The organism is Bradyrhizobium sp. 160 (assembly GCF_023073735.1).
GTDB lineage: Bacteria > Pseudomonadota > Alphaproteobacteria > Rhizobiales > Xanthobacteraceae > Bradyrhizobium.
Window position 1 is genome coordinate 1 of the sequence record NZ_JADPKD010000001.1, and the last position, 56,679, is coordinate 56,679.

Genomic DNA, 56,679 nt, shown 5'->3' on the forward strand with positions numbered 1-56,679 from the left:
GTTGCCGACCTTCTTCATGGCGTCGGAGAGGAACTTGCCGATCTCGGCGTCGCCGTTGGCGGAAATGGTGCCGACCTGGGCGATTTCGTCGTTCGAGGTAACCTTCTTGGAGTTCTTGACGAGGTCGGCGACCACGGCTTCCACGGCCAGGTCGATACCACGTTTCAGGTCCATCGGGTTCATGCCGGCGGCAACCGACTTGGCGCCTTCACGAACGATCGCAGCGGCAAGCACCGTTGCGGTGGTGGTGCCGTCGCCGGCCGCATCGGCGGACTTGGAGGCGACTTCGCGCACCATCTGCGCACCCATGTTCTCGAACTTGTCGTCGAGCTCGATCTCCTTGGCGACGGTGACGCCGTCCTTGGTGATGCGGGGAGCGCCGAACGACTTGTCGAGCACGACGTTGCGGCCCTTGGGGCCGAGCGTGACCTTTACCGCGTTGTTGAGAATTTCGACGCCGCGCAACATGCGGTCGCGGGCGTCTACGCCGAACTTGACTTCTTTGGCTGACATGTGGGTTTTCCTGAATGTTTTACTTGGTCTCACCCTTGGCGACGCCCAGCAGGCGCTCCTCAGGATGAGCGGTGCGAGCGATGGTTTAGGCGGCCTTCTTCTTGGCGGACGCGTCCGTGAGAACGCCCAGGATGTCGCTCTCCTTCATGATCAACAGCTCTTGGCCGTCGATCTTGACCTCGGTGCCTGACCACTTGCCGAACAGGACGCGGTCGCCGACCAGGACGTCGATCGGGATCAGCTTGCCACTCTCGTCGCGGCCTCCGGGGCCGACGGCGATGACTTCACCTTGCGAAGGCTTTTCCTTGGCAGTGTCCGGAATGATGATGCCGCCAGCGGTCTTTTCTTCTGCGTCGATGCGCTTGACCACGACCCGGTCGTGAAGCGGACGGAATTCCATACAGATCTCCTAAGCATTTACACCCGTTGAAAATTTCACGATTGCTAGCAATCGCTGCCTGCGAGTGCCAATGCAGGCGCAGCTGAAATAGGACCGATTTTTTGGGGAACAAGTGTTTGTAGCAGGAAAATCGGCTGGGCCCGCGGGATCTCTGTGGGGCTGCCCCAAATCACCTCTTCGAGTTTGCCGCCGAGCGTCGTTCTTCTTCTGAGTGAGTCGTATGGCTCTGTCTCTCGACCTAATGTCATCTACAGTTCAATTCCTCTGCCCTAAATTCGAGATGGTAAAGGCCCGCCGATCTGGTGCCGGTTCAAATGAGAATCGTCGGCTGATTTCGTTCTAAGATTGCGATGCGTTTAGAACCTAACGCGGAGGTCGGGAATTGGAGGTATCGCTCCGCTTGATCGATGATCCGATACTCAGCAACTCGAGGCCAGGCAACGCTGGCTGCGAGAGCTAGCGCAGATCGTTCGACACCTCGTCCAGTATCAGATCACCTTTGCGCGCCGAAGTCGCTGCTGGGCGGATCGCCCGTGCTCCAGACAGCGTGCGCGCCGATGCCCCGGTTTGCGCGAAAGGGCATGCCGGCATCGCGATAGGTCTATATGCGCAAACAGCTCGCCAAACTGTCCGGCGGCCATGACCTGGCCAAGCCAAGGCGTTCAACTAAATCCTGAAGCGATGGGCGAGCTGTGAAGACGCCGGTGGCGGCGTATCGGAGTCAGCGTAGTTGTGATCTCGACAGGAACAAGAGCTGCACGGAATCTCCGCCCGGTCGCCCCTGGTGCACTTGTCGAAGCCTGGTGAACAGCAGGCTGTGAGCCACCCCGTACCGGCGCGCGACGCCGCAGACCGTCTCGCCAGACTGCAAGGTCCATCCGACATGACGAACCTTCTCGTCGCAACTCCATCGCCGCCGACCTTCGGCGCCGAACACATCGACTTGCATTCGCCACGTGACCTTAAAGCTAGACTTAAGATGCTGCCTTGTGCTTTGGGCGCGTCTTTAGCTTTGGAGCTTGATAGGATTCATGTTGGACATCGTACACATACTGTGCGCCTCGGATTACCTGCGACACAACCGAGTCGTCCGAAAAGTCTCACACGACAAGCTATCTAAGGCGCTTGAATCGCACCTTACGTCAAAATGTGACGTATCGAAATAGGCGGCGACAGGCTTCGGTACCCGAAGCCCGTCCGAACGAGTGACATAGAGTGCAAATGTCCCAAATCCTAGGCTCATGCAAGATGAGCCCGGTCATCAGCGACTGTCGTGAAGCTCGCTGTGGCTGGTTCTTAGAAACGCGCGTCCGACAGATGCGCTTGGCTCACCGCCGGATGGTAAGACGCCGCTCACATTTGGGCACAGGCGCGGATATGACGCGGGTTGTCCCCCGGAAGAGCGGGGCTGCGGGAAAGCCGGCTGCCCGGATCTGTCAGCGGAAAGTCAAATGGTCGCGCTACTCGAGCACGATCATAAGACTAGGGCACGTTGACTGGCGGCATGGACGCGGTCAGCCGCGGCACAAAGCCATCTTGGTGTCGGCCGCGTGCCGCCAACACTATTGTAAGCGCCACAAAAACGATCAGAAGTCCACGCATTCCAAAGAATTACCCACCAATTCCATCGCAATTATGAAACGGCTGACAGCTGATGCGCTTGCTCTAAGCTCGCCGCGAAAATGCCGCCGCGTTCAATGCAGGCTGTTAGGCTTGCAAAGTCGAAAAGATAGGCCCACTCAGTCGCCAAAATCAATATTCCTTGTATTTCCGAGTAAGTCTGCGAACCGGGTGGTCACGCTTGAAAAATGCACCGCGTGCGTATGATGTCCTTGTGGCGGTAAGACGTGGTCCGCTACGATGCCGATCTCGCGATGCCAGCCCATGCACCGGTAAATTCCGGCATAGGGAGCCGTGGCTCCTCGCTCATGATTCTGGTCAAATGGCTCGCTGTTAGACTCGCGCAGATAACGCCCGTTCTTATAGACCGCGATTCGTCATCTCTCGATCGGCTAGCTTAACTTTGCCTAGACTAAAGGCAAAACGGGTGTGAGGTACCCATACACCCAGCGCAAAATGTCGCGATGGGCCCAGGAGCGGTCGTCTCAACTCACCCGCATAGCGAGCTAGCCTCACTCGCGGGAGCGTTCTGGCGGTTGAGGATTGTTGGGAGGATTGCTGTCGAACTTAGATATTTGACTGATGATCCCGCTACGGGCGACCGGCTGCAAGTCCGCTTCTAGCGCGTCAGCAATCTCCCTTTCATAGATCTCTTGATCATCCACGTAGAGCGTAAAGGATTTCAGATATTTTTCCTTCTTCTTCGGATCTTCGATCGTTGCCTTCGTCCACCGATAGAGCGGATAACTTTGACGCCGTTTTCCTCTGCCGCGGCGACATACTCCGCAAAGGCGTCGAACTGACATTTCGGTGCCGCACCATGCGCCGTGAGTATATCGAATAGAGGCCTCAGTGCCGGATCGCGAAAATTTCGACGTATTGATTCCGCTACCGCAGTATCGCGGACATCAAACCTAACTTGATATTGCCACTGCGAGGTCACGAGGCCCTACCGTTCGCCATGCACTGGCTCATTCTATGCCAGTTCGCTCTGGTTACAAAACGAGACATCGCCAACTTCTGCCACCACAAAGCCCACCGGACTTTATGTGGCGAACTTTAGAATTCACCTGATTAGTATGTTCATGAGCAACTACGCGGCGGGCAACATGGTAAGTTCATCCTGCCCTACAGCCACGATCTTATCGACCGAGAACCCGTTGAATCTCGCCATTTGCGTATAGGCGCCCACATTCTGGAATTCAATCCAATCGCCTTCGTGCAAATCGCGTGGCAGTGAATACGAGAATCCAAGCCTGTCCGTGCCGTCGCAAGTTGGGCCGAAGATGATGAAGTCCTGCCACTCCTCAGTCTGGATCGGCCGTCCCCCACGCCAAGCACGGGCGGGCAGCAGAAAATATTGCCGGGCAGGTGAGAGCCCGCTGAAGATGCCCGCGCCGCAGTAGAGCGCCCCGTCTTTTCTTAAGATCACCCGGCAAAACAAAGAGATGCTATCATGAACCAGTGCTCGTCCGGGCTCACACAAGAGTTCAACACGCTTCAGTGCATCCGTTTCGCGCACAAGTTTCGTGATGTCGGAGAGCATGCTCAAGGGAGAGTTATAGGGGACGTTCAGATAATGGCCGGGAAAGCCGCCACCAATATCGAGCGCTGTGGGAGCCGGAGAAACAGCTTCTATAATGTCGACGGCCGCCCGAATGCCATGCAGATACGGATCGACAACGATCGTTTGGGAACCTGGGTGAAAGGCCAAGCCCGTGGTCCAGCGCGATTGCGCGTTGACGAGACCCAGCAGACGGCTCGCTTCGGCGGGCGAGACACCAAACTTGCCGTTTAAGTCTAAGATGGCGCACGTCCCGCTACACTTGAACCGGACGTAGATTCGTATTTCCGGATCATGCGACGGCAGCACCTCAAGGAGCTTCCGCAGCTCGGCTTCGCAATCGATCACATAGTCGCGAACCCCCAGATCTCGGAACGTCCGTTCGATATCGCGACGAGATTTCACGGGATTCATGAACCATGAACAGGCCCGGGGAACAGTCGAATGGACAAGGCGAGCTTCGGCCAGCGACGCCACGTCGAATCCGGCCACTCCGGCGCGAGAGACCGCGTGAAGAATTTTGGGCAACGGATTCGCCTTCACCGCATACAGCACGCGTCCTGAGAAATGCTCGGTGAATTCGCGCGTGACGGATGCAAGACGCCCCTCATCGAACGTATAGAAGGCATCAACTTCCGCACTTTCCAATGATCTTACCAAGCTCATATTGCACCATTCCTCGCGCGCCAGAAGGGGAGTGGCCAGCGCCGTTGTTGCCGGCTGCGAGAGCAACGACCATGCCAGCGCTCCCCACGCGTTGAACCGCCTGATTACGCTTTGAAACAGCTCGCCATGCGCCACGGTGATGTCGTCTTTCGTACACGGCTGTGAAAAGCCAGACAAAGATCGAGGGGCCGCGCTGGGTCCCCGCAAACTTCAACGGGTTACCTCGCTCAGCGTCGATCCTCCGCAGCTTCTCGTCAACATCAACAGGCAAGCCTCCTCGTTTTCTCTAATTGCGCGCCACAGGACCTTTGGAGCGAATATCCTTGGCGCGGATCAACGCGACATTGCCGAACGCTTCAGTAATGGCCGATTCAAAGGCAAAGAGCGTTTCGACGGTTTCTCCTGGACGAGAGGTGTCAGTGGCGTGCCCTTGCTTGGCGAGGCATTGGCTGCACTCGAATGCGAAGTCGACGAGATCATCGAGCGGTATTCGCACGGGATCGTCGTCGGACGCCTCGTCGACGTCGGACTGTCCCAGCGGCTGTCTGGCCTCGCATATTGAAACTCCGAGTATGTCGAGATCGGCTCTCGCCCGATTTCAACCTGATCGCTGCCGCAGGCTCTCCTGTTTGCTCCATGGTGGACCAGCAGGATTTAGATGGTGAAGCGCGCTAAAGCCATCCATTCAGGCGCAGAGTTGATCTGAGAAGCTGAGCCCGCCTTCTGCGAGCGTGCTTGTTTATCTTTCGATAGAGCGCCCGCAGATTGCGGCCTGTGCGGAGGAGCCCGCGCCACCGCGAGTGTACTTAGAGCTATGGCCGCGATCGTATCGTGCGTTTTTTCATTGCCTGTGCAGCGTTAATGCGCCGAGTGCCTGTTGGCGCGGTTAAACATCGATTTGTTGAACGAGATGGACGCTGAAGCGGCATGATCTTTCCCGATATCTTTGTGCGCATGCCAATTACTTTCACATGGACGCTCTTGACCGTCATCTATTATCTCGGCAACGAGAGCTATTATAGATCGAGAGAAAGAATGATGAATGTGATTGATCAAGCGAACGGTTCGGAGTTGCCGCCCGTCTTGCAGAAGTCATCAAGACGCCTTCCGTGGGTTTTTGGATTTATCGCCGTCTTCATCGGGCTATGCGTTGGGGGTGCATTTTACTGGCCCCATATCGACCGAATGATCGAGGCGTTAACGGCACGTGAAGTCGTCCCAATGCCGGCGTTGTCACCTGAAGACAAGGCAGCGCTTTCGGAGATCCGGTCGGGGCAACAGGAGGTGAGCGAGGAGATTTCAGCGCTTAACCGCAACATCGATGCGCAGCAAGCCGATTTGAAACGGATGTTAGATCAAATCGCAGCCCTGACCTCAAGAATTGAGTCTCTGCAGAACATTGCTGCGCCTCTTCCTGCAGATATTCGTCCGCCGGCAGCCCAGGCCGCATCAAAGCCGACTACAAGAGCCACTCGCCCGCCTAAACCAGAAGGGCCGGTTTCCGTCGGGGGCGCGCCGCTGGTTCCGGAGCCGGAGACGGACCGCCGATGATCTAATCATGAAGCCTCGAGCCTGCCAGACATGGCCTCACTGAGAGGATGCAAGTCGAACTAGGAGCGAAGATCGCGGTGCTCACGTTCGGTCCTCCCAGGCGCATTCGGTGAGGAGGACGAGAATGCGGCTCGACCGGTCGAGTCCGAGATCGCTTGTATGGCTCGGGTCTGCGAGCGCAGCCATAGCACCCGCCAGGCCCGCTGCACCGGACGGCGTGGTGGCGAGGCCATCATGGGCGGAGAGTACGCGAACAGCATCCACCAATTCCGCCTCGGGCACGGTGATGGCCCGAGCGCCGTGACGCCTGAGCACCGCAACGGCGGGCGCACTCGCCTGGCCGCAGGAGAGCATCTCCGCGGATGTTCGGAGATCGCCCATCACCCGAATCGGGTGACCGGCCGCGAGCGCGGGCGCAAGACACGCGGCGGTTTCCGGCTCGACCGTCACGATGCATCCCGGAGGTGCCAGCCAGCCCGAGAGGCCCTCGGCGATGGCAGCGGCGAGTCCGCCGACACCAGCTTGTATAAAGACGTGTGTCGGACGCCCATGGCCGGCGAAGTCTACTTGATCGCGGATTTCCGCCGCCGTAACGCCGTATCCCGCCATGACGTCGCAAACGATGGGATCGTTCGGATCGTCGGTCGTGTCGGCGACAAGAATGCCGGCGCCCTGGCAGGCCGCGGCTGCGGCCGCATCAACTGCATTGTCGTAGGTGCCCGGCACCCAGACGATCTCGGCACCCTGATTCTCGATGCGGCGCGCGCGCGCGTTCGGCACGCCCTCGTGCAGGAACACGCGGGCGGGCGCCCCGGCAAAGCGCGCGGCGGCAGCTACCGCGAGCCCGTGATTACCGTCACTGGCGCAGACCAGGGTCGGCTGCCCCTTAGGTCGGGCCGCGAGAAGGTCGGCCAACTGCATGCGCGAGGCCCGGGCGAGCGCGCGCAACCCGGCATAGGTGCCACCAAGCGACTTGAAGCTGCCGAGCATGCGGCGGCCCTCGTCTTTCGCTAGCACCTGCGCCACTCCGAGCCGCTCCGCAAGCGTCGGAAGGTTCAGGAGTGGCGTCGGCGCGTATGCGGGATCGAGGCGGCCAAGCTCGGCTGCGATCGCATTGACTGGTGAAGAGGTGCTGTTCATGCGTTGATCTTGCCCGCTACAGGTGACGGCTGCTGCTGGAGCGTTGCACAGCAACTCTTTCCGCCGATCATAACCAGCTGTACCTGCGAGCACCATCCTCGAGGACTTCGATCGCGCGCTTCTCCCAGGGGCCTTTTCGCGCTCGCGTCCGCCTACGCAAGTTTAAATTGCGGTTGGAGCGATCCCAGCGAAGCTCGACTAAAGGATTGCGGCGATGGCCCTCGCGGGTCCATCTCTGCGACGGAGCCCATCTACACCGACGCGAGCGCCATTGTGTGGGATGCTGCGGATCTTCGCGGATATCACGTCGCAAAACCAGCCGACGTTTCGAGCGAACAGTACTTAGGCTCTTGGGTAGTATTCGCCTGCGTGATCAAGGCGACCGTTTCCGTCACCAAAGTCTGGCCCTCCCTGCATGTGCACTCCGGTATTCGGCAAATGTGTGTTGTGTTCGATTCCGCGGTCGTGTTTCAATGCACGCTCATGTGTCGCGAAAACGACATTCCCGAAGCGAGGCAGTGGCGCTTTACAGATCGAAGGAAGTTCTGTCATATTTTATATGCGTTAAGTTTGGCCTCGGCGTGGGTGGCCGCTACTGGGTCACGCGGACGCTATGACATAGTGAACGAGTCTCCCATCACGTCAGCGAAAAGCGTATCGCCAACCGCGCTACTGTGACGCCAGAAAGCCCGGCCTTCCAGTTCAAATTAATCAATTCGCGCCTCGCGGGCTCCCCCGTGCGACTACCACCTTTCACATCCGTAACAGCCATGGCAGGATTTCTGCACTGTCAGCACGGCGAGACGAGTTAGGATCGTTGGATTGCTCTCGCCCCGCGCGGCCAGAGTTAGAACCTTCTCGGCGAGGCAAGCCTTCAATGAAGACGTCCGCTTTGCTTCAGGCACCATCCGGACAGCATCCTCCAGAGCACCTTTCAGCACAGCATGCAGCTTGGTTTGAGGGGGTGGATATGACATGGCGCAAAATCCTGAAAACTTAGAATCAAACGATGAGGGCCCAGCATGTCCCAGCCTCCTGATGGTCCATCAAGACGGTAACGATGTTTAGTTTTGAGGTGGCGGTCAGTGGCTCAGCTGTGCCCAAAACGAATACAATGACTAGGACCCGTTGAATGTGACAGTGGAGCTTCACCGACAGCTAAATTTTTGTTCTGGTCATTGCTGCGATCTCGACACTAACGCGACCGGAAAGTCGTGCGGCTTCGGCATTGCCGAAGGCATTCTGACGTGGTGACGTCCAGATCAAGCTGAAATGACGCTTGTGCTACGCGGCTTCGTCTTCGAGCCGGACGTGCAGTTGGTGTGTCCCGCGATTGAAGAGGAGTTCGGATCAGCCGAGGCCCGAACGGTCTCTACAGGCAAGCATTGATGGGGCAAGCCACGTCTCTGCATACTATACTCTGGGCTAAGCCGCGGCGATATGTGCCGGCGAGGGGGCGTTGAGGGTGCGCTAGACACTGCCCCGCGGCGACATAGTGCGTCGGTTCGCGAGGACGTTGCCGATAAAGCGGCTGCCGCAGATCACAAGATCTAGGCATTGACCCCGCTGAGGCCCAGGGCCGCGTTCCAACTTCTTAAGAGCATAAGGTGTCGCCCCTTTGGCCTAGTTATTCGTTAGCGCCCGCTCGAAAGCGGATCACCGCCTCTCGTATGTTGAGTATAGCCGCTGCGCTCTGTTCGCTCACTGAGGCGTCAGGACAGGGCTTGCGGACGGCAGCACGGGCGTGGAGTGCGAACCGGAGTCGCGCCGGCCCTCGCCCTGCTTGAAATTCATCCAAGTGGGCGATGAGCCATTCCAACGTTTGTCCACGTGTCTGTTCGGAGGCGCCTTCGCTTTGCGCAGTTGGAATTCAGGCGTGCTCGCCAGCGAAGCGAAAATTGCACATATCGGGCCGAAAAGCCAGCTCGGGCACGTGGCTCCGTTGAAGAAGATCTGTCGCGTCAAAAAGCAAGTCGAAGATTGATTGTCTTTCCAACATCGCGCGTAGGCACCAGATGTACCGAGGGAGGTCGCGCCGGAGCAAGTCGCTTCGCGTTTCACTGTGGAGAGAGACATCCGCAAAGCTTGCCGGCATTCCGGTCGGACTTCCGACCGACATGCCCAAGACCTCGTTCGTGGCGCTCGCGGCCCTGTCGAAGTCGGCGACGGCGCGGCGGGTGCGGCTGAATGCGACCGCTGTCGTGCTGCCCGGCCGCCCGACGGCCAAGCGCACGCCATGACGCGCTTCACGATGGTCCGCTCAACGCGTCGAGGGCGATCTCGAAGTTGGCCTCGATGTCGAGAGTGGGCGGGTCATGCGCGCGGAGGTGACGGCGCCGCTGTGTCGCGGCTTCGAGCAGATCCTGGAGGCGCGTCCGCCCATCGAAGCGCGGGCGCTGGCGCCGCGGATCTGCGGCATCTGCTCGGTCTCGCAGTCGGTCGCCGCGGCTGTCGCTCTTCGCGATGCGATGGCGGCCGAGGTCGCGCCGAACGGGATTCTCGCCACCAATCTCGCGCATGAGGCGGAGAAGGCCGGCGATCATCTCACGCACTTCTACATCTTCTTCATGCCGGACTTCGCTCGCGAGGCCTGTGCCGCGCACTCGTGGCATGAGGAGACACGGGACCGTTTCGCAGCGACGCGCGGCCTGCGGCACGTGATGTCTTGCCGGCGCGGGCGCGGCTGCTCGAACCTATGGGTATCTTCGCCGGGAAATGGCCGCATAGTCTGGCCTTCCAGCCGGCCGATGTCGGCGGCCCGCTGGAGCAGGCGCTGATCGGCACTGATGTCGGCGGCGCCGGCGCACGCTCGGTCGCCATCCAGCACGTCGTGCGCTCGTTCGATCCCTGGATGGCGTACACCGCGCATTGAGTGGTCTCTCGCGCGGGGACGGAAACTTCGTTGTCGCCTGAAATCGAATTGTTTCCGTTTTCTCGGTCGGGGCATGCGCGCGCACCGCAATTCGAGCAATTCAAATCTGCAACAATTTGCTATCACTCTACTTTCCTTACGCTCCCGGTGCTTGGCCTGCTTCTTGCTGTCCTTGGCGTCATAGACAAGTCAAAGCCGAGGCGGGACGATTCATGGGCGCGGCGACGGAAACGTTTTACAGCGTGATCAGGCGACAAGGTATCACGCGTCGGAGCTTTCACAAATTTTGCAGCCTGACTGCGACGAGTCTCGGCCTCGGGCCCCTGGGGGCGAGCCGCATCGCGAACGCGCTCGAGACCAAGCCGCGCGTGCCGGTGATCTGGATGCACGGCCTCGAATGCACCTGCTGTTCCGAGAGCTTCATTCGTTCCGCGCACCCGCTGGTGAAGGATGCCGTGCTCTCGATGATCTCGCTCGACTATGACGGCACCATCATGGCGGCCGCAGGCCACCAGGCGGAGGCGATCCTCGAAGAGACCCGCGCCAAGCACAAAGGGCAATACATTCTCGCGGTGGAAGGCAATCCGCCGCTGAACGAAGGCGGCATGTTCTGCATCCACGGCGGCAAGCCGTTCGTCGAGAAGCTGAAGATGGTGGCGGAGGATGCGATGGCGATCATCGCCTGGGGCGCTTGCGCCTCGTGGGGCTGCGTGCAGGCGGCCAAGCCCAATCCGACGCAGGCGACGCCCATCGACAAGGTCATCGCCAACAAGCGGATCATCAAGGTGCCGGGATGCCCCCCGATCGCTGAAGTGATGACCGGCGTCATCACCTTCATCACCACTTTCGGCAAATTGCCCGAGCTCGATCGTCAGGGCCGGCCGAAGATGTTTTACTCGCAGCGTATCCACGACAAGTGCTACCGGCGGTCGCATTTCGACGCCGGCCAGTTCGTCGAGGAGTGGGACGACGAGGCGGCGCGCAAGGGCTATTGTCTCTACAAGATGGGCTGCAAGGGCCCGACCACCTACAACGCCTGCTCGACCGTGCGCTGGAATGGCGGCGTCTCCTTCCCGATCCAGTCGGGCCATGGCTGCATCGGCTGCTCGGAAGACGGATTCTGGGACAAGGGTTCGTTCTACGACCGTCTCACCAACATCAAGCAGTTCGGCATCGAGAAGAACGCCGACCAGATCGGCATGGTGGCGGCCGGAGCCGTCGGTGCGGCAGTCGCCGCGCATGCAGCGGTGACCGCGGTGAAGCGGCTCGCCGGCAAGCGCGAAGACGCGCACCACACCAGCTAAGCGCCAAAGAGATCCAACAGTAACAAAATCATGGGTATCCAGACTCCCAAAGGCTTCAATCGCGACAATTCCGGCAAGCGCATCGTCGTCGATCCGGTGACCCGTATCGAAGGTCACATGCGCGTCGAGGTCAATGTCGACGCCGATAACGTCATCCGAAACGCAGTCTCCAGCGGCACGATGTGGCGTGGGATCGAGGTGATCCTGAAGGATCGCGATCCCCGCGACGCCTGGGCGTTCACGGAACGGATATGCGGCGTCTGCACCGGCACGCACGCGCTGACGTCGGTGCGCGCGGTCGAGAACGCGCTCGGGATCACCATTCCGGAGAACGCCAATTCGATCCGCAATCTGATGCAGCTTGCCTTGCAGGTGCACGACCACGTCGTTCACTTCTATCACCTGCACGCGCTGGATTGGGTCGATTTGGTCTGCGCGCTTTCGGCCGACCCGCGGGCAACCTCGACGCTCGCGCAGTCGATCTCGAGCTGGCCGTTGTCGTCGCCAGGTTACTTCAAGGACCTGCAAACCCGTCTCAAGAAGTTCTTCGAGTCGGGGCAGTTGGGGCCCTTCAAGAACGGCTATTGGGGCAGCAAGGCCTACAAGCTGCCGCCTGAGGCCAATCTGATGACGGTCGCGCACTATCTGGAGGCGCTCGATTTCCAGAAGGAGATCGTCAAGATCCAAACCATCTTCGGCGGCAAGAATCCGCATCCGAACTGGCTCGTGGGCGGCGTGCCCTCTCCGATCAACGTCGACGGCACGGGCGCGGTCGGTGCCATCAACATCGAGCGCCTGAACCTGATCTCGTCGATCATCGATCGCCTGATCGAGTTCAACGAGCAGGTCTACCTGCCCGACGTGGCGGCGATCGGTTCGTTCTACAAGGACTGGCTCTACGGCGGCGGTCTTTCCGGCAAGAGCGTACTCTCTTATGGCGACGTGCCGGAACACGCCAACGACTACTCCTCCAAGAGCCTGAAGCTGCCGCGGGGCGCCATCATAAACGGCAATCTCTCGGAGGTGCTTCCCGTCGATCATGCCAACCCCGATGAGATCCAGGAGTTCGTGGTTCACTCCTGGTACAAATATCCCGACGAAACCAAGGGACTGCATCCCTGGGACGGCGTAACCGAGCCGAACTACGTGCTGGGGCCCAATGCGAAAGGCACCAAGACCGCGATCGAGCAGCTCGATGAGGGCGGAAAATATTCATGGATCAAGGCGCCGCGCTGGCGGGGTCACGCCATGGAGGTCGGCCCGCTGGCGCGTTGGGTGGTGGGCTATGCGCAGAACAAGGCCGAGTTCAAGGATCCTGTCGACAAGTTCCTGAAGGATATGGACCTTCCGCTATCGGCGCTGTTCTCGACGCTCGGTCGGACGGCGGCGCGCGCGCTGGAGTCGGTCTGGGCCGGACGACAAATGCGTTACTTCCAGGACAAGCTCGTCGCCAACATCACGGCCGGCGACAGCTCGACCGCGAACGTCGACAAGTGGAAGCCGGAGAGCTGGCCGAAGGAGGCCAAGGGTTTTGGCTTCACCGAGGCGCCGCGCGGCGCACTCGCGCACTGGATCAAGATCAAGGAAACCAAGATCGACAATTACCAGTGCGTGGTGCCGACCACCTGGAACGGCTCACCGCGCGATCCGCAAGGGAACATCGGTGCATTCGAGGCCTCGCTGATGAACACCCCGATGGTCAATCCCGAGCAGCCTTTGGAGATCCTGCGCACGATCCATTCCTTCGATCCGTGCCTGGCCTGCTCCACGCATGTCATAAGTCCGGACGGCCAGGAAATGGCCAGCGTCAAGGTCAGGTGAAGCAGGGGGAAACGCCATGATGGATGTAGCTGCACGTCCGGCGGAAGCCGAGCCGGACCTCTCCGCGATAGCGGCCGATGCGGCCGGCGAACATGGGGTCTGCCGTCCCGCCGTCTATGTCTACGAAGCGCCGGTGCGGATCTGCCATTGGGTGAACGCGTTCTCGATCATCGTGCTGATGGTGACCGGTTATCTGATCGGAACGCCATTGCCGTCGGTCGAGGGGGAGGCCTCGGCGAACTTCGTGATGGGCTATATCCGCTTTGCCCATTTCGCGGCGGGGCAGGTGCTGGCGGTGTTCTTCCTTGCCCGCATTCTGTGGGCCTTCGTCGGAAATCACTATTCCCGGCAGATTTTCTATCTGCCGGTGCATCGCAAGCACTTCTGGAAGGAAGTGCTGCATGAAATCCGCTGGTATGCGTTCCTGGACCGCGAGCCGAAGATGTATGTCGGCCACAACCCGCTGGCGCGGACCGCGATGTTCACGGGCTTCACGCTGTTCGTGGCGTTCATGATCGTTACCGGCTTTGCGCTCTATTCGGAAGGTGCGGGTATCGACAGTTGGCAGCACAAGCTGTTCGGCTGGGTGTTCGCGATTTGGCCGAACAGCCAGGACGTTCACACCTGGCATCATCTCGGCATGTGGGCGCTGGTCGTGTTCGTGATGGTGCACATCTACGCCGCGGTCCGTGAGGACATCATGTCGCGCCAGAGCATCGTCTCCTCGATGATCTCCGGCGAGCGGCAATTCCGCGACTGAGAAACTGGAATGATACCGATGCCGACATCTTCGCAAGCAAACCGCATCCTGGTGCTCGGCATCGGCAACATACTGTGGGCCGACGAAGGCTTTGGCGTGCGCGCGGTGGAGAAATTCCACCGCCGCTACGCCGTGCCCGACAACGTCACCATTCTCGACGGCGGCACGCAAGGGCTCTACCTCGTGAACTACCTGGAGGATGCGGATCGTTTGATCGTGTTCGACGCGATCGACTATGGGCTCGAGCCCGGGCAGTTGAAGCTCGTTCGCGACGACGAGGTGCCGCGTTTCACCGGCGCCAAGAAGATGAGCTTGCACCAGACCGGCTTCCAGGAGGTCATCAGCGCGGCCGACCTGCTTGGCCGTTGTCCGCGACATCTCGTATTGATCGGCTGCCAGCCGCTCGACCTCGAGGATTGGGGTGGCCCGCTGACACAGCCGGTGCGCGATCAGATCGCGCCGGCGCTCGAGCTTGGTTGCGAGATCCTGGCCGAATGGGGCGTCGAGGTGATGCCGCGCACCGCGCCGTTGGCAGAATCGGAGCGGCTGCTCGCCAACGACATCGATCATCAGCATTACGAGATGAGGGGGCGGCCGGCCTGACCGGCTGCACCATCGGAGATCCGCCATGTGCCTCGGCTTGCCGATGACGATCGTTGAGACTGACGGGATATCGGCGCTATGCGAGTTCCGAGGCGAGCAGCGGCGCGTTTCGATGCTGCTGCTCTCGGACCCGCCGGCCGGTGCCAGGGTGCTGGTCTTTATCGACACCGCGGTTCGGCTTCTGCATGAGGCCGAGGCGCGCCTGATCGGCGCCGCGATCGACGGTCTGTGCGCGGCGATCAATGGCGAGGATTGCGATCGCTTCTTCGCCGACCTCATTGACCGCGAGCCGCAACTGCCCGAGCATCTCCGGCTTGATTAGGGCGGCAGCCCGCTCCGCGAGAGCCCGCGTCCTCGCTGGAAGATAAATTTCTATCTGCTAGGTTCATTCATCCGATATGGAAATTAGCTTTCCGTCCTGGGATTGATGCATCTTCTGTCGTGGAAATATATGATTCAAATCAACTAGATAAATTAGGAAGGTGATAACCGTCCTTGGCACGTACCTTGCTGATCCCTATTCCCAGCAGAATCATAAGCTTGTCAGGGGAGGTCTGATGAAATTGCAGCAGGGAAGGCAGGAACTGGCGCGGCGTGGCTTGCCGGAGGTGGATGCTGCGACGGTCGATCGTTTTCTGAATACGACCGACGAGGCCCGCGCCATCGCCGTGTTGCTGTCGGCAGGAGACCCCGCGCGTTTTCCGGAGGCGACCGACGTCGCGGTCGTGCTGCCGGAGCTGATCGAGGCATTCAAGGGGCGGTTGCGTGCCGCGGTGATCGCCTGCGGTGCCGAGAGCGAACTCGGCCAGCGTTTTGGCGTACGCGTGCAGCCGACGCTGATCTTCGTCGCCAAGGGCGAGACACTCGGGCTGATCGCGAAGATCCAGGACTGGTCGATCTATGTCGACCGCATCACCAAGCTGATCGACCGTCCGCGCGGCACGAGCGCGTTGTCATGACAACCGTCGTTCCCCAACACCGCCAAGGTGTCGAACTATGAAAGCGGGCTTCTGGACTGCGCCCGAGGGGGCGGAGCAGCCGATCAACGTGTTTCCGATCGGCGATGAGAACCTGAACGCGACGAGCGGCAGCCTGACCGCCCCCGGAGCCTTGGCCAAGCTTGCCACGCTCGACAGCGCGGAACTCGCCAGGATCTGCCCGAACGCCGTCGAGCTGTTGTCGAAGGTGGCCGCAGCGATCGCGAGCCAGAAGGCCGACATGCCGACGCAACTGTTCCGGCTTGCCAATCTCAACGATCTCGAGCGCAAGCTGATTGTCGACGTGATGGGCGAGGGCGAAGTGGCCGCCGTCGTTGCGCTGCCCGATGGATCATTGGCGCAGATCCAGGAATCTGTGCTGGCCGGGATCTGGCGCGTGCGGCTCGACGCCAATCACGAATATCTCGAGGTCGGGCCGATCCCGGAGATCGTGAAGCGCGCCGCTGCCGATCTCACGGCTGCGGATTTTGAGATCGGGCAGGCCACCGAAGGTGCCATGAACGTGCTGCCGGTGCTTGCGGAAATCCGCGAGCGGGCGCTCGCATGGCGGCCTGGCATCCGCTCGCAGATCATCAATTTCACGCTGCTGCCGATGAGCCCGGTCGACATGAGTTTTCTCCAGGACACGATCAAGAACGGGCCGATCCAACTGGTTTCTCGCGGCTATGGTAGCTGCCGGGTGCTCTCCACGGGCATCCGCAATGTCTGGTCGGTGCAGTTCTTCAACGCCATGGACGCCATCATCCTCGATACGCTGGAGGTCGGCGGCGTGCCGACGGTGGCGATTGCGGCTGACGAGGACTTCGAGGACTCGGCTGAGCGGCTTCAGGAGATCATCGAGACCTATTTCAAATGAGCGGGTTCGAGAAGCGCCAGGACGTCGCCGATGTCACGCGGCTGGAATGCGGCATCTGCTGGACGATCTATGACCCCACTGATGGCGACGGGGTGGCACAGATCGAACCCCGCACTCCGTTCGCGGCGTTGCCGGAAGACTGGCGCTGCCCGAACTGCGACTCTCCAAAATCCAAGTTCATGGCGATCGAGTCATGACGGCTGATGCGCAAATTCCTGCCAGCGCCGCCGACGCCGACGCGTGGGGCGAGCTCTTGGCAGGAAGCTATCGGGAGATCGGCGAGCGCGCGATGCGCGATCTGCCGATCTACAACGACGCGCTCGGCGTCGAAGCGGTCGGTTTCCGCTGGTTCAACGGCACGACCACCGGCATCATGGTCACGCCCTGGTTCATGAACGTGGTGATGCCGGCGAGCGCGATCGCGCGGGATACGTCGGGCCCGAGCCTGCGAATCCGCTTCCCTGCGGGCGATATCGAATTCACTCTCAGCGAGGTCGGACAAATGGGCCTGATCGCGAGCTGCTCGCTGTTCTCGCCGATGTTCCAGTTCGCGGACATGGTCGCCGCGCGGGCGACGGCCGAAGCGACCCTCGCCGAGCTGATGCTGCCGGCCGACAGCGAGGAGGCGGTCCGTCGTCGCGAGCCCGCAACAAGCCCGATCGATCGGCGTAACTTCCTGCGCGGTGTTCTGACGGAGCGGTGCGGATGAGTCTGGCCTTCCGCAACGAGATCGACATCACGGTGTGGCTCGCCGGCGGCACGATTGCCGACGTCGCGATCCGGCCGCGCAGCCGGCCGCCGTTGACGCGCTTGTTCGCGGGAAAGCCGGCCTCGTCACTGCCGTCGGTGCTGTCGCGTCTGTTCTCCCTGTGCTCAATGGCGCATCAGGTAGCTTTCCTGTCCGCGGTCGAGGCGGCGCGGGGCGAGCATGCCAGTCTCGAGATCGAGCACGGTCGCGTCGTCGCTGTCGTCGCCGAACGCCTGACCGAATTGTTGCGCGGCCTGTTCGTTGGCCGTCTCACGCTTGACGGCGCCGGCGCCGCAGCCGTTCGTGCCATGATGGAGGCCACGGCCGTTCTGGGTGGCAGCATCGCCGAGCGCGGGGAGGCGGTCTCGCGCCGTGAGGCGGTGGCGAAGATCAGGGCATCGCTCGCCGCACTCGGGATCGCGAGCGAGGAGCAAACCCCCGGGGCCGGCAGCGCGCTGGCGGTACATCTTGCGAATTTCGATGGGCATGCCTTGCTGCCGCCGGTGGTCGAAGAGTCATTCCTGTCGGCAGCCGACGATCTCGAAATCGTCATGCGGCTGCTTGCCGATGGCGCGATATTTTCCGATGCGCCTGATCTCCATGGCCGGATTCCGGAGACCGGCGTCTGGGCACGGCGGGTTGGGCGTGAGCCGATCCTGCCGCCGGGCGCGGGGCCCGCCGAGCGTCTGAAGGCGCGGATCGCGGAAGTGGCGCGGCTCTGCGCCTTCCTAGAGGCGGACGATGGGACGGTCGAGGACGCCGTCCTCCAGAGCTACCGGCTGGGGACCGGCAGAGGCGCGGGTGCCGTCGAATGCGCGCGGGGCCGGCTGTATCATGCCGTCGAGCTCGACGATGAAGACCGCATCGTCCGCTTCGAATTCTTGGCCCCGACGGAGTGGAATTTCCATGCCCGCGGGCCGTTGGTTCGCAGCCTCCAGGGATCCGTTCTCGCCGGGGGCCGGCAGGGGCTGCATGCGGTCCGCACGCTCGTCAGCTCGTTCGATCCGTGCGTCGGCTTCAGCCTCAGCTTCCGCGAGATCGGCCATGCATGAGATAGCGCTGTGCGAAGGAATCATCGAGATTATCCAGGAGGAGTCGCGCAAGCGCGCCTTCGCTAGGGTGAACGTCGTGTGCCTGGAGATCGGTGCGCTCAGCCATGTTGCGCCTGAGGCGATGAAGTTCTGCTTCGAGGCCGTCGCCGCGCCCACCATTGCGCAAGGGGCAAGGCTCGAGATCGTCGAGACGCCGGGGGCGGCCTGGTGCATGGCCTGCTCCAAAGGCGTCGAGATCAAGCAGCGCTATGAGCCATGTCCGTCCTGCGGCAGCTATCAATTGCAGGCGACCGGCGGCGAAGAGATGCGCGTGAGGGAGCTGGAGGTCGATTGATGTGCACGGTATGCGGTTGCAGTGATGCCAAAGCGTCCATCGAACACACCCATGATCATTCCCATGAGCACGATCATTCGCATCATCATGGGCACAGCCACGACCATCACCATCATCATGATCACGCGCCCGGTGATAGCGGGCTGGTCGATTGCAGCGCCAATCCGGCAGGCCAGCAGATCGCCGGCATGAGCAGCGACCGCATCATCCAGGTCGATCGCGACATTCTCTGCAAGAACAATCGGCTTGCCGCCGACAACCGCGCGCGCTTCCGAACCGACGACGTGCTCGTCTTCAACCTGGTCTCGAGCCCCGGCGCCGGAAAAACCTCGCTTCTGGTTCGTGCCGTGTCCGAGCTGAAGGACAGCTTTCCGATTGGCGTGATCGAAGGCGATCAACAGACCTCCAACGATGCCGAACGGATCCGCTCGACCGGCGTGCCGGCGATCCAAATCAATACCGGCAAGGGCTGCCATCTCGATGCCGCCATGGTCGGCGAAGCCTATAACCGCTTGCCCTGGCTTAACGGCGGCATCCTCTTCATCGAGAACGTCGGTAATCTCGTCTGTCCCGCGGCGTTCGATCTCGGCGAGGCCTGCAAGATCGTGGTGTTCTCGACCACGGAAGGCGAGGACAAGCCGCTGAAATATCCGGACATGTTCGCAGCCTCCTCTCTGATGCTGATCAACAAGATCGATCTTGCGCCCGTACTCGACTTCGATCTTGCAAGGACGATCGAATATGCGCGCCGGGTCAGTCCGAAGATTGAGGTTTCGACGGTGTCGGCGCGCTCCGGTGAGGGTTTTGCGGCATTCTATGCCTGGATTCGCAAGCGGATTGCACAGATGAAGCCGACCGAGATGGCCGTGTCGGGATCAGCATGAGCGGCGAGGCCATGGCGCGAGACCGAACACGGCTGCGCCTGCAGGTGCGCGGCGCAGTGCAGGGCGTGGGCTTTCGTCCCTACATCTACGGCCTCGCCGCGCGCTATCGGCTCGGCGGCTTCGTTGCCAATGATCCCGGTGGCGTGGTGATCGAGGTCGAGGGCGACCGCGCCGCCGATTTTGTCGATGCGCTGCCGCTGGAAAAACCGCCACTGGCTCGGATAGACGAGATTTCCGTGCAACCGGTCGGCATCACCGAAAGCGACGAGTTCCACATCCGCGTCAGTGAGCAGGGCAAGGTCTCGACCCGGATCGCCGCCGATGCCGCGACCTGTCCGCAGTGTCTGAGCGAGCTGTTTGATCCGGCGAGCCGCTTCCATCTCTATCCTTTCGTCAATTGCACCCATTGCGGCCCGCGCTACACCATCGCCGAGCGGCTGCCCTATGACCGCCGTACCACCGCGATGAGACGCTTCGCGATGTGCACGGCCTGCGCAGCAGACTATGCCGATCCGGCGAGCCGTCGCTTCCACGCCGAAGCAATTGCCTGCCCGCGCTGTGGGCCAAGGATCAGTCATGATACCAAGCAGATCGCCACTGCGATCGCTGATGGAAGGATCGTCGCGATCAAGGGGCTCGGCGGATATCAATTGCTGTGCAATGCCCGTGAAGATGCGGCTGTGTGGCGTCTGCGGCGCCGGAAGCATCGCAATCAGAAGCCGTTCGCCGTGATGGTCGGTTCGACGGATGTGGTCGGCGAGATCGCTGAAATCGATGGGGTCGGGCTCGCGCTGCTGGAATCCTCGCCGCGGCCCATCGTGCTGATGAGATCCCGCGATATGCTCCCGCCCGCGATTGCGCCGGAGCTGTCGCGGATCGGCGTCATGCTGCCCGTCGCGCCGCTGCATCATCTTGTGCTGAAGGCGCTCAATTCGGCGCATCCGCGAGCGGACGGCGCAAGTTGGGCGATCGTGGCAACCAGCGCCAATCCTGGCGGCGAGCCGCTGGTGGTCGTCAATGACGAGGCCAAACGGCGGCTTGCCGGCATCGCCGACCTGATCGTCACGCATGACCGCGACATCGTCACCCGCGCGGACGACTCTGTCGTGTCGGTGGTCGCGGGCCGAGCGCAGTTCATCCGCCGCGCCCGCGGCTATATTCCCGAGCCGATTAGACTCGCGAAGTCCGTCCCGTCGGTGCTTGCGGTCGGCGGCGCGCTGAAGTCGACGGTCACCGTCATCCGCGGCAACGAAGCCTTCGTCTCCCAGCACATCGGCGATCTCGACACCGCGGAAGGCATTCGCTTTTTCGAGGAGACGGTGGATCACCTGCTCTCGACACTGGACATCGAGCCGGTCGTCATCGCCCATGACCTGCATCCGAACATGGCCTCGACCCGTTTCGCCGAAGCCAGCGGGAGGCGGCTGATCGCGGTCCAGCATCACCATGCCCATGCGGCATCCGTGATGGCGGAACATGGCGTCGCAGGGCCAGCGTTGGCGCTGGTGCTCGACGGCTTCGGCTATGGCAGCGACGGTGGCAATTGGGGCGGCGAGTTGCTCTCGTGCGATGGTGCACGCTTCCGGCGGCTCGGACATCTGGCGCCGATGAAGATGCCCGGTGGCGATCGCGCGACGCGCGAGCCGTGGCGCATGGCCGCGAGCGTGCTGCACGCCTTGCGGCGCGGCGACGCGATTGCGAAGCGCTTTGCGATGCAGCCGCAGGCTGCGCGTCTCTGCGCTATGCTCGACCAGCCCGGCGTGGCGACGACGACCAGCGCCGGCCGGCTGTTTGACGCGGCGGCGGCGCTGCTTGGTCTCTGTCCGGTGCAGAGTTACGAGGGCGAAGCCGCAATGAAGCTGGAAGCGCGTGTCCGCACACCGCGCCTCGCGGAGGACGGCTGGACGATCGAGAATGGCGTGCTGTCTCTTTTCCCCTTGCTCGAGCGCCTTGCGGTCGATCCGGTCGATGGGGCCGACCTCTTCCATGGCACCTTCGCCGCCGCCTGCATCGACTGGATCGCGCGCGCGGCACTGGAGACCAGCGTAACGACCGTCATCCTGAGCGGTGGCTGCTTCCTCAACGCGATCCTCGCAAGCGAGATCGGGCGCGGCTGCGTCGCCGCCGGGCTCTCGCCGTTGCTGCCTCGCCAGGTGCCGTCCAATGACGGCGGCCTTAGCCTCGGGCAGGCCTGGGTCGCCGCGCTCCAACTCCTCGAACAGCAAGGCCCGGAAGGAAACGCCTGATGTGTCTCGCGATACCTGCTGAGGTCACAAAGCTCCTGCCCGACGACATGGCCGTCGTCTCGATCGATGGCGTCAGCAAGGAGATCTCGGTGGCGCTGATCGAAAACCTCGCCGTCGGCGACTACGTGATCATCCATGTGGGCTACGCCCTGACCAAGATCGATCCGGAGGAGGCGCAGCGGACGCTGGGGCTGTTGCGTGAAATCGGCGCCGAAAGCCGGGAGGCCGCGCAATGAAATATGCCGACGAGTTTCGCGACAAGGAGATCGCGCTGGGATTGGCGAAGGCGATTCGCTCGGAGGCCGATCCGGAAAAATCCTATCGTTTCATGGAATTTTGCGGCGGCCACACGCATGCAATCTCCCGCTACGGGCTGGAGGACATGCTGCCGAAGAACGTGCGGATGATCCACGGCCCCGGCTGCCCTGTCTGCGTCTTGCCAGCGGGACGCATCGACATGGCGATCCGGCTCGCCGAGCGGCCGGACGTGATCCTTTGCGTCTACGGCGACCTGATGCGGGTGCCGGGCTCGCAGGGTGGCTCGCTGCTGAAGGCGAAGGCGCGCGGCGGCGACGTCCGTATGGTTTATTCCACGATTGATGCAATCCGTGTTGCGGAAGAAATTCCCGGCCGCGCGGTCGTGTTCTTCGCCATCGGCTTCGAGACCACGACGCCGCCGACCGCCGTGATGATCCGGCTCGCTGAGAAGAAGCAGCTCAAGAACTTCAGCGTGTTCTGCAATCATGTGCTGACGCCGCCGGCGATGCAGAACATCCTGGAAAGCCCCGATATCCGCAATATCGGCCGCGTCGAGATCGACGGCTTCGTCGGGCCGGGCCATGTCTCGACCATCATCGGCACCGAGCCTTACGAGTTCTTTGCCGAAGAATTCGGCAAGCCGGTGGTGATCGCGGGCTTCGAGCCGCTCGACATGATGCAGGCGATCCTGATGCTGGTGCGGCAGGTCAACGAGCACCGGCATGAGGTGGAGAACCAGTATAGCCGCGCAGTGACCCGTGACGGCAATCTGCGCGCCAAGGAGGAGGTCTCCGACATCTTCGAGCTGCGCGATCAGTTCGAGTGGCGCGGTCTCGGCCTAGTGTCTTATAGCGGGCTCAAGCTGAAGCGGGCGTACGCCAAATACGACGCCGAGGTCCGCTTCGACATGAACGAGCTTCGCGTTGCCGACAATCCGGCCTGTGAATGCGGCGCCATCCTGCGCGGCGTGAAGAAGCCGGTTGACTGCCAGCTGTTCGGCACGGTGTGCACGCCGGAGACGCCGATGGGGTCCTGCATGGTCTCGTCCGAGGGTGCATGTGCGGCACACTGGACTTACGGCCGCTTCCGCGATCATCAGCAACGGCGGGCGTCATGAAAGCCGATCAGCGCAAGCTCGACATAAGGAACGGCTGCGTCGACCTGTCCCACGGATCCGGTGGCCGCGCGATGTCGCAACTGATCTCGGGCCTGTTCCACGAGGCCTTCGGCAATGAATGGCTGGCGTGCGGCAACGACCAGTCTGCGTTCGATGTCGGCGCCGGGCGCATGGTGATGACGACCGACGGCTATGTGGTCTCGCCGCTGTTCTTTCCGGGCGGCAATATCGGCTCGCTCGCCGTGCATGGCACGGTCAACGACATCGCCATGGCCGGCGCGCGGCCCCTCTATCTCTCAGCGAGCTTTATCATCGAGGAAGGTTTTCGTTTCTCCGACCTGAAGATGATTGCGGATTCCATGGGCGAGGCTGCGCGAGCCGCGGGCGTCTACATCATCACCGGTGACACGAAGGTCGTCGAGCGCGGCAAGGCCGACGGCCTGTTCATCTCGACAGCCGGGGTCGGTGTCGTGCCTGCCGGGCTCGACCTCTCTGCTGGGAATGCCCGCGTCGGCGATCGTGTCCTGATCTCTGGAACGCTCGGGGACCATGGCGTCGCCATCATGTCCAAACGCCAGAACCTCGCTTTTGAGACCGAGATCGTCTCTGATTCCGCGTCGTTGCATGATTTCGTGGCGAGCATGCTGGCGGCCGGCGGCAAGGGCATCCGTTTGATGCGCGATCCCACCCGCGGTGGGCTCGCCGCGACGCTGAACGAGATCGCCCAGCAGTCCGGCCTCGGCTTCCGACTTCAGGAGGCGGCGATCCCGGTGAAGCCAGGTGTTGCTGCGGCCTGCGAACTGCTCGGGCTCGATCCGCTCTACGTCGCCAACGAAGGCAAGCTCGCAGCGATCGTGGCGCCCGAGGTTGCAGCAGCCGTGCTTGCGGCGATGCGGGTGCATCCGTTCGGCCGTGATGCCGCCGAGATCGGCGAGGCCGTGGCAGACGACCACCATTTCGTGCAGATGGCGACGAGCTTTGGCGGCGGAAGGATCGTCGACTGGCTGTCGGGCGAACAATTACCTCGGATCTGTTGAGGCTCAGGATGCGCATTCTGCTTTTGTCGCATTCCTTGAACAACCTGACGCAGCGGCTGCATGTCGAACTCTGCGAGCGTAACCATGAGATCTCGGTCGAGCTCGATATCCATCCCGACGTGACCCGCGAAGTGTTGCGCTGTATCCGCCCCACCTCGTTGTCGCGCCGTTCTTGAAAAGGCCGATCCCGGACGATGTCTGGCTGGCGTGCGTTGCCTCATCGTGCACCCCGGCCCGCCAGGTGACCGCGGTCCTGCGGCTCTCGACCGGGCCATTCTCGAGGGCGTCGCGGAGTGGGGTGTCACGGTGCTGCAGGCGGATGGCGAGTTCGACGCCGGTCCGATCTGGGTCTTGTCGGCTCGAGCGATTGCGCTGGCTTTCTTCCCTAACCACGGACACGCTGCAGACCGCGTTCAAAGCGTCATTCCGCTGCGATGATTTCAAACAATAATCGCCGTTGGCAATCTCGCCCATCTTGCCTCTGTCTCATCGAATGCAGGCGGGGGCTCCCAAGGCGGGATTCGATCTGCTCCGCATGCTTTTCTGACGAAGGCAGGCGCTTCGGCTTCGCCAAAGCAGCCTTCAAAATCTAAAATCTACATCTCACCGACCTCATAGCCAGGGGATATCGGATCTCGCCAGTTAAAAAAGACTGGCGCACCCTGCGCCAGGCGATGCAGCTATACGCGCCCTACTGGCTCGATCTGTTGATTTGCGCCGAGAATGCGGGTCAGAGCGCAGGATTTCACAGTTAAGACCCTGTTTGTTGCATCAATTAAGATTCAGGTATCGTTAGGTTCAGCAGTCACGGCGAAGCACTCAAATTGAATGTTCCGGTCGCCAAGGAGGGCGCACTCAGACTCTTGCGCCAATCGTGCGCCGAGAGGCTTGGCATTGTCGTCCCGTAGGTCAGTGCTGCGGTGAAGAAGATGCAGGAGGCACCCACGTAACGCCGACAGGAGGCGAGAATGCACGATAGCTCTTATCGTTCCCAGCACGGTTCAGTAAAGTTCTGCGCAATGTGCGGTCGAAGGTTTGGGCTCGTACGCTACTACAGCTGGCGAACGGCACTTTGCTCCAAGAAATGCGTGGACCGGTTCAGGGAGCGGCGGGAAGCCGACCATAAATGGCTTCGTCGGTTGCGGACGGCTTGAGACTGGCGAGATCAGTCCACAAATCGATGATATGCAGTCGGCCGTAGGTTCCCTCGCAATCCAGAAGATCGGCGGGATCATAAGCCGGGTCTCGGAAATCTCATGGCGATCCCGTCTGCAGTTGAGAGCAGGGGGTAGCCAGCCACGCAAAGGCATCTCCCGAAACGTGCAGCAGGAGCGTAAGGCGGCAATGGGATGCATTGCCGACGTCAAACGCGGCGCAACGGACGCCTGTTCGGCTTTAATCCAGCTGCTTGTCTTGGCACAGAGGCGGTCCAACGACAGCGGCGACTGAAGACCCGAGTCGAGAAGTTCCTGATGATGGTTCGCGTACCCTAAAGCTGCCTAGTAGGCGCTTCCACCGTCCTGAAGGAAGATCAACGGGCAGCACAATCCGAAATGAAGGAATCAAATGGATACAGCTGAGACTTCGTCCGAAGTTGCGGGCGCAAACATCATCACTGTTCCGTTCGAGGAGAGAAACCAGATCTCAGAGACCAGGAGACATTGTCAAACATTGCGACGGAGCATCGAGAGTTTGCGCGAATGTCTCAGGACCATTGAGAGCATGACTGGGAGCGTTGATGACCGGCGCGTGCGCGAGAACCTTCAATGCCAAATAAACTCGTTGAATGAACTGCTGCTGCTGAGGCTTAGTCAATTATCGACGATTGATCACGCGTTGCAGCAAACGCTTCGCTCTATCGGGTTGCGGAGCCCGTAGATCGAAACGGGTCCTCGCGTTCAATGCGAGGGCCTGTTTAGGGCCAGGACCTCCGCGAAGGCTGCTTGAGCGCAACTCGAGGAATTGATTTGCACGATCAACCCAACCCCTGACGAGCCTTGCGCTCAGTGCTCTTGAGCAGTTCAGTGGAAGTCATCATAGACGCTCGAGCCGAACCGGCATACGCTTGCGCGGCAAGCTGATCATTAGCCTGCCGTTTTGCATGCGCTGAATAAATGTGCAGCATCACTGCTTCCATGCCTCTAACTTCAATACCCGTCTGGCCCGGCGTCCAATCCGCGATTCTGTGCTGAATCATCCACTTTTTGACCTTACTCAATTTTACCCAACCTGAGTTCGAAAAGCCGGTTACGACGGAAGAATGACCGCTAGCGTTCCCGCCACTGCGGCCTTTCGGATGAGGAGGGCGCGTGGTTTACGGGCCAAAGAGCCCATCGGAGGGGATCATGCCAAGGAAGCTCGCCGCTGGTTGCGGCCATTCTGCCGATTTTGTCAGAAAAGCTCTTATATGCTGCACGCTTTTGGCCGGGTCGGCCATGACGTCTACTCACGCCAAGGCGGACGACATCAACTGGCGGCAGTTCGAAGGTGCATCGATCGTCTGGGCCTACGACATTCATCCGTACGCCGACGCGGTCGCAGCCCAGCTGCCTGAGTTCGAGAAGCTCACCGGCATCAAGGTGACGCCGGAGCTTTATCCGGACGACGCATATTGGAATAAGCTGACGATCCAACTCAGCACGAAGTCACCAAGCTGGGACGTCGTGGGCACGGGGATTCAGCCCGCTTGGGATCTCGCGCCGGGCCAGTTGCTTGAGCCGCTCGATCGATATCTGAACGATCCAAAACTCACCGCTGCAGGCTATGATTACAAGGACTTCTTCCCTGCGCTGCGCGATGCCCTGACCTGGAAAGTCAAGGAGGGCCAGATCGAGCCCGGAAGCGGGCAGGTTTGGGCGATCCCGCATGGTTTTGAGAACATCCAGCTGTTCTACCGTAAGGACATCCTCGACAAGTACGGCCTCAAGGTTCCGACGACCCCGCCAGAGATGTCCGCGGCGTGCGAAAAGCTGAAGGCTGCGGACGGCGCGATTACGCCGTTGGGCGTGCGCGGCGTCCGCTTTTGGAGCAGCATCCACACCGCCGCCATCTCGATTGCCAAATCCTACGGCGTACATGATTTCCTGATCAAGGATGGCAAGCTCGAGACAGGTCTGGAGTCGCCAGAGTCGATCGCGTTCCACAAAGACTATGTCGACATGATCAGGAAATGTGCGGCTCCGTCCTTTGCCAACGACAACTGGTACCAAGTGGTCGATGGTATCAACTCAGGACGAACCGCGATGGCGATCGATTCCAACATGTTCGGGTTCTGGAACGACGTGGCCGGCAAGCCAGCCTCGGGGAAGATCGCCTTCGCACCCTCCTTGCGTGCTCCGAACAGCAAGAACTTCGAATCCAACATCTGGATCTGGTCGCTTGCGATGAACGCTTCTTCCCAGAAGAAGGGTGCGGCCTGGCTGTTCATCCAATGGGCAACGTCAAAGCAGGTCGAGCTGAATGGTGCCGTTGCCGGCAAGCTCGTCAACCCTCCGCGGGCCTCCACCTGGGCCGACAAGGCTTGGCTCGAATATGCTGCCAAGCCTGAATTCAACAACTTCGTCGACACGTTCAAGAGCGTGCAGGAGAGGGCTGCATTGGCCTTTACGCCCCGAGTAGGCTTTGCCGAAGCAATGAATGCTTGGGCGGTTGCCATGCAGAAGATGGTCAATGGAGCCGATGTAAAGACAACCTTGGCTGACCTCGCATCAGAGATCCGTTCCTCTATGTGAAGCATAAGCAAGGGGCGGCAGTCGTAATTGCCGCCTCTTCACATGTTAAAGGTCAATGAGATGGACCTTCGAGGATCCGACGTGATCGCGACACTGCAGTCTTCGACCAGCCAACTTGCCCCATCAAAACATGAGGCGGCAAGGGGTCTTGAGGAGGCGCGTCTCGACTGGTGGAGCATTGCTGCGATCGCTCCTGCTATCATCATATTGCTCGGATTTCTTTTCCTGTTCTTCTATGGCGTGTTTCAATCGTTGACTGACCTCAAGTTTGGGCGGCCGCTGGTCCGCTTCATCGGCCTCGACAATTACGCAGCCCTGATCAAGACAGCCGATTTCTGGAACAGCGTCCGCGCGACCGTTGTTTACGCCGGATCGGCGGTATTTGTGCAAGCCGCGCTCGGTCTCGCACTTGCCAAGCTGTTCGCCACGGAAGTCTTCCTTGCGCGCCTGATGAGGCCCGTCATTCTCCTGCCTCTCGTCCTACCCCCAATGAGCGTCGCGCTCATGTGGACGACGATGATGGACCCGCAAAGCGGGATCATGAACTATCTGCTGTCCCTTGCCGGCATCAGCCGTTTTGCTTGGATTTCAGACCCTGCGACCGCAATGTTCTCGCTCGTCCTGATCGACGTTTGGACCTATACGCCGTTCTTCGCGTTGATCATTTTTGCCGGCCTGCAGGGTATAAATGATGAGATCAGGGAGGCGGCGCGCGTCAATGGCGCGAAGGGATGGGCAATCTTCCTGCACATCGAGCTGCCGCTTATCGCTCCCTACATTCTGATCGCCGCGGTGTTTCGGTTGATCGAATCCCTCAATCAATTCGACATCATCTTCGGCACAACGCAAGGAGGGCCCGGCAACAGTACCGCCGTGCTTTCAGTGCGCGCCTACATTACAGCGTTCCAGAATCTCGCCTTCGGGCGTGGGGCCGCAGTTATGGTGGTCAATTGGATGATCGTGCTGGTCGGGACGTTCGCCATGGTTAAGCTGTGGCGCTTCGTTCGGCAGCGCGTCAGCTGAAAAGGCAACCCATGCGCTTCAGACGTTCGACTGCCACCAATCTGGTCCTGAACCTGCTCGTCGGACTGTGCGCATTGATCCTGGCCTTTCCACTTGTCTGGATCGTGATGATGTCGTTGAAGCAGCAGGCCGAGATCATGGCCTGGCCGCCGAGTTTCGTGTTCTCGCCGACATTGGACAACTTTCGTGTCTTGTTCGATGTGGCGAAGGCGGGGGCGACCAGCTACGGAACCATCAAAGTCGATTTCCTGACACCGATCACGAACAGTGTCGTGATAGCGCTCGGCTCCGTTCTCGTCTCCTTAGCGGTGGGAGTTCCTGCGGCGTACGTTCTGGCGAGGCGGGATATACCTTTCAAGGAAGATATCGCCTTCTTCATTCTTGGATTTCGCTTTGCCCCGGTGTTTCTGGTCGTCATCCCGCTCTTCAGCGTTTTCCAGACGGTCGGACTGTATGACACCTATCTCGGCATGATCTGGGTCTATCAGGTCGTCACACTGCCGATGATGGTTTGGCTGAGCCGCTCCTACATTGAAGACATCCCAAAGGATATCGAGGAGGCAGCCGCGATGGATGGCGCGAGACCTTTCCGGGGCATGTTGCATATCGTGCTGCCGCTCTTGAAGCCCGGCCTGATCGGTGCCTCGTTGCTCATCTTTCTGCTTGCCTGGCACAACTTCGCGCTCGGTCTCATCCTCAGCTCGACCAAGGCGCCGGTGACGGTGGCTCTTCTCAAGCTGCTCAACCCCGGCGTGCAGTTCTACCCTGTCATGGCCGCAGGGTTGGTCCTGACAATGATCATTCCCGTCATTTTGATCGTTATCGGCCAGCGTCACCTCGAACGTGGCCTCACCTTCGGTGCCGTAAAATGAGTGTCAGGCCATTGATGTTCTTTGGAACGACAAATATCGATCTCTGCTTCAGTGTCGAGCGACTGCCAACGCCGGGTGAAAGCCTGATGGGCACATTGACCCGCAACCCTGGAGGGAAGGCCGCCAATCAGGCCGTTGCCGCTGCCCGGCTCGGGCTCAAGCCACACTTCTACACGCGTCTTGGCGATGACGAAGCCGGGCACTCCCTGTTGCAGTCGCTGCGCGAGGCCGGTGTTCGCGCGGATGCCATCAAGATCTGTGCGGGCGAGATCTCTGGTTCGGCCATGGTTATGGTCGGTGACGACGGCTCCAATATGATTGTCATCGACCCTGGCGCCAATCTGAACGTGACGCCAGATATGATCGAGGGCGCGGCGCAATTCATAGAGCCCGATGCGATCGTGGTCGCCGAAATGGGCATGCCGATCGGAGCGCTCAATCGGCTCTTCGAAATGAAATGCGAGAAGGAATTTAAGCTCATCTTCAACCCGGCGCCGGTGCGGCCGGGGCTTTCATCGGCGGCCTGGCGAAGTGTTGATTTCGTGACGCCGAACCAGGCCGAAGCTTTTGAGCTGACGGGGATCGAGGTGTACGACTTCAACAGCGCCGCGCACGCAGCCATGAGGCTTGTTGATCTCGGGCCGAGTGCCGCGCTGATCACCCTGGGTGCACAAGGCGTATACTATGCCGATGCGGAAACGTCTTTTGCGCTTCGGGCCTTTCCCGTCAAGGTGATTGATACCACGGCCGCGGGCGATGCATTCAACGGAGCGTTCGCCGCATCACTCGCCCAGCGGCTGCCGTTAAGGGAAGCAGTGAGGAAGGCGCTGGCCGTGGCCTCGCTTTGTGTGACACGGCGCGGCGCTCAAAGCTCCATGCCGAGCGCGGAGGCGGTTGACGAGTTTCTGAAGTCACAAACGATCTTGGAGTTGGAATGACTGAACAGTTCTCAGTTTTAGGTAGAACGGTGCTCGTGACCGGAGCCGGCGGCGGCATCGGGTCTGCCATTGTGAATGCATTTAGGGCAGGAGGGGCGAACGTCCTTGCCACTGACACCAACCTTGCAAACCTCAGAGACACTTTGGCAAGCTTGCGCTATGGCAACGGCGTCCTGCCCATGGCAATGGATGTCACTCGCGAGGAGGACGTCGCCCGGGTCCTCGATGAGATTGCCAAGAACTTTGGCCGGCTCGATGTGCTGGTCAACAATGCCGGCATCAAGTCTGCCCAGCCGCTCCTAAAAGGCAGTGCCGCGACGATCGAGCGCACTATCCAGATCAACTCGGTTGCTGTTCTGCGATGCTCGAAATTAGCGATCGAGCGCTTCATGCAAGCGAGGGGTGGCCGCATCGTCAACGTCGGTTCCTCACTGTCCTCACAGGGGGCAGTCTTCAACTACCAGGCCGGTGGCGCCGACTATTGCTTGTCGAAGGCAATCGTTCACGACGTTACCAAACTGCTTGCCTATGAATGCGCGCCCCTCAACATCAATGTGAACGCAATCGCGCCCGGAATCATCGATACGCCGATGCATGGACGTCCGCGTGAGGAGACCGAAGCTCGCCACAGCGGCCGGATTCCCTTGGGGCGGGTCGGGGTGCCGGAGGATATCGCAGGTCTTGCGGTCTTTCTGGCAAGTCCTGCAGCTTCCTATATGACCGGTCAGATCGTTCACGTGAATGGCGGGATGCTGATGAATGGCTAACACGGGCTTTCGCATCAACTGGCCGCCAATAGAAGGCATCATTTCGGATCTGGATGGCGTGGTCTATCGCGGGAGTGCTGCGATTGCCGATGCTATCCAGGTATTTGGACGATGGCAGGCGGCGGGACTGCCGTTCTGCTTCGTGACAAACAATTCAACGCACACGCCAGAGGACGTCGTCCGCAAACTGGAGGCGTTTGGCCTTGCCATCGCGCCGACAAACGTTGTTACGAGTGCTGTCACCGCCGCCGAACTCCTCCGCGCGAAATACCAGGACCTTGCGCGTGTATTTGTCATCGGCGCGCCATCCCTCGTGAAGGCTATCGCCGACATCGGGCTCGAGGTCACCGATCGGAAACCTGATGCCGTCGTCATGGGGCTGGACCGTCAGATCACGCATGAAAAGATGCGGATTGCGGTGGAAGCGATTTTGGACGGAGCGGTGTTCATCGGTACCAACCCCGATCTCCTCTTGCCGACCGCAGGAGGTTTCGAGCCCGGAGCTGGCGCGACGATCATGGCCGTGGCTGCTGCCACGAAAGTTGAGCCCGTGTTCGTTGGTAAGCCCGAGCCGCACATGATTGAGACGGCACTTGCGCGCCTGGGCACCGCTCGCAGTGCCACATTGCTGATTGGCGACCAGATTCCGACGGATATTCAGGCCGGGAGCCGTGCAGGGTTGCTGACCGTGCTGGTGACCACCGGCGTTCCGCCCCGAGAGGATTCATCACTGATGCCGCCCGATTTCGTCGTATCCAGTCTGGCGGAGATCGAGGTGGCGCCGGCGCTGGTTGGAAGCTCGCGACAGAGGAGAGCGTGATGGCCGATGTTCGTTTGGAAGGCGTGAGTAAAGCGTTCGGGACCATCCAGATCCTGCGGAACATCGACCTGACCATCGATCATGGCGAATTCGCCGTCTTCGTTGGACCATCGGGCTCGGGCAAGTCGACGCTGCTACGAATGATCGGAGGGTTGGAGCGCATCAGCGGTGGTCGGCTCTTGATCGACAATGAGGTCGTCAACAATGTTGACGCGGCCGACCGTAACCTCGGCATGGTATTTCAGAGCTACGCTCTCTATCCGCACATGACGGTGCGAGAGAACCTCGCCTTTCCCCTAAGGATGGCCAAGGCTGCGAGGGCCGAGATTGATACCAAAGTCGTTGAGACGGCATCGCTGTTGCAGATCAATCATCTGTTAGATCGTAAACCTCGACAACTTTCAGGGGGACAGCGCCAGCGGGTGGCCATTGGGCGCGCGATTGTACGCGAACCCAAGGTGTTCCTGTTCGATGAGCCGCTGTCGAACCTTGACACGGAATTGCGGGTGCAGATGCGGGTCCAGATTGCCAAGCTGCACAGGCAGCTTGGAAACACCATGATCTATGTGACGCACGACCAGGTCGAGGCCATGACGATGGCCGACAAGATTGTCGTGCTCAAGGACGGCAATATTGAGCAAGTCGGAAGCCCGCATGATCTTTATCACAATCCTGCGTCCCGATTTGTGGCGGGATTCATTGGCTCGCCCAAGATGAATTTTCTCAACGGCCACATCGAGGCTGCACACGAGGCGGGCCTGGACGTCAAACTGGACGCGGGGACGACGGTCTCCGTGCCCGTCCAGCCGGATCAATTGCTCGTCGGCAAGCCGATCACGCTCGGAATTCGGCCTGATGATTTCTCTCCGTCTTCGGCGGTGAGGAAGGAGATCGCAATCGAACTCGACGTCGATTTTGTCGAGCATCTTGGCAGCGTCACATACATCTACGGCAACGCTGGAAATGAAACAGTGGTTGCAAAGGCGTCAAAGGCCGAGCCCCCCAGGGGGCTTGGCAAGGTTCGTCTTGCAGCCTCGCCTGTGGACTGCCATCTCTTCATGGCGAACGGAAAGGCGCTGCGACGGTTGCACGCGCCCGCAAATTGGGGCTAGTTATTGGACCTGCCGTGCAAAAAGCGGGGCCGGTATGCACACGCGGGCGGACCAGGTAAGGGGCGGCGGGATCAGGCAGTTCTTCCGGAACTCCCGTTCGTTTGTGCTGGGAGCGGGAATCGGATCGGGCATGACCGCAAGAGCGGCCGAACGCGCGGGCGCAGATTTCGTGCTCGCGCTTAATGCTGGTCGTTTTCGGGCGATGGGCGGATCGTCACCAGCCTCGATTCTTCCAATACGCAATTGCAATGAATTCGTGGCCGGCTTCGGCAGGACCGAGATCCTGCCTAGCACGAAATTGCCGGTGTTTTTTGGAGCCTGCACCTTCGATCCGCAGCTCGATATCGACCGGTGGCTTGAGCGCATCATCAGATGGGGCTTTTCAGGGGTCACCAACTTCCCATCTGTCATCCACATCGATGACTACAGGAGGTCACTGCTTGAGAAATGCGGCCTTGGCTACGAGCGGGAAATCGAGCTCCTGGTGAAGGCGGCAAAACGCGGCCTGATGACGATCGCCTATACGCGCACCCAATCCGAGGCAAGGCGCATGGTTGAAGCGGGCACTGAGGCCATCTGCATCAACTTCAATCTCAACCGGAGCATCGAAACCGGATCTGCCCCATCGATCAGCCTCGCGGAGCTTGCCGCGCGTGCCAGCGCCGTTGCGCGTGTGGCTCAATCGATTGACAGAAACGCTATCTGCCTGCTTGGCGGCGGGCCAATAACCAAGCCTGACGAACTCTTGGAGATCTGTCGCGAAACGGGTGTCCAGGGCTTTATCGGCGGCTCTTCGCTCGACCGTGTTCCACTGGAAATGTCAGTCCTCGAGGTGACGTCGGGGTTCAAGACCATTCACTTGTTGCGGGAGAAGGTCGATCTCCTAGAGCGCCAGCTTCAGTTAAGTGGGTTCAGACATGGGGTGATCGCACAGTCCTCAGTCATGAAGCGCACCCTGGAGACCGCAAGACGCCTTGGTGCTAGTCCCAACCCTGTGCTCGTTTGGGGCGAGGCGGGATCAGGGAAGCGGAGAATAGCAAGCCTCGTTCATTCCTTTAGCGACCGGAAGCACGTGAACGCGGCGCTGTTTCATTGTCGTCGGGGCCTCGCAATCGATATGATCGGTGCGCTGTTCGGCGCCGAGGCCGATGAGAACAGGAGACGCCAATTGTCGCTCCTGGAAGGCGCAAGCGATTCTGCGCTCTTGCTGACGCATGTCGATCAGCTGTCGCGAGATGGGCAAGAACGTCTTGCCGACTATCTCGAGACAGGTACTTTCACGCCGCTGAACGGCGCATCCCTTGTAAGGTCAAACGCCCGGATCATCGCAACCGTAACGGTGGCTCGCGGAGCAAGCTTGGAAAGTGTTCTATGTCCCCGCCTTCTTGCCTTCTTTGCTGGGCTCGACATAGAACTACCCGCTTTGCCAAACCGGCTGGAGGACCTTCCGCAGCTCATCCAACATTTCACGGTGGAGGCGAAGGGAGTTTCGAACGCGCAAACGCTCGGGATAGAAAATTCTGCATTCCTGGCGCTCGCCGGCCATTATTGGCCGGGTAACTTGAGAGAATTACGCCAGATCGTCAACCAGCTGGTAATGCTGCCAGGTACCCATATTACAGCTGATGTCCTAAAGCCCCTTTTGAACGCGTCGTCACCCGCTAAGCCCATAAGTGCACTTTCCGAACGCGAGTGGATCATCGACGGTTTGAAACGCAACAGGCTTCACCGCGGAAAGACCGCCCGCTCGCTGGGGCTTTCAAGAAAAACCCTCTACAACAAGATCAAGAAGCTGCGGATATTGGAATAGGCTACTGCTCCTCACGTCCTTCCGGTCCTCACGTCTTTCGACCCTGAGGCTTCGAACCGGTGCCCTCCAGGAGCGTGTACTTCGGCAACGACGATGCCTGGTCCTTAAAGCTTACCAGCTCCATCTCATCGCCAATTGCGTGGTTGAGAGCTTCTTCCGGCAAATGGATGATACCGAAAAGATGCGAGCCAAGTCGCCGCTCTGCCGCTGTGATCTGGGAATCATCACTGGCGGTGAACAAGGTCTTAAATCCGAGGCTCGCAAACCATTCCATCCGTCGAAGTTCGAGCTCCTGTCCGGTATCAACCGGCCTGCCTGCCGTCGACCGGTCAATGAGGGACGCAGGTGGGAAGTTTATGACCCCCGTGATCCCGGCAGCTTTCAACAAATCGGCAAGATCCTCCCAGCACGAGAAGGGATCGATCATGACGAGCCCCGCATAGACATCAGCGGATGCTTCTTTGTGGAGACTGCGCAGGTCTCGCGAAAGGCAGTCGTTCCAGTCAATGACAGGCAAGGTTGCCATGACGAGTTTGGAGCCTTCTGGAAGGCTGCGCAAAGAGGGCGCATAGATTTCCATGCAGGCGCCCTTGGCTGTACCCGAAAGGTGCGAAACAAGCTTGCCGATCGCTGTCGCCTTCACCGTTTCTACTCAATCTTACCCGTTTGAACGTTTCACTGATCTTATAGGTGATTTCAGCCCGTCTACACTACTGTTGTTGGCCATTCGGGAAGGGTGAAGTCCTTTTCAACGAACACGTGTCAATGCCGAAATATTTGGCAGGCTAGTTCCGAAGAGAACCGAAGGCCGACGGGACAACGTGGCGCCGAACGTTAGCCGACTTCTTACCGAATGCGACGGGATCCGCTGGCAGACCGGTCGTCTGCTTTCTCCCTAGAACTTGAGCCGCTGTTGGAGAGATCCAGCAGCGGCATTTTTTAGCCGTTCGGCAGTGTCATCGGATCGGCGCGGTCACAATGTACCAGGATCTTTTCGCCTTCAAGGCCGTCAAGGACGTCGAAGCCATCGCAAGCCGCGCGGCGAATCATCCCGCCGGATCGCGACGTGATGCGGCAACTGATCGAACTTGCGGACGAGTGGTTTCGTGTGATCCTCATGTTTGCGGCGTCATCCGCGTGTAGGCAGGTGAGCGTTACGTCGCGGTTCCCTTGCGTTGGCGGCATATCATGTCGAGCGCCGGGAAGTCCTCGCGCCGAAACTCGCGTTGCTACGTTCTGCATAAAGAAGACATCCCCAAGTCCCCGCCGGGGCTCGCGGACCATCTCGCGGCGATGCGTGCTGCGGGGCCTTGCAAGGCTGGCGGCAGAGCGCGCGCTTTCCTCAGGAGTCATGCCACGGTCGACAACGCGCGCGTTCGCGCCATGATCGACATCGCGAGTGGCGACGCGGTCGAGCCCGGCGTGAAGGAGCCGATCTGCCGTTGCTCCTAGATTTTCCCGCACCCAAGCTGCGCTCCTACCTGAGAGACTGTTATAGCGAAAAAAAGCCCTCAACGCGCTAGGCTTCGCCAACAGCGCCTTGAAATACGTCTATGTCGTCCGGATCTTGATCCGCTTACATAGATTCGAGGAGGACTGCTGGCGCGCCAATCAAGGCGACTTTCGAACGGCGCAAGTCCGAGTGCCTCGATGCGCCCCGATGTGCCGGACCCCGGCTTCCACCGAGGACGCCGGCAAAGGATCAATGGGCAGCATTCACCACGGTCGCGGTCGATCCCGGACCGCTGGAGGATGTGGCCAATACCTTCGCCGAATTCTTGACGCCGCAGACAAAAGCCCATGCGCTGAAGGATGGGGCAGCGGTGTAGTCGGATCGATCATGGTTCTTCTCGATCATCACCATCGGCGGCAGTACATCGTCATCAACATGTCGGTCATGGTCATCACCGGCGGGACTGGCTGCCCCGCGCGATCTTGAGCAGAAGCGCAGGCTGACAAGTGGGTGGCAAGCGCTTTCACCGCCTCTACCCAATCTTACCCAATTGCCCCTTTTACTCATCTTATGAGCGGTTTCAGCCCGGTCTAGACCACCTGTTGTTAAGAATGGTCCGGGAGGAAGATCGTGTCTCACCATTGCACGGACGACCAGGGGTCGATCCGGGACGGTAACCCGTCCGAGCTGGCGGGCGCGGTCGCGATCGTGGCGACCCTGGATACTAAGGGCGCCGAAGCGTCTTACCTTGCAGGTACCATCAAAGCGTGCGGCCGCAAGATCCTCCTGATCGACATCGGTACATCCAACTTGATTGCCGGGGACAAACAGGATGCTGACAGTGCTCGCGTCTCTTCGCCTGCCGAACTCTTGAAAGAGATAGCCGCAAGCACGCGCAAGAAGGTTGCTGGCCTCCTGCAATCAGGCGCGATCAGTGCGATCGTTGGCGTTGCAGGTGGAAAAGGTAGCGCGGCTTTCGGGGAGATCGTATCCGATTTGCCTTATGGCTTTCCCAAGTTGCTGGTCAGCAGCGCAAGGCCAGCCCTGCTCGCAGAATTGGCGATCCACAACGACATCATCCTCTATCCGACGCTCGTCGATCTTTTCGGAATCAATGCCTTTACCGATCGGGTGCTGCAGAATGCAGGGCGAGCCATTGCAGCCATGCACTATGCGCCCGCTCAAGGTGCGCACAAAAGAAAGATTGTCGCGATCACAGCCTTCGGCGTAACGACGCCCGCGGCAAATCAGTGCATGGCGCGCCTTGCCGAGGCCGGGGTAGACGCGATTGTCTTTCCTGCCAACGGGGCCGGCGGGCGCAAAATGGAGCAGCTGATCGCGGCCGGTGAATTCGACGCAGTCATTGATCTGACCACAACAGAGCTCGCTGACGAACTCTTTGGGGGGGCCGCCAGCGCTGGACCCGATCGGCTCAAAGCAGCGTCGCAGCAATTGATCCCGCAAGTGATCGCACCTGGCGCGGTCGATATGGTCAATTTTGGTCCGCGCTCGAGCATTCCTGATCAATTTCGCGGCCGCCAGTTCTACTCCCATACGGCCTACACAACGCTCATGCGCACAACGCCTTCCGAGAACGCGAGCATCGGCCGGCTCACGGCCGAGCGGCTGTCGCGGGCAGAGGGGCCTACCATCGTCCTTTGGCCCGCGAATGGCGTTTCCGATTACGACCGCGAAGGCGGCATTTTTTGCAATCCCGAGGCCGACAGGGCTTGGCTCGACGCGCTGAAGGACAATCTTGCCCCGAAGATCGCGGTCCGCGAACTGAACTGCCACATCAACGATCCCGAATTTGCCGAGGCCGCCGCGAGCTGGATCCTCAAACAATTGGGCACGGAGGCTGATTGTAATGCGAATGTTTGAGCGCAATGAAATCCTGTCCAGGATCGCAAGCCAGATCGAAGAACGAAAAGCGGTCCTTGCGGCCGGAAGCAGCTGCGGCCTGGTCGCGAAATGTGCCGTCCTCGGAGGGGCCGACATGCTGGTGGTCTACAGCACCGGGCTGTCGCGCCTTATGGGGCTTCCCACGAGCCGAATCGGCGATTCCAACGCGCGCACGCTCGAGCTTGCGGCCGAAATCCGCAATGTCGTCTCTTCCGTGCCTGTCGTGGGCGGCGTCGAGGCGTGGGATCCTCTCCGGCTCGACCTTGACGCGCTTCTCGACAAGTTCTGGGCGGCCGGCTTCTCCGGCGTCATCAACTATCCGACCATCTCCACCATGGGTGAAAAATGGCGTGAGCGCCGAGGCCGCGTTGGGCTCGGCTTCGACCGAGAGGTCGAGATGATTGCGACTGCCCGCAAGAAGAACATCTTCTCGCTGGCCTATGTCGCACGCGCCGAAGACGCCAAAGCCATGACGAGTGCAGGTGCCGACTGCATCGTCCCCCATGTCGGGGCAACCCGTGGCGGGCTCATGGGCCATGAGGATGGGCAGTCAATTCAAGAGGCGATCAGGCGCATTAACGACATCAACACGGCGGCACGAACCGTTCGCTCCGATGTCATCCTGCTTTGTCATGGCGGGGCGATCGCCGAGCCGCAGGACACGATCGAGGTCTACCGGTCGACTCAGTGTATCGGCTTCGTTGGCGCCTCCTCCATCGAAAGAATTCCCATCGAACGGGCGGTGAAGGCCGCGGCAGGGGAATTCAAAGCTGTCCCGCTCCCGCGACATCACTGACGTTCATCGGAAATCTTGCAGCGAGGCTGGAATGGATAAGCCGATCGGCCGATCAGGCAACGATAAGACAATCACATTCCCCCGAGGGAACAGGCTGGATCATGATTGGGAGACCGATGTACTCGTGGTCGGTAGCGGTGCGGCCGGGCTATCAGCGGCGCTCTATGCGGCAAAGGCCGGATTGCGAGTTACGGTATGTGAAAAATCTCCGCGAATCGGCGGCACCACGGCGCTGTCGAACGGCATGATCTGGGTTCCTTGTTCGCCCCACGCGCGGTCTGCTGAAATCGATGACTCGCTTGCGAAAGCAAAGACCTACCTGCAGCATGAACTTGGCATCCATTATCGGGCAGGCTTTGTTGAGGCCTATCTTGAGGACGGTCCAACTGCGCTCACAGCACTTGAGAACGGGACAGAGGTCAAGTTCACGCTGGCGTCTGTGCCCGATTATCACTCGAGCCAGGTCGGCGGGGTTGACAAGGGCCGGGCGCTCAGCCCTGCACCCTATGATGGAAGGCTTCTAGGCAGCGATTTTGATCTGATAGGCGACCCTATTCGTGTTGTGCTCGGCGGGATGATGATCTCGTCCGGCGAGGTGAGAAGCTTTCTGAACCCGTTCCAATCGTTTGCTTCGCTCAAGCATGTCTTGCGTCGCCTCAGCCGCTACGTAAGGGACCGCCTAAGTTACAGGCGTGGCACCGAGCTCAGCGGAGGCAATGCCTTGATCGCGCGGTTGCTCGCGAGCCTGCGCAAATACGACGTAGAGATTTGGCCGGCGTCGCCTGTTATAGACCTCATCTTGGAAGAGGGGCGCGTCACGGGGGCAGTCGTCAAGCTGATCGATTCTGAGGTTCGCGTGTGCGCCTCGCATGCGGTGATCCTGGCAACGGGCGGTTTTGCTCATAACGCGCAATTGAGAGCCGAGCTAAGCGGCCCTCACCAGCATGACGACACGCTGGCCCATCCCGATGCCACGGGAGATGGCATTAGGCTTGCGACCAGGCGCGGAGCTGCAATTGACAATGATGTGGCTTCTGCCGGCTTCTGGACGCCCGTGTCGATCCTGAAGAGCGGCAGCTGCTCGCAAATTGTCCCGTACGGCTGGCTTGACCGTGGCCGCCCCGGCGTCATTGCAGTGGGGCCAAATGGCAAGCGCTTCGTCAATGAATCCAATTCGTACCACGACATCTGCCTGGCAATCTTCAAAGGTGGATATCCGGCAGACAAGCGATTCTACTTCATCTGCGATCACGACTTCGTCCGCTTAAGAGGCATGGGACATTTGCTCCCCTGGCCCTGGACCTTGAGCATCGACAAATATGCACGCCTCGGATACATCAAGGTGGGGAAAACGATTGAAGAGCTTGCGAACCGGTTGGGGCTAGACCCTGCTGAGCTTCAAAAGACGATCGAGGAACATAACGCCCACGCCGCCGAGGGGCGCGATCCGCTTTTCAAACGTGGAGAATCGGTTTTCAACCGCACGCAGGGCGATCCTGCCGTGGGAATGAAAAATCCAAATCTTGGAGCAATCAGAAACGCCCCATTTGTCGCGCTGCCGATCGTGCCGGCAACGCTCGGAACAGCGACTGGATTGGCAACTGATACTGACGGCAAGGTCCTGGACGAAAATGGCAGGCCGATCATGGGTCTCTATGCTTGCGGCAATGACATGACCTCGCCAATGCGTGGGATCTATCCGGGAGCAGGCATCACGATCGGTCCGGCCATCGTCTTCGCATACCGCGCCGTGAACAGCATCCTGCTGTCGGCTCATCAGGGGCAAAAGGCTGCGGCTTCTAGAGCTTGACGGTGAAGTTCAGGTGCGTGGCGGCATGTATTCGCTGGGGTCGCGAAAGACATGATCCAGACATCACTGGCAAGCAGAGATCGCTCCGAACGACGCCTTCGGACGCCCCGTCATACAGAACTCATCTCTGAGCGAGGTGGCACTCTCGGCGTTAGAACAGACGCAACTCTTTGGGATATCCAAAGCTCGTCTGGGCTGCATATCATCTCGCGCTTTGTTATTCCGCAGTGAGCCACGATCTCTAACAACACCAAACAAAAACGCTTCATTCGCCGCAGCAGTTGAGTAAGAACGTGGACGCGGCTACGAAAGCGGTGACGGCTGCCCAGGCTTCTGGTTCTTGCCGACGTTCACATCCTGGCCAGGGAGTCCGATCAGGATGTCGCTGTCTTCCGAAAGAGGGGCGATGATCTTGTGACCCTTGGAAAGCGAGTCCCGCCTTTGAGCTGAAATGTGAAGCCAAGTTCGTCAAGCCATAAAGGCAGCGCATGATCCAGTAGTCCTTTTCAACCAGGGCCGGAGCAATGCCCTCCGTCCGCCACAATCCGAATCAGATCCGCCAACTGCGGATGTTTGTGGAGGAAATCACGCCGCATGTAGTTCGTTGCCCCTCAGCGCACCTTCAAAGAACTTCTTGGCGCGTTCACTTCCGTATGCGCTCACCGCACGACGCAAACGCTTCTGGTCGGACTCGGCGGCTCGCTCCGCCCCGGCGCTTGAGCACTTCATCCTAGGCCTCGGCAAGCTGATCGATGTTGTTGACGAGATCTACGAACAGGAACTCCTTCGTCAGTGACTTCGGGAAGCGTTGCCTCATGCTAAAAGCAAACTCGCGGTTGCTGAGCTCAAACTCCCTGTGGCGCTTATGATTGTAGCTCACGGTTTTGTCGTAGAGCTGCGTCGTGCCCACACCGAGACTGTTGTAGGCGGTTCGGCGAGGCCAGCACAAACGTGTTGTCTTCAGAAACGTCCTTGCAACTTTCTTGTCGTAGGCTGAGCCTGGGAGGCCATTTTCCGCTGTCTTTCAATCATTTTGGGGCAAGGACGGGCGCGCCTGCAACCCGAAGGTCACATGCTTGCGCTTGAGCTCGCGGGCACCAAACAATGAAGCAGTTCAGGCTCGGCGACCTTGCGGCGACCAGGCGTCGCGCCAGGCACCCCGCGCAATAATTGCTCCAGCATCGGCACGTTGTCGACCACCTCAATGACTGAGCCATCTTGCAGCACGCACACTAGGTGATATGGCGACAGTTGCTTGCTCGTCGAGAGCTCCGCTACTGCAAGCACAATGCCGCTTACCAATGCCGCATTACCCCATATTACTCAGATTGCGTTGCGCTCCTGCTAGGCGAACTCGCCCTGCATATCGTGAATAAAGCGTCGATCGGCGAGCCATCTTAAGAAACGCACCATCGACCGCACCTCCAGGTGCCGGGATGAAACCTTTCAGGAGCGCCTCGTGTCGCCAGCCCTTTGCATGCCAACCGCAGCTCACGCCGTCGATCAATCTGGACCGGAGGATGCGCTCGCAAGTCCGAGGAATGTGACGTAGCGACATGGATACGCTGTTTATCGCCGCGTTCGAAGTCTTGAGCTTCGGCGCCATCGTGGTGCTGGTCGTGCTCGGTCTCGGAATCATTGCCAGCATGATGGGCATCTTCAACTTCGCACAGGGCGAGTTCGTCCTGCTCGGTGCCTACATCACCTATCTCGTGCACAGCATCGGTTTGCCGGTCGCGCTAGGCATGCTCGCCGCGCCTATTGCGGTCGGCGCGCTCGGGCTCGCATTGGAAAGACTCGTGGTGCGACGGTTCTACGCGGCGCCGATCGTCGCCATGCTCGGCACCTACGCGCTCGGGTTAATTATTCGCGAGATAGTGCGCGGCCTGACTGGCGGCCTATATCTCTCGGTGCCGGAGCCGGTCGGTGGGTCCATCACCATCGGCACGCTGCATTTCGCCATTTGGCGCTGCGTGATCGTTGTCATGACCGTGCTCGTGATGGCCGCCAGCTATGCGCTGATCGCCTACACCTCCTTAGGCCTGCGGGTCCGCGCCTCGCTGGAGAACCCGTCGCTGGCGCGGGCCTCAGGCATCTCCACCGGCATGATTTACAGCGTGACCTTTGCGTTTGGTGCGGCACTCGCGGGTCTGGCCGGCGCGCTGATCGTACCGGTCTTTTCGCTGTTCGCCGATCTAGGCATCCGCTTCCTTATTCAAGGGTTCGTTGCCGTGATGGTGGGCGGGGTCGGGTCCTTTGCCGGCCCTGTCGCCGGCGCCAGCGCAATCGGCACGTTCAGTGCCGCGCTGCCCTGGCTGATGTCGCCGGTGATCGCCGACGTTCTGGTTTTCGTGCTCGCCATCATTTTCATTAAGGTCCGGCCGCAAGGCCTGGTCTCGGGAAGAGGGGTTTAACTGATGATCAACGCCAGCCAACAACTCAGCCGCCGCCGTTTTCTTCGCAATTTCGCCTTCGCCTCTGCCGCTATTGCAATCGGCCCGGGCAGCTGGGTGATCCGCCCGGCCTGGGCCAACGCCGCGGAAGGCCCGATCAGAGTCGGTATCGCCACTGATCTTACGGGTTCACTCGGCTTTGCCGGCAATACCGACGCTAATGTCGCTCGCATGATCGTCAAGGAGATCAATGACAAAGGCGGTCTACTGGGGCGTCCGATCGAGCTCCTTATCGAGGACACGGCCTCCAACGAGTCGGTCGCAGTCGGCAACGTCCGCAAGTTGATCCAGCGAGACAAGGTCGACCTGGTGCTCGGAGGCATTTCAAGCTCGATGCGCAATGCCATCAAGGACGTCATCATCTCTCGTGGCAAGACGCTCTACATCTATCCGGAGGGCTACGAGGGCAAAGAGTGCATGCCCAATCTGTTCTGCACCGGGCCGGTACCGGCTCAGAATTGCGACCAGTTCATTCCCTGGTTGATCAAGAATGGCGGCAAACGTTTCGCGATGCCGAGCTCCAACTATATCTGGCCGCAAACGATCAATGCCTATGCGCGCAAGGTGATCGAGAGGAATGGCGGCGAGGTGATCTTCGAGGAGTACTATCCGCTCGACCAGATCGATTTCTCCTCCACGGTGAGCCGCATCATCTCCAACAAGGTGGACGTGGTGTTCAACACCATCGTCCCTCCCGGCGTCAGCCCTTTCTTCAAGCAGCTCTATGGAGCGGGCTTCTCCAAGAACGGCGGGCGGCTGGGCTGCGTCTACTATGACGAGAACACACTTGTAATGAACCAGGCCAATGAGATTGAAGGTCTCGCAAGCAGCCTTGACTACTACAAGGCTTTGACATCCGAGGACCCGGTGAGCGCCAAGATTCAGGCGGCGTACGACGAACAGTTTCCTGCCAAGTTCCGGTTCTCGGCAGGCAGCGCCGCCACTGGCACTTATCGAGGACTGAAGCTGTGGGAAGCTGCGGTAAAGGAAGCTGGCACGATTGACCGGGTCGCGGTAGCTGCTGCCCTGGATCACGCCAAGATCGAGGAAGGTCCGGGCGGGCCGGCGGAGATGGTGCCCGGCAAGCGCCACTGCAAGATGAACATGTACATCGGTGTGGCGAAGGGCGGCCAATACGAGATCGTAGCCCGTAGCGCCGGCCTGGTCGACCCGAAGGAGTGCTGAATGTCTCAGGTATCGTCGACCAGCACCGGAACCCGTGCAGCGTCCTGCGTGATCGAAGCGTCGCAGACCCTCACTATCAGTGCGTCTGCAAACGCCGGCCGCCAAGAGGTGCTTCCAGTTATTGAAGTGGCGGTGCTGATCATCGCAGCGGTCGCGCCGTTGCTGCTGCAGGACTACATCACGGTGTATGCGACGCGGGTGCTTGTTCTGTGCCTCTTCGCATTGTCGTTCGACTTGGTGTGGGGCTATGCCGGGATCTTGAGCTTAGGGCAATCGTTGTTCTTCGGCATGGCTGGCTATGGCGTGGCACTGCTTTCACGGGATTTCAACGTGGCGTCGATCTTTGCCGTAATTCCGCTCGGTACTCTGATCGGCTTCGTTGCTGCGTTGCTGCTGGCCGGTTTCCTGCTGCTCGGCCGCCACGCCTCCAGCATCGTCTTCGTCTCGCTCGGCACCATGACCGGAGCTTACGCGGCCGACCGGCTGGCGCGCGGTTCTTATTACCTTGGTGGTCAGAACGGAATCCCTTCGATCCAATCGATGAGCATCGGATCGTATGCACTGAGCGAGGGACCGGCTTTCTATTACTTGGCGCTGGTCATTCTGATACTGGTTTACCTATCGTCGCGCTTTCTGTTGCGCTCGCAGTTCGGGCTTGCGCTGGCGGGATTGCGGGAGAACGAACAGCGTATCGCATTCTTCGGCTACAAAGTTCAACACCTGAAGGCAATCATTTTCGCAATAGGTGGCGCGATCGCAGGCATTGCCGGAAGCCTTTATGCGTTCCATGAGGGCTTCGTCTGGACCACGATGCTGGGGGTCGTGATGTCGACCCAGGTCGTGCTCTACGTCCTGTTCGGCGGCTCTGGGACATTGATTGGTGCCGTGATCGGCACCGCAATCGTCGAGGGCCTCAGTTTCTGGCTCTCCGACAACTATCGCGACATCTGGCCGATCATTCTCGGCGTCTTGCTACTGCTCGTCATCCTGTTCCGGCCGCTCGGCCTGATCAGCCTGGTGCTCGGTGAGCGGGAGCGTATCGGTACCTTCGGCCCGAGCCCGAAAGAGATACGTAATGCCGCTTCTTGAAGCCGCCGGAATATCCAAGGTTTTCGGCAAGCTCACCGCGCTGGACGGTGCCGCGCTCACAGTTGACGAAAACGAGTTTCATGGCCTCATCGGCCCGAACGGCTCCGGCAAAAGCACGTTGATGAAGTGCCTGGCCGGGGCGGAAGTACCTACACAAGGAAAGGTGAGTTTCGCCAACACCGACATCACCGCGTTCACACCGACAGAGCGTGCAAGGGCGGGTATGAGTCTGAAATTCCAGATCACCTCCGTACTACCGGCGCTGACGCTGTACGACAACATCCTGCTCGCGCTGCAGGCCCAATCCTCGCTGCTCGATCTGGTGTTCTCGCGTACTCGAGGACGACTGCACGATAAGGTCATGATGATGCTTGACCAATTCCGCCTTGCCGATCGAGCCTTTGATGCTGCGGCTGCGTTATCGCACGGCCAGCAGCAATGGCTGGAGATCGCGATGGCGCTCGCAGGCCATCCGCGCCTTCTGCTCTTGGACGAGCCGACCGGCGGCATGAGTCTCGAGGAGCGTCGCGTCACCGGCGAATTGCTGCAGCCGATTAAACAGCATTGCTCGCTTATCATCGTCGAACACGACCTGGATTTCATCCGCGACATTTGCGACCGCCTGACGGTGCTCGATCAGGGCAAGGTCCTGGCGTCAGGTACGGTTGCGCAAATCCAGGCCAACAAAAACGTCCAGGAGATTTATCTGCGCCGTGCCTGAATTCCTCGATATCAAGTATCTCGACGCTGGCTATAGACGCAGCCAGGTTCTGTTCGGCGTCAATATCGCCATTCCCTTGCGCGGTGGTGTGGCTATCCTCGGTCGCAACGGCGCCGGAAAAAGCACGCTCATGAAGGCCATCGTCGGCGAGCTGCCGATCTGGAAGGGCGAGGTGCAATTCGATGGCCGCGACATCAAGCGTTGCCGGACCGACGAGCGGGTGCGCGCCGGCATTGGCTACGTGCCGCAGGAGCATTCGGTGTTTGCGCGCCTCTCGGTCCGCGACAATCTCGCGGTCGGATCGGTTTTCCACCGCGATGCATCGGCCGTAGATCGGGTAATGGGAATGTTTCCGAAACTCGGCCAGCGCCTGGATCAGCCGGCCGGAACGCTGTCCGGCGGCGAGCGCAAGATGCTGGCGATCGCGCGCGCGATGCTGGGAAACCCAAAGCTGCTGTTGCTGGATGAGCCGACCGAGGGCGTCTGGATCGGCGTTATCGAGGAGATCACCGAGCGCTTGAGCGAGCTTGCCAGGGACATCGCCGTCATCATCGTCGAGCAACACCTCGATCTCGCAATGCGCATAGCGGATCATGCGTATGTGCTCGATCGCGGCCGCGTCGCGCTGTCGGGGCCTTCGCAGCAGTTGCGCGGCGACCCCCGTCTTTTGTCGTATCTGGCGCCATAGGAGCATCGCCCCGGCTCTCATCGCGTGCGCGGAGAAGCGGCTTCATCGACTTCCATACAACGACTGTGCGGGACGGACAATGTCTGATGGAATTAACCAATTTGTTAATGCGTGCGAAGTCGTCGACGTGCATGAACATCACATGCCCGAGGTCGCCCTCAGCCGCGACGTAAACCTGCTGAAACTCTTTCAACAGAGCTATGCGGCTTGGACAAACTATGTCCTGCCATCCGAACCTAAGGCGACTAGCAGTATGATATCTGCTGCAACTGAGCCGACCACTTGGGAGGCCCTTGCGCCATTCTTGGAGAAGAGCGGCTCAAACGCATTCGTCCGTAACCTCGTGGGTGGAATTGCTGACCTTTATGGCGTTGGTGACAACGGAATTACGCGTGAAAACTGGGAGGCGGTAGACGCTTCAGTACGCTTACGCCACAAGGATCCGAAATGGCCAACCGAAGTCATTGGGCGCGCCGCCATCAAGAGGATCGTAACGGACCCTTTTCTCGACCCATTGCTCGACCCGCGCCCGGTCCTTGGCGAAAGATACGACGCCGTCCTGCGCATCAACGCATTTGCCTTAGGCTGGCATGCTGAATCTCGCGATCACAATGGAAATTCCGGACATACGTTGCTTGGACGTCTCGGCATGGAGGTGAAAACCTTCGACGATTATTGCGCCGCGATCCGCGAACTCGTAGCCGGGTGCGCCGGGCGCAATCAAATTGCGCTCAAGAACGCGCTCGCCTATGACCGGGATCTAAGCTTTGATGAACCGAACGAAGAGCTGGCTCGGCAGGCGTGGGGGCAAATGTCGCCGTCCCCTGGAGCGCGCAAGGCTTTCAGCGACTTTGTTGTCGACTTGTTCTGTCAACTCGCGGCCGAGGCGGATCTACCCGTTCAAACTCACCTCGGGACCGCGATCATAAGCGGTTCACATCCCTTGCGGATTGCGCCCTTGATTGAGCGTCATCCTCGGACCCGCTTTCTGCTGATGCATTTGGCCTATCCCTGGAGCCGGGATTTATTGGGAATGGCGTTTGTGTACCGAAATGTTTGGTTAGATTTGTGTTGGTCTTTTCTGTTGAGCCCATCTCATTTCAAGCTCGCGCTGCACGAGGCCATTGAAGTCTTGCCGGATGAATCGCGATTGATGCTCGGAGGAGATTGCCTCCACGTTGAGGAGACGTTCGCGGCGATTCAAAGCGCGCGCCAATTGGTTGGCGAAGTTCTGGACGAGAAAATTGCGAGCGGTTACTTTCGATCCCGCAACGGCGAACGATTGGCGGTCAGGATCCTTTGCGAGAACGCGACCGAGTTTTTTGCCATGTCTTGATTATGGGACGAGTAAAAGGTTTTGACGCTGTTTGTCTTGGTTCGAATTTAGGTTCCCCAACCAATCTCCCCTAACGTAGGCAACTGCGTGAAATCGTTGAAGAGTTTTGCACTGGGTAGCTGACGTACCCCAACGCCGACCCCAACGCCTGCCCCCAACGGCAAACTTCGGTGCCCGCCATGTCGAGCGCCACCGCTAAGCCGACCGAGAGTTGATATGCGACCAATCAAGTTGCTCACCCTCTCATTGTCTCTGCTGGCTGTCCAAGGGGCTTCTGGGAAGGATTGGGAGGTCTTTGGGCTCAGACCAAACATGTCGATAAGGGATGCTGCTCCCGTCATGGCTGCTGCTTGCGCCAGCAAAATTGACAGGCTTCAGCCTCCAAATCCCGTCGAGAATCTCGACATTCGAATCTGTAGGCGGCCCGAAGGGGCATCGCTTGTAAGCGCTAAGCCGATACCCTGGCTTCGGGGTTAGATTAAATACGCGAAGAAGCCTCCGGGTTGAACGGAGGTTTGGGATGGGATTGGACGGCAAAAAGGACGTCCATTTGGACAGCTCGTCAGTTGGGGCAGTCAGCCGGCTTGAGTGCTTGAAGGACCGTCCGGGCGTCGTGTGCGTTCGGAGGCCGAGCGGGCTCGGATCGTCGCCGAAAGTCTGCTGCCTGGCGCTCAGGTGGCGGAGGTAGCGCGTAAGCACGGGGCGACGCGTTGGCAGATTTACGATTGGCGACGCCGCTTCCGACAGCGCCGCGAATTGCCGTCGTGTGAGGCTTCGCAGCCGCCGTTCGCGCCGCTGGTCGTGGAGGGGCCGTTAGAGGAGCGTCAGGTTCCGGCGGTCAAGCTCGAGATTGCGATTGGCGACGTCGTCGTGCGGACGGACGCGGCGATAGATGGGGAGCAGCTGTCTCGGGTGATCCGCGCGGTGCGAGCGTCACGATGATTGTACCCGGCGCCGATCTGAAGATTTATATCGCGACGCGGCCTGTCGACTTCCGCTGCGGCTACGATGGGCTTGCCGCGAAGGTGCAGGAGATGCTTGGTCTCGACCCGTTCAGCGGTGCTGCCTTTGTGTTCCGGTCGAAACGGGCGGACCGGATCAAGATTCTGGTCTGGGATCGAACGGGCCTGGTGCTGGTGCACAAACGCCTTGAGGGCTGCAAGTTCGTACGGCCAAAGATTGCGGACGGTGTGATGCGGATATCGCCGGCGATGTTCGCGGCATTGTTCGAAGGCTTGGACTGGAGGTTGGTCCGCCCGGAGGAAGCGCGGCGTCCACAGATCGCTGGATAACTGCGGCAGAGTGACTCTGAGCCGAGTTGCGCATGGCGCCGGCGGCGGAGATGTGCTCGACATGGTGCATGAGCACCGCGACACTTCGCGACGAGAATGAACGCTTGAAGGCGCTTTTGGCGCAAACGCAGGCAGCGTTGAGCGAGCATCAGGCGGCGCTGGCAACGTCGGAAGAAGCGCGGCGTCGGTTGGAGGTCATTCTCGGCGAACTACGCCGGGAGAAGTTCGGAGCGAAGTCCGAGAAGCTGCGGCCAGATCAATATCATTTGCCGCTCGAAGACGTGGAGATCGCGCAAGGTGTCCTGGACGCGGCACAGGAGAAGGCTGCGGCGATCATCAGGGGCCGATCGCGCGCTGGATCGGATCAGGACCGTCATCGCAATCGGGGTTACTTGCCTGCCCATTTGCCGCAGGTGGAGCGGGTCATCGAGCCTGCGAGCACGTTCTGTCCGTGCGGTTGCGGCGGCATGACGAAGATCGGCGAGGATATCAGCAAACGCCTTGACGTGATCCCGGCACAATGGCGGGTGCTGGTCACGCGCCGCCCAAAATACGTCTGCCGTCACTGCTCGGGCGCTGTCGTGCAGGCACACGCGCTGGAGCATGTCGTGCCCGGTGGGCTGCCGACCGAAGCGGCCATTGCGCACGTGATCGTCTCCAAGTTCGGCGACCATACGCCGTTTTACCGTCAGGCCGAGATCTATGCGCGACAAGGGATCCGGCTCGACCGGGCGACGCTGGGCAACTGGTCAGGCCGCGCCTGCTTCCATCTCCAGCCCGTCGGGGATCAAATGCGCCGGCATCTGGCCGCGGCGGATTGTCTGTTCATGGACGAAACCACGGCGCCGGTGCTCGATCCCGGGCGCGGCGAGACCAAGAAAGGCTACTTCTGGGCGATCGCCTCCGACGATCGCGGCCATAGCGGCCCAAGTCCGCCGATCGTGCTGTTCCGCTATGCATCCGGACGCAGCGGCGCTTTTGCCGAGCAGTTCCTGGCGGGCTTTAACGGGCGCTTCCTGCAATGCGACGGATATGACGGCTATGACCGGCTCTCGACGCTGGCTCGACCACAAGGCCCGTGGACGCTCGTGCATTGCTGGAGCCATCTGCGCCGGCGCTTCGTCAAATTGGTGCGCAACAGCAAGTCGCCGATCGCCGAGGCCGCGGTGCGGCAGATCGCACAGCTTTACGCCATCGAAGCCGACGGTCCGCGGTCTATCCCCGGACATCCGGCTGGCCGCACGCAAGGAGCATTCGCTACCCATCGTCGCCGCGTTGAAGCCATGGTTCGAGAAACAGCTGTCGATGATCTCAAGCGGCTCGACGCTCGCCGAAGACATCCGCTACGCACTCAATCATTGGCCGGGACTGACGCGCTTCCTCGATGACGGGCGTCTCGAGCTCGACACCAATCCGGTTGAAAACGCGATCCGGCCGATCTGCTTGACCAGAAAAAATGCGCTCTTCGCCGGTCATGAGGTCGGGGCCGAAAATTGGGCTTTGCTTGCGTCGATCGTTGCCACCTGCAAGCTCAACGACGTCAACCCCGCCGCCTACATCGCCCAAACACTCGAGGCGATCATCGCTGGCCACCCCCCAAAGCAGAATCGACGACCTCATGCCATGGCGATTCCGCAAAACGTCAAGCCAGCATCAATAGGGTTGCGGCTAAGCGCTTACGATCGCTTGAAGTTTGGTATCGATGCGGAAAGCTCCTCTCGACGTTCGTCCGCAAGCAGGTCGAGAGTGGCGGTGAAGCAATGCGAGCGTTAACCGGCGCATGTCTCCCACCTCTCTCAATCGACAATGTCGGTGTACGGCGGATCAGTTTACGTTGTGCCGAGGGTGGGACGGCGGCGATTGAGTTTCCCGAGGTCGGAGAACGACTCGCTTTAACTCCGAGCTACGTATCCGGAAACGCGACTTGCCCCTGAAATTTTCTGGCCCATCCAACACCCAGCAGAGCGTTGGGCGCCCTATGACAAAAGGATCGTCCATCAAGCCGCTCGCCGAACCGATCGCATCAGCTCGCAACGGGTGGCACTACTAGAGGCCGAGATCACATAGTTTGAGAAACTGCGGAGAGAAGCAGACATCTACCTTTTCGCCGTCCCTCTGGAAGCTGTAGCAATGAAGCTCAACCCCGCATTCTCGGACGGCTGAAACGAGCGGGATGCTAGGTGAGCCGGGAAGGAGCAGAATTCGGCGGTGCCCGGAAAGCCTCGGCAACAACCTCGGATAGAGGGTTAGCTGACCTATGCCCTCATAAACGTCTGCTGCCGCGACACCGGTCTTAATCTCAAGCAGCAGCTTCCCAGCTTGGGCTTCGACTACACCATCGACTTCGTAGCCGTATGCGTGCAGGGGTTTGACCAGTTCACGCCCATCCGCGTCGAAGAGGCCCTTCAGCTTCTGCCAGAGCTCGCCATGGATGCGCCATCGCTCCTCGCGACTAACCGTAGGTTGCCCCGCGATCTTGCCGCCTTTCTCCGGCGGACCGAATAATTCGACAAGGCGCTTATCGTCCTGCTTTGCCGTCGCCGCCGCGTCGGGGTTCCTTGCGATGCCACACCGAAGTACAAATGCCGCCGTGTTCTGACAGATTTCCGCTGCTGGGCGGTCAAGCGCCGTCACTATGAACCACGCCCGTTTTGCTGGTTTGCCTTCTATCGTTACTGTAGCGGGCCTAAGGCCAGTTCGTTCTTCGAAATCAGGGCTCTCAATGCGAGCAGATTGGGCATTCTTGTGCAGCGTGCCTTGCCTAAGTAGATAACGTTGCCCGGCTGAATCTCGCGCCACGCCAGACAAAGGATTTTCCGTTCCTTGCTCGGGCTCGTTCAGCTCGACAGTCCAATGATCACCAGTAGGATCTAAGCCGAGTTTGTTATCATTGCCATTTCTGCGGAAGTAGATCTTCCCAATCGAAAGCCGCCAAACGCTAGCAAGCCTCTCGCCGTGCTGCTCCATAGCATTTCGCCAAACCGAGAAAGCATCACGGATGTCATACAGGTCAGTCAACAATTGAAGCGGTTCTTGGACCATTCATCCTCTTGGATTCTACTTTGGCCGCGCGTGCCGATTTCCGGGGAAAGCTGCTGACGCCACCATCCACCACCTCACAAAATCTTCAGACCGTAAGCGAGGTGCCAAGCCCAATTCGTACGGGTTTCCGCACTATCAAGGCACGCCTCACGGTCGATTCGCTCCCGAGCATCCTTGATATTGAACTGCGAACAGGCGCCAATAAAGTTGGCGTAGCGATAATTTTCGAGCCGGACCACTGCCGCCCCGAGCCACACAACCGAGATCACGAGTGCCGCAATCGCAAGAAACAGTAAAGCCTTTACTGACGTTCCCATGTCGTTCAAATCCTAGACGGAGGGCTGAGCATCGGCTTGGCCGACCTCGATCTCCTGGGCCAGGTTCAGATTTCTTACTCGGGGGCCGAAGGCTTTCCTAAACTTGTCGACCTCATTAACTAGCCAGTCGATGTACTCCGGCCACTTCTCCCGTTCATAAAGGTCTGCCTCGCGAGAAAGCGAGATGATCTTGTCATCATTCTCGGGATTTGGATTCCACTGCAATTTATGGCCGATCTCGGCTTCGACGGCGGAACGATGAACAAGCAGCTGGGGCAGAGCAGCTTCAGCAACTTTCTTTCCGAGGTAAACTCGCACGCCGATGCGGCCGTCGGCTGTGTTCGCAATGTTCGACAGATATATGTTGGCTTTGCCAAGCGGTACATTGAACCAGTACTGTGCTTGGGGCGTCTGGGTAGACTGGAGCACCTTTCTTTCCAACAGCTTCTTGCTAAACTCGGTCCAAAATTCCAGTTGCAATTTCCGAGCGTCGCTTAATGGCGCAGTGGACTTTGCGACGTTTGCCTGGCGTGCAATATTTGTCGGCTTGCTGAGTACATTGAAGCGCACCGCAGGTTTCGACGCATCGATTTGCCAAAGCTCAACCTCTACAGCGTAGAGATTAAGATCGACGCTTGTATGCTCGTTGAGCCACTCGATCGCCTTCCGATGCTCATCCGTAAATCGCTCTGCAATCCAAACGACCGCGCTCGCCCCGAGAGTCGCTGCATATGTAAGAACTTTTCCTAGATGATCGTGATCGGTTTTGCCGAACTGGTTTTCGATGACGACATAGCCGCCTTGAAGTTCTCGGGCGAGTATGTCTGCCCAATAAGGACCTACCGGGACCTCAACTCTTTCGACTTGCAACTCCAGTCCAATCTCCTTGCCTAGCTTCGCAATGTTCTCTTCTCGCGCCAACCAGGGGGTGAAGTCGATCTCCTCATGCGCCCAAACGCTCTTGGCGACAATTTTCTTTATCTCGCCCAAATCGGTCAATTCTAACCTCCACAAACCGCGATCCGACTCGATGAAAAGCTTGCAATCTGAAGAGTTGTATCGCAAGTCCCACTCGCCTTGCCAAGCCTACTTTAGGCTCTTGCTTCTAAGGCGTTACAATATTGCATTCCCGCGGCCGCAGATGCTTATTCGGCTCGCTCAGAGCAACTATCCGACTTACGACCTTCATTAATGCAAGCGCGATATCGCCAAGGCGCCACGTAGCTGCCCGCCCATACTCCCCGCCGGGCGCGTTCGGCCTCGCGTTGTGCGCCATCGTATTTGCCTTTGGAGTAATGAGGCCAATCGAATGCGAGCCCGCCCCGGACGAGCCAGTCTCCCAAGTCCAACGCGCCAACTGAACACGTTGCAACTGTACGACCATACACATCATGGCTTACGGGTTTGCAGCTAATCGGCCTGCCCGCAATAAACCTATCGAGCTCGTTAGCTGACTTCGCTCCGCAGCGATAGGGCAAGCTGTTCTCGCCACGGCAGAGCTGCGAACTTTCAGGGGCATCGATGCCCCAAAGGCGAATGCGCATGCCGCGGACTTCGAGTGTATCTCCATCTATGATGCTTGCTTGTCCAATGATCAGTGCGTTGGCGCTAACGTCGTGAGAGAACACGGTAAGCGCCAGCAATACCGTCAGGCTTGCTGCTCTCAACGGATCGGCTTCCATTCCCGGGCAAGCTTCTGCGCTTCGGCGATCTGAGCTGTCGTCATTCTTGTAGCCAGCTCATCCCGTCGTTTTATGATGTCGTTGCGTATGTCGGCATATTTCACTCTAGGAGCCGCGACGTTCAGCAGCTTGTGCGCTTCGACGTAATCTTGCGCAACGCCAATTCCCTCTGCATACGCAGTCGCTAACGTTACTAATGAGTCGGAATCACCTTGATCCGCGGCCCTCTGGAACCAGGTAATAGCTTCAGCCAAATTCCCCGTGACACCTGGTGTAGGTCTTGTCGCGTCGAAGCCTGCATCGCCAATAGGGTAGTTCATGACGCCGAGACTATATTGAGCAACAGCGCTTCCCCTCTTTGCAGCCTTCTCAATCTCGGCATACACCTCGGAGGGCAGGGGCTGCCCCCGATTCATAAACCGCCAGTTGCGCCCGATATGGCTCAGCGAAGCGACAGCCTCCTGATCCCCGGCGTCGGCGGCTTTGCTGTACCAATTCGCAGCCTCACGCCAATCCCGCTTTGCACAATATCCAATACTACTGAAGTAACCTAATCGCGAGAACGCGCGTGCAACGCCCTGCGTCGCAAGCTCCTGATATAGTCTAACTGCAGTTTGACAATCGTCGCGGCGCTCTGCTGCTGTCGCTTCCTCGAGAGGGCCTGCACCGGCAGCTGAGGCAAAGCCCAACTGTAATCCTATAAGGATGACTGCCAAAACGCGCATTTTCGCTCTCTCGTTACCTTGACTTGTCTAGAACAAAATGAGAACTCTTGCAAAGAGTATTGCGGGAGATAGAGGAATGCCTGCCACCACCGCCCCAACACTTCAATCGGATGCACAAACACTAGAAGCCGCTGCCGATCAGGCCATTGCAGCCTGCGGCGGTGACGCACGCGAGGCTGTCAAGGCGCTGTTGATAGCGAACGAGTTCTTAGAACGTGAGATGGAAGAGCAGGTTACGCGCGGATACACTCGCGGCTTGAAGCACGGTAGGTTCAGTACGTATTCGGGGTAATCGCAGGTCTCACTCCCTCCCGGTCCGATAATCGTGTCCGGACCGTCACATATGATCCGCGCCGGTCATCGGCTTCTATGCCATCGTCGCTAGTCAGTGTCATCCATCAGACGGAGAGGGCGAGGGCGTGATGACAAAGGAACGAAGGCGCAAGCGCAAACCGCTGCCAGAGCCTGAGCACACGCTGCTCGCCACTGTGAAATCGGTCGCTGTGAGCTACTATGTGCGAAAGCACGATGAAGGCGTCTTGGACGAAGCCATCACTAATGTGCTTTGCGACATCGTTGCAATGACGCCGAACGTGCCCAAGCACCTCGGGAAGGAGGTGACCTGCTGGCTGATGTGCTCGCGCAAATATGGTCGCGCTGATGATCCTGGCGAAAAGCACCGGCCGCGCATTGGCAAGGGGCAGAGCTTTCCGGAAAGGCCCTTCTTACTCAACATGCGACTTGGCAAGGATGGAGGATTGTTCTCCGCTT

At 59.7% G+C, this 56,679-nt stretch carries 57 protein-coding genes and 3 pseudogenes (1 of these 60 only partly in view); 45 read left to right on the top strand and 15 right to left on the bottom strand.

The genetic code is table 11. The annotated features are described in order from the left end of the window. The 5 genes from IVA98_RS00005 to IVA98_RS00020 form a co-directional block, all read right to left on the bottom strand. Positions 1-513 (bottom strand): TCP-1/cpn60 chaperonin family protein (locus tag IVA98_RS00005; protein ID WP_276577926.1); only part of this gene is annotated, 513 nt, incomplete at its 3' end. Between the two features lie 85 nt (positions 514-598). Then, positions 599-913, bottom strand: coding sequence for a co-chaperone GroES (gene groES, locus IVA98_RS00010; RefSeq protein ID WP_247277985.1), 315 nt, complete (start codon positions 911-913; stop codon positions 599-601). A gap of 721 nt (positions 914-1,634) precedes the next feature. Beyond that, on the bottom strand, positions 1,635-1,862 hold the full coding sequence (locus IVA98_RS37405) for a transposase (protein WP_524536330.1): 228 nt from the start codon (positions 1,860-1,862) through the stop codon (positions 1,635-1,637). Between the two features lie 1,183 nt (positions 1,863-3,045). Next, positions 3,046-3,339, bottom strand: coding sequence for a hypothetical protein (locus tag IVA98_RS00015; RefSeq protein ID WP_346657666.1), 294 nt, complete (start codon positions 3,337-3,339; stop codon positions 3,046-3,048). Between the two features lie 287 nt (positions 3,340-3,626). Continuing rightward, positions 3,627-4,898, bottom strand: coding sequence for a type III PLP-dependent enzyme domain-containing protein (locus tag IVA98_RS00020; RefSeq protein WP_247354100.1), 1,272 nt, complete (start codon positions 4,896-4,898; stop codon positions 3,627-3,629). A 4-nt stretch (positions 4,899-4,902) separates the two neighbouring features. Between IVA98_RS00020 and IVA98_RS00025 the strand changes: the two genes are divergently transcribed. Next, entirely contained in the window at positions 4,903-5,325 is a 423-nt protein-coding gene (locus tag IVA98_RS00025) for a flavin reductase family protein (RefSeq protein ID WP_346657667.1), read from the top strand. A 365-nt stretch (positions 5,326-5,690) separates the two neighbouring features. Next, positions 5,691-6,314, top strand: a complete 624-nt coding sequence (locus IVA98_RS00030) for a hypothetical protein (protein ID WP_247277982.1) — start codon at positions 5,691-5,693, stop codon at positions 6,312-6,314. 81 nt (positions 6,315-6,395) lie between these two features. Here the strand turns inward: IVA98_RS00030 and IVA98_RS00035 are convergent, their stop codons facing one another. Beyond that, positions 6,396-7,454, bottom strand: coding sequence for a pyridoxal-phosphate dependent enzyme (locus tag IVA98_RS00035; protein WP_247277981.1), 1,059 nt, complete (start codon positions 7,452-7,454; stop codon positions 6,396-6,398). Between the two features lie 2,075 nt (positions 7,455-9,529). On the opposite strand from IVA98_RS00035, the pseudogene IVA98_RS00040 reads away from it, so the two are divergent. The 20 genes and pseudogenes from IVA98_RS00040 to IVA98_RS00135 all read left to right on the top strand — a co-directional run. Next, positions 9,530-9,694, top strand: a pseudogene (locus tag IVA98_RS00040) (NADH-quinone oxidoreductase subunit B family protein); the annotation flags it as partial. 24 nt (positions 9,695-9,718) lie between these two features. Then, positions 9,719-10,221 (top strand): annotated as a pseudogene (locus tag IVA98_RS00045) (nickel-dependent hydrogenase large subunit); the annotation flags it as partial. A 317-nt stretch (positions 10,222-10,538) separates the two neighbouring features. Continuing rightward, positions 10,539-11,630, top strand: coding sequence for a hydrogenase small subunit (locus IVA98_RS00050; RefSeq protein ID WP_247354101.1), 1,092 nt, complete (start codon positions 10,539-10,541; stop codon positions 11,628-11,630). 30 nt (positions 11,631-11,660) lie between these two features. Continuing rightward, a complete protein-coding gene (locus tag IVA98_RS00055; RefSeq protein ID WP_247354102.1) occupies positions 11,661-13,451 on the top strand; it encodes a nickel-dependent hydrogenase large subunit in 1,791 nt (596 codons plus the stop codon). A gap of 16 nt (positions 13,452-13,467) precedes the next feature. Beyond that, positions 13,468-14,211: a Ni/Fe-hydrogenase, b-type cytochrome subunit gene (gene cybH, locus IVA98_RS00060; protein ID WP_247354103.1), complete on the top strand. Its 744-nt coding sequence runs from the start codon at positions 13,468-13,470 to the stop codon at positions 14,209-14,211. 18 nt (positions 14,212-14,229) lie between these two features. Continuing rightward, on the top strand, positions 14,230-14,814 hold the full coding sequence (locus IVA98_RS00065) for a hydrogenase maturation protease HybD family protein (RefSeq protein ID WP_247335157.1): 585 nt from the start codon (positions 14,230-14,232) through the stop codon (positions 14,812-14,814). A gap of 25 nt (positions 14,815-14,839) precedes the next feature. Beyond that, positions 14,840-15,136 (top strand): HypC/HybG/HupF family hydrogenase formation chaperone, encoded by a 297-nt coding sequence (locus IVA98_RS00070; RefSeq protein ID WP_247300994.1) that lies wholly within the window; start codon positions 14,840-14,842, stop codon positions 15,134-15,136. 235 nt (positions 15,137-15,371) lie between these two features. Next, positions 15,372-15,814: pseudogene (locus tag IVA98_RS00075) on the top strand (hydrogenase accessory protein). Beyond that, positions 15,811-16,668, top strand: coding sequence for a hydrogenase expression/formation protein (locus IVA98_RS00080; protein ID WP_247354104.1), 858 nt, complete (start codon positions 15,811-15,813; stop codon positions 16,666-16,668). Before IVA98_RS00075 ends, IVA98_RS00080 begins: the two are co-directional and overlap by 4 nt. Next, entirely contained in the window at positions 16,665-16,865 is a 201-nt protein-coding gene (locus tag IVA98_RS00085) for a rubredoxin (RefSeq protein ID WP_247277974.1), read from the top strand. The genes IVA98_RS00080 and IVA98_RS00085 overlap by 4 nt, the downstream gene beginning before the upstream one ends. Further along, entirely contained in the window at positions 16,862-17,377 is a 516-nt protein-coding gene (gene hybE, locus IVA98_RS00090) for a [NiFe]-hydrogenase assembly chaperone HybE (RefSeq protein WP_247277973.1), read from the top strand. Before IVA98_RS00085 ends, hybE begins: the two co-directional genes overlap by 4 nt. Then, positions 17,374-18,468: a nickel-dependent hydrogenase large subunit gene (locus IVA98_RS00095; protein WP_247354105.1), complete on the top strand. Its 1,095-nt coding sequence runs from the start codon at positions 17,374-17,376 to the stop codon at positions 18,466-18,468. Before hybE ends, IVA98_RS00095 begins: the two co-directional genes overlap by 4 nt. Then, on the top strand, positions 18,461-18,802 hold the full coding sequence (gene hypA / locus IVA98_RS00100) for a hydrogenase maturation nickel metallochaperone HypA (protein WP_247277971.1): 342 nt from the start codon (positions 18,461-18,463) through the stop codon (positions 18,800-18,802). The genes IVA98_RS00095 and hypA overlap by 8 nt, the downstream gene beginning before the upstream one ends. After that, the gene (gene hypB / locus IVA98_RS00105) at positions 18,802-19,686 is read left to right on the top strand and encodes a hydrogenase nickel incorporation protein HypB (RefSeq protein WP_247277970.1); all 885 of its coding nucleotides are present in this window, start codon (positions 18,802-18,804) and stop codon (positions 19,684-19,686) included. Before hypA ends, hypB begins: the two co-directional genes overlap by 1 nt. Next, positions 19,683-21,932 (top strand): carbamoyltransferase HypF, encoded by a 2,250-nt coding sequence (gene hypF, locus IVA98_RS00110; RefSeq protein ID WP_247301000.1) that lies wholly within the window; start codon positions 19,683-19,685, stop codon positions 21,930-21,932. The genes hypB and hypF overlap by 4 nt, the downstream gene beginning before the upstream one ends. Further along, positions 21,932-22,168, top strand: a complete 237-nt coding sequence (locus IVA98_RS00115; RefSeq protein WP_247301001.1) for a HypC/HybG/HupF family hydrogenase formation chaperone — start codon at positions 21,932-21,934, stop codon at positions 22,166-22,168. The genes hypF and IVA98_RS00115 overlap by 1 nt, the downstream gene beginning before the upstream one ends. Then, the gene (hypD, locus tag IVA98_RS00120; protein ID WP_247354106.1) at positions 22,165-23,307 is read left to right on the top strand and encodes a hydrogenase formation protein HypD; all 1,143 of its coding nucleotides are present in this window, start codon (positions 22,165-22,167) and stop codon (positions 23,305-23,307) included. The genes IVA98_RS00115 and hypD overlap by 4 nt, the downstream gene beginning before the upstream one ends. Continuing rightward, on the top strand, positions 23,304-24,344 hold the full coding sequence (hypE, locus tag IVA98_RS00125; protein ID WP_247354107.1) for a hydrogenase expression/formation protein HypE: 1,041 nt from the start codon (positions 23,304-23,306) through the stop codon (positions 24,342-24,344). Before hypD ends, hypE begins: the two co-directional genes overlap by 4 nt. A gap of 8 nt (positions 24,345-24,352) precedes the next feature. Beyond that, entirely contained in the window at positions 24,353-24,520 is a 168-nt protein-coding gene (locus IVA98_RS00130; protein WP_247354108.1) for a formyl transferase, read from the top strand. A gap of 46 nt (positions 24,521-24,566) precedes the next feature. Then, a complete protein-coding gene (locus IVA98_RS00135) occupies positions 24,567-24,782 on the top strand; it encodes a formyl transferase (protein WP_247354153.1) in 216 nt (71 codons plus the stop codon). Positions 24,783-26,319: 1,537 nt separating this feature from the next. Here IVA98_RS00135 and IVA98_RS00140 read toward each other — a convergent pair. Next, the gene (locus IVA98_RS00140) at positions 26,320-26,562 is read right to left on the bottom strand and encodes a hypothetical protein (RefSeq protein ID WP_247354109.1); all 243 of its coding nucleotides are present in this window, start codon (positions 26,560-26,562) and stop codon (positions 26,320-26,322) included. A gap of 127 nt (positions 26,563-26,689) precedes the next feature. On the opposite strand from IVA98_RS00140, the gene IVA98_RS00145 reads away from it, so the two are divergent. The 8 genes from IVA98_RS00145 to IVA98_RS00180 all read left to right on the top strand — a co-directional run bounded on the left by IVA98_RS00145 (position 26,690) and on the right by IVA98_RS00180 (position 35,417). Beyond that, a complete protein-coding gene (locus IVA98_RS00145) occupies positions 26,690-28,075 on the top strand; it encodes an ABC transporter substrate-binding protein (RefSeq protein WP_247277963.1) in 1,386 nt (461 codons plus the stop codon). A gap of 81 nt (positions 28,076-28,156) precedes the next feature. After that, a complete protein-coding gene (locus IVA98_RS00150; protein ID WP_247277962.1) occupies positions 28,157-29,098 on the top strand; it encodes a carbohydrate ABC transporter permease in 942 nt (313 codons plus the stop codon). A gap of 11 nt (positions 29,099-29,109) precedes the next feature. Further along, the gene (locus IVA98_RS00155; protein WP_247354110.1) at positions 29,110-29,970 is read left to right on the top strand and encodes a carbohydrate ABC transporter permease; all 861 of its coding nucleotides are present in this window, start codon (positions 29,110-29,112) and stop codon (positions 29,968-29,970) included. Further along, complete coding sequence (locus IVA98_RS00160) at positions 29,967-30,908, top strand: ribokinase (protein WP_247335130.1); 942 nt, start codon at positions 29,967-29,969, stop codon at positions 30,906-30,908. Before IVA98_RS00155 ends, IVA98_RS00160 begins: the two co-directional genes overlap by 4 nt. Then, on the top strand, positions 30,905-31,675 hold the full coding sequence (locus tag IVA98_RS00165) for an SDR family NAD(P)-dependent oxidoreductase (protein WP_247301011.1): 771 nt from the start codon (positions 30,905-30,907) through the stop codon (positions 31,673-31,675). The genes IVA98_RS00160 and IVA98_RS00165 overlap by 4 nt, the downstream gene beginning before the upstream one ends. Next, on the top strand, positions 31,668-32,495 hold the full coding sequence (locus IVA98_RS00170; protein WP_247354111.1) for an HAD-IIA family hydrolase: 828 nt from the start codon (positions 31,668-31,670) through the stop codon (positions 32,493-32,495). The genes IVA98_RS00165 and IVA98_RS00170 overlap by 8 nt, the downstream gene beginning before the upstream one ends. Then, complete coding sequence (locus IVA98_RS00175) at positions 32,495-33,607, top strand: ABC transporter ATP-binding protein (RefSeq protein WP_247277957.1); 1,113 nt, start codon at positions 32,495-32,497, stop codon at positions 33,605-33,607. The genes IVA98_RS00170 and IVA98_RS00175 overlap by 1 nt, the downstream gene beginning before the upstream one ends. A 34-nt stretch (positions 33,608-33,641) precedes the next feature. Then, complete coding sequence (locus IVA98_RS00180) at positions 33,642-35,417, top strand: phosphoenolpyruvate hydrolase family protein (RefSeq protein WP_256464577.1); 1,776 nt, start codon at positions 33,642-33,644, stop codon at positions 35,415-35,417. A gap of 28 nt (positions 35,418-35,445) precedes the next feature. Here the strand turns inward: IVA98_RS00180 and IVA98_RS00185 are convergent, their stop codons facing one another. Next, positions 35,446-36,060, bottom strand: a complete 615-nt coding sequence (locus IVA98_RS00185; RefSeq protein ID WP_247301014.1) for a hypothetical protein — start codon at positions 36,058-36,060, stop codon at positions 35,446-35,448. 1,059 nt (positions 36,061-37,119) lie between these two features. Next, positions 37,120-37,281: a hypothetical protein gene (locus tag IVA98_RS00190; protein WP_247301015.1), complete on the bottom strand. Its 162-nt coding sequence runs from the start codon at positions 37,279-37,281 to the stop codon at positions 37,120-37,122. 219 nt (positions 37,282-37,500) lie between these two features. Here IVA98_RS00190 and IVA98_RS00195 point away from each other — a divergent pair, with 219 nt between their 5' ends. From IVA98_RS00195 to IVA98_RS00205, 3 genes are read left to right on the top strand one after another with little or no spacing between them, the layout of a single operon-like run. After that, complete coding sequence (locus IVA98_RS00195) at positions 37,501-38,751, top strand: Tm-1-like ATP-binding domain-containing protein (protein ID WP_247354112.1); 1,251 nt, start codon at positions 37,501-37,503, stop codon at positions 38,749-38,751. Beyond that, entirely contained in the window at positions 38,744-39,568 is an 825-nt protein-coding gene (locus tag IVA98_RS00200) for a phosphoenolpyruvate hydrolase family protein (RefSeq protein ID WP_247354154.1), read from the top strand. The genes IVA98_RS00195 and IVA98_RS00200 overlap by 8 nt, the downstream gene beginning before the upstream one ends. A gap of 31 nt (positions 39,569-39,599) precedes the next feature. Next, positions 39,600-41,378 (top strand): FAD-dependent oxidoreductase, encoded by a 1,779-nt coding sequence (locus IVA98_RS00205; RefSeq protein WP_247354113.1) that lies wholly within the window; start codon positions 39,600-39,602, stop codon positions 41,376-41,378. A gap of 730 nt (positions 41,379-42,108) precedes the next feature. On the opposite strand, the gene IVA98_RS00210 is transcribed toward IVA98_RS00205, so the two are convergent. Then, the gene (locus tag IVA98_RS00210; RefSeq protein WP_247354114.1) at positions 42,109-42,258 is read right to left on the bottom strand and encodes a hypothetical protein; all 150 of its coding nucleotides are present in this window, start codon (positions 42,256-42,258) and stop codon (positions 42,109-42,111) included. A gap of 676 nt (positions 42,259-42,934) precedes the next feature. Between IVA98_RS00210 and IVA98_RS00215 the strand changes: the two genes are divergently transcribed. The 10 genes from IVA98_RS00215 (at position 42,935) to IVA98_RS37410 (ending at position 51,915) form a co-directional block, all read left to right on the top strand. After that, on the top strand, positions 42,935-43,792 hold the full coding sequence (locus IVA98_RS00215) for a branched-chain amino acid ABC transporter permease (RefSeq protein WP_247335112.1): 858 nt from the start codon (positions 42,935-42,937) through the stop codon (positions 43,790-43,792). 3 nt (positions 43,793-43,795) lie between these two features. After that, on the top strand, positions 43,796-45,016 hold the full coding sequence (locus tag IVA98_RS00220; RefSeq protein WP_247354115.1) for a substrate-binding protein: 1,221 nt from the start codon (positions 43,796-43,798) through the stop codon (positions 45,014-45,016). After that, a complete protein-coding gene (locus IVA98_RS00225) occupies positions 45,017-46,105 on the top strand; it encodes a branched-chain amino acid ABC transporter permease (RefSeq protein WP_247354116.1) in 1,089 nt (362 codons plus the stop codon). It abuts the gene before it with no gap. After that, entirely contained in the window at positions 46,092-46,826 is a 735-nt protein-coding gene (locus IVA98_RS00230) for an ABC transporter ATP-binding protein (protein WP_247335109.1), read from the top strand. The genes IVA98_RS00225 and IVA98_RS00230 overlap by 14 nt, the downstream gene beginning before the upstream one ends. Beyond that, entirely contained in the window at positions 46,819-47,514 is a 696-nt protein-coding gene (locus IVA98_RS00235) for an ABC transporter ATP-binding protein (RefSeq protein ID WP_247354117.1), read from the top strand. Before IVA98_RS00230 ends, IVA98_RS00235 begins: the two co-directional genes overlap by 8 nt. A 79-nt stretch (positions 47,515-47,593) precedes the next feature. Then, the gene (locus IVA98_RS00240) at positions 47,594-48,850 is read left to right on the top strand and encodes an amidohydrolase family protein (RefSeq protein ID WP_247354118.1); all 1,257 of its coding nucleotides are present in this window, start codon (positions 47,594-47,596) and stop codon (positions 48,848-48,850) included. Between the two features lie 615 nt (positions 48,851-49,465). Then, positions 49,466-49,792, top strand: coding sequence for an IS66-like element accessory protein TnpA (gene tnpA / locus IVA98_RS00245; protein ID WP_524536331.1), 327 nt, complete (start codon positions 49,466-49,468; stop codon positions 49,790-49,792). Further along, positions 49,789-50,142, top strand: a complete 354-nt coding sequence (gene tnpB / locus IVA98_RS00250; protein ID WP_247354119.1) for an IS66 family insertion sequence element accessory protein TnpB — start codon at positions 49,789-49,791, stop codon at positions 50,140-50,142. The genes tnpA and tnpB overlap by 4 nt, the downstream gene beginning before the upstream one ends. Positions 50,143-50,174: 32 nt before the next feature. Continuing rightward, positions 50,175-51,530, top strand: a complete 1,356-nt coding sequence (gene tnpC / locus IVA98_RS00255) for an IS66 family transposase (RefSeq protein WP_524536332.1) — start codon at positions 50,175-50,177, stop codon at positions 51,528-51,530. After that, positions 51,448-51,915: an IS66 family transposase gene (locus IVA98_RS37410; protein ID WP_524536333.1), complete on the top strand. Its 468-nt coding sequence runs from the start codon at positions 51,448-51,450 to the stop codon at positions 51,913-51,915. The genes tnpC and IVA98_RS37410 overlap by 83 nt, the downstream gene beginning before the upstream one ends. Before the next feature lie 273 nt (positions 51,916-52,188). On the opposite strand, the gene IVA98_RS00260 is transcribed toward IVA98_RS37410, so the two are convergent. From IVA98_RS00260 to IVA98_RS00280, 5 genes are all read right to left on the bottom strand, one after another. Next, positions 52,189-53,184, bottom strand: a complete 996-nt coding sequence (locus IVA98_RS00260) for a hypothetical protein (protein WP_247354120.1) — start codon at positions 53,182-53,184, stop codon at positions 52,189-52,191. A gap of 74 nt (positions 53,185-53,258) precedes the next feature. Then, on the bottom strand, positions 53,259-53,501 hold the full coding sequence (locus IVA98_RS00265) for a hypothetical protein (RefSeq protein WP_247354121.1): 243 nt from the start codon (positions 53,499-53,501) through the stop codon (positions 53,259-53,261). Between the two features lie 12 nt (positions 53,502-53,513). Continuing rightward, positions 53,514-54,500: a DUF4268 domain-containing protein gene (locus IVA98_RS00270; protein ID WP_247354122.1), complete on the bottom strand. Its 987-nt coding sequence runs from the start codon at positions 54,498-54,500 to the stop codon at positions 53,514-53,516. Positions 54,501-54,646: 146 nt separating this feature from the next. After that, the gene (locus IVA98_RS00275) at positions 54,647-55,183 is read right to left on the bottom strand and encodes a thermonuclease family protein (protein WP_346657668.1); all 537 of its coding nucleotides are present in this window, start codon (positions 55,181-55,183) and stop codon (positions 54,647-54,649) included. After that, a complete protein-coding gene (locus IVA98_RS00280) occupies positions 55,165-55,908 on the bottom strand; it encodes a tetratricopeptide repeat protein (RefSeq protein WP_247354123.1) in 744 nt (247 codons plus the stop codon). The genes IVA98_RS00275 and IVA98_RS00280 overlap by 19 nt, the downstream gene beginning before the upstream one ends. A 76-nt stretch (positions 55,909-55,984) precedes the next feature. Here IVA98_RS00280 and IVA98_RS00285 point away from each other — a divergent pair, with 76 nt between their 5' ends. Both IVA98_RS00285 and IVA98_RS00290 read left to right on the top strand, forming a co-directional pair. Further along, positions 55,985-56,200 (top strand): hypothetical protein, encoded by a 216-nt coding sequence (locus tag IVA98_RS00285; RefSeq protein WP_247354124.1) that lies wholly within the window; start codon positions 55,985-55,987, stop codon positions 56,198-56,200. 127 nt (positions 56,201-56,327) lie between these two features. Then, positions 56,328-56,679, top strand: the 5' portion of a protein-coding gene (locus tag IVA98_RS00290; protein ID WP_247354125.1) for a hypothetical protein. 152 nt of this gene lie beyond the right edge of the window; the window shows 352 of its 504 coding nt (coding positions 1-352); its start codon is at positions 56,328-56,330; its stop codon lies beyond the right edge, outside the window.

Excerpts from the sequence above, each read along its gene's own strand:
- groES (WP_247277985.1), bottom strand. The coding sequence starts at position 913 with ATGGAATTCCGTCCGCTTCACGACCGGGTCGTGGTCAAGCGCATCGAC.
- IVA98_RS37405 (WP_524536330.1), bottom strand. The coding sequence starts at position 1,862 with ATGCAAGTCGATGTGTTCGGCGCCGAAGGTCGGCGGCGATGGAGTTGC.
- IVA98_RS00015 (WP_346657666.1), bottom strand. The coding sequence starts at position 3,339 with ATGTCAGTTCGACGCCTTTGCGGAGTATGTCGCCGCGGCAGAGGAAAA.
- IVA98_RS00025 (WP_346657667.1), top strand. The coding sequence starts at position 4,903 with ATGTCGTCTTTCGTACACGGCTGTGAAAAGCCAGACAAAGATCGAGGG.
- IVA98_RS00030 (WP_247277982.1), top strand. The coding sequence starts at position 5,691 with ATGATCTTTCCCGATATCTTTGTGCGCATGCCAATTACTTTCACATGG.
- IVA98_RS00035 (WP_247277981.1), bottom strand. The coding sequence starts at position 7,454 with ATGAACAGCACCTCTTCACCAGTCAATGCGATCGCAGCCGAGCTTGGC.
- IVA98_RS00050 (WP_247354101.1), top strand. The coding sequence starts at position 10,539 with ATGGGCGCGGCGACGGAAACGTTTTACAGCGTGATCAGGCGACAAGGT.
- IVA98_RS00055 (WP_247354102.1), top strand. The coding sequence starts at position 11,661 with ATGGGTATCCAGACTCCCAAAGGCTTCAATCGCGACAATTCCGGCAAG.
- cybH (WP_247354103.1), top strand. The coding sequence starts at position 13,468 with ATGATGGATGTAGCTGCACGTCCGGCGGAAGCCGAGCCGGACCTCTCC.
- IVA98_RS00065 (WP_247335157.1), top strand. The coding sequence starts at position 14,230 with ATGCCGACATCTTCGCAAGCAAACCGCATCCTGGTGCTCGGCATCGGC.
- IVA98_RS00070 (WP_247300994.1), top strand. The coding sequence starts at position 14,840 with ATGTGCCTCGGCTTGCCGATGACGATCGTTGAGACTGACGGGATATCG.
- IVA98_RS00080 (WP_247354104.1), top strand. The coding sequence starts at position 15,811 with ATGAAAGCGGGCTTCTGGACTGCGCCCGAGGGGGCGGAGCAGCCGATC.
- IVA98_RS00085 (WP_247277974.1), top strand. The coding sequence starts at position 16,665 with ATGAGCGGGTTCGAGAAGCGCCAGGACGTCGCCGATGTCACGCGGCTG.
- hybE (WP_247277973.1), top strand. The coding sequence starts at position 16,862 with ATGACGGCTGATGCGCAAATTCCTGCCAGCGCCGCCGACGCCGACGCG.
- IVA98_RS00095 (WP_247354105.1), top strand. The coding sequence starts at position 17,374 with ATGAGTCTGGCCTTCCGCAACGAGATCGACATCACGGTGTGGCTCGCC.
- hypA (WP_247277971.1), top strand. The coding sequence starts at position 18,461 with ATGCATGAGATAGCGCTGTGCGAAGGAATCATCGAGATTATCCAGGAG.
- hypB (WP_247277970.1), top strand. The coding sequence starts at position 18,802 with ATGTGCACGGTATGCGGTTGCAGTGATGCCAAAGCGTCCATCGAACAC.
- hypF (WP_247301000.1), top strand. The coding sequence starts at position 19,683 with ATGAGCGGCGAGGCCATGGCGCGAGACCGAACACGGCTGCGCCTGCAG.
- IVA98_RS00115 (WP_247301001.1), top strand. The coding sequence starts at position 21,932 with ATGTGTCTCGCGATACCTGCTGAGGTCACAAAGCTCCTGCCCGACGAC.
- hypD (WP_247354106.1), top strand. The coding sequence starts at position 22,165 with ATGAAATATGCCGACGAGTTTCGCGACAAGGAGATCGCGCTGGGATTG.
- hypE (WP_247354107.1), top strand. The coding sequence starts at position 23,304 with ATGAAAGCCGATCAGCGCAAGCTCGACATAAGGAACGGCTGCGTCGAC.
- IVA98_RS00130 (WP_247354108.1), top strand. The coding sequence starts at position 24,353 with ATGCGCATTCTGCTTTTGTCGCATTCCTTGAACAACCTGACGCAGCGG.
- IVA98_RS00145 (WP_247277963.1), top strand. The coding sequence starts at position 26,690 with ATGCCAAGGAAGCTCGCCGCTGGTTGCGGCCATTCTGCCGATTTTGTC.
- IVA98_RS00155 (WP_247354110.1), top strand. The coding sequence starts at position 29,110 with ATGCGCTTCAGACGTTCGACTGCCACCAATCTGGTCCTGAACCTGCTC.
- IVA98_RS00160 (WP_247335130.1), top strand. The coding sequence starts at position 29,967 with ATGAGTGTCAGGCCATTGATGTTCTTTGGAACGACAAATATCGATCTC.
- IVA98_RS00165 (WP_247301011.1), top strand. The coding sequence starts at position 30,905 with ATGACTGAACAGTTCTCAGTTTTAGGTAGAACGGTGCTCGTGACCGGA.
- IVA98_RS00170 (WP_247354111.1), top strand. The coding sequence starts at position 31,668 with ATGGCTAACACGGGCTTTCGCATCAACTGGCCGCCAATAGAAGGCATC.
- IVA98_RS00175 (WP_247277957.1), top strand. The coding sequence starts at position 32,495 with ATGGCCGATGTTCGTTTGGAAGGCGTGAGTAAAGCGTTCGGGACCATC.
- IVA98_RS00180 (WP_256464577.1), top strand. The coding sequence starts at position 33,642 with ATGCACACGCGGGCGGACCAGGTAAGGGGCGGCGGGATCAGGCAGTTC.
- IVA98_RS00190 (WP_247301015.1), bottom strand. The coding sequence starts at position 37,281 with ATGGTGATGATCGAGAAGAACCATGATCGATCCGACTACACCGCTGCC.
- IVA98_RS00200 (WP_247354154.1), top strand. The coding sequence starts at position 38,744 with ATGTTTGAGCGCAATGAAATCCTGTCCAGGATCGCAAGCCAGATCGAA.
- IVA98_RS00205 (WP_247354113.1), top strand. The coding sequence starts at position 39,600 with ATGGATAAGCCGATCGGCCGATCAGGCAACGATAAGACAATCACATTC.
- IVA98_RS00215 (WP_247335112.1), top strand. The coding sequence starts at position 42,935 with ATGGATACGCTGTTTATCGCCGCGTTCGAAGTCTTGAGCTTCGGCGCC.
- IVA98_RS00220 (WP_247354115.1), top strand. The coding sequence starts at position 43,796 with ATGATCAACGCCAGCCAACAACTCAGCCGCCGCCGTTTTCTTCGCAAT.
- IVA98_RS00225 (WP_247354116.1), top strand. The coding sequence starts at position 45,017 with ATGTCTCAGGTATCGTCGACCAGCACCGGAACCCGTGCAGCGTCCTGC.
- IVA98_RS00230 (WP_247335109.1), top strand. The coding sequence starts at position 46,092 with ATGCCGCTTCTTGAAGCCGCCGGAATATCCAAGGTTTTCGGCAAGCTC.
- IVA98_RS00240 (WP_247354118.1), top strand. The coding sequence starts at position 47,594 with ATGTCTGATGGAATTAACCAATTTGTTAATGCGTGCGAAGTCGTCGAC.
- tnpB (WP_247354119.1), top strand. The coding sequence starts at position 49,789 with ATGATTGTACCCGGCGCCGATCTGAAGATTTATATCGCGACGCGGCCT.
- tnpC (WP_524536332.1), top strand. The coding sequence starts at position 50,175 with ATGGCGCCGGCGGCGGAGATGTGCTCGACATGGTGCATGAGCACCGCG.
- IVA98_RS37410 (WP_524536333.1), top strand. The coding sequence starts at position 51,448 with ATGATCTCAAGCGGCTCGACGCTCGCCGAAGACATCCGCTACGCACTC.
- IVA98_RS00260 (WP_247354120.1), bottom strand. The coding sequence starts at position 53,184 with ATGGTCCAAGAACCGCTTCAATTGTTGACTGACCTGTATGACATCCGT.
- IVA98_RS00265 (WP_247354121.1), bottom strand. The coding sequence starts at position 53,501 with ATGGGAACGTCAGTAAAGGCTTTACTGTTTCTTGCGATTGCGGCACTC.
- IVA98_RS00275 (WP_346657668.1), bottom strand. The coding sequence starts at position 55,183 with ATGGAAGCCGATCCGTTGAGAGCAGCAAGCCTGACGGTATTGCTGGCG.
- IVA98_RS00280 (WP_247354123.1), bottom strand. The coding sequence starts at position 55,908 with ATGCGCGTTTTGGCAGTCATCCTTATAGGATTACAGTTGGGCTTTGCC.
- IVA98_RS00285 (WP_247354124.1), top strand. The coding sequence starts at position 55,985 with ATGCCTGCCACCACCGCCCCAACACTTCAATCGGATGCACAAACACTA.